The 57,671-nt window shown below is 72.3% G+C and carries 46 protein-coding genes and 1 pseudogene (2 of these 47 cut by a window edge); 29 read left to right on the plus strand and 18 right to left on the minus strand.

Going from position 1 to position 57,671, the window contains the following annotated elements:
* The 7 genes in view from K933_RS16515 to K933_RS16545 are tightly spaced (each overlapping or abutting the next) and all read left to right on the plus strand, a layout consistent with a single transcriptional unit that may run on beyond the window.
* A protein-coding gene (locus tag K933_RS16515; protein ID WP_023395899.1) for a DegT/DnrJ/EryC1/StrS family aminotransferase crosses the window boundary here: on the plus strand, positions 1-888 show its 3' portion. It extends 225 nt beyond the left edge of the window; only the last 888 of its 1,113 coding nucleotides appear in the window; the start codon falls outside the window, past its left edge; it ends in the stop codon at positions 886-888.
* Positions 881-1,861, plus strand: a complete 981-nt coding sequence (locus tag K933_RS16520; RefSeq protein WP_023395900.1) for a Gfo/Idh/MocA family protein — start codon at positions 881-883, stop codon at positions 1,859-1,861. The genes K933_RS16515 and K933_RS16520 overlap by 8 nt, the downstream gene beginning before the upstream one ends.
* Positions 1,858-3,321, plus strand: a complete 1,464-nt coding sequence (locus K933_RS16525; protein ID WP_023395901.1) for a nucleotide sugar dehydrogenase — start codon at positions 1,858-1,860, stop codon at positions 3,319-3,321. The genes K933_RS16520 and K933_RS16525 overlap by 4 nt, the downstream gene beginning before the upstream one ends.
* The gene (locus tag K933_RS16530; protein ID WP_023395902.1) at positions 3,318-4,550 is read left to right on the plus strand and encodes a glycosyltransferase family 2 protein; all 1,233 of its coding nucleotides are present in this window, start codon (positions 3,318-3,320) and stop codon (positions 4,548-4,550) included. The genes K933_RS16525 and K933_RS16530 overlap by 4 nt, the downstream gene beginning before the upstream one ends.
* Positions 4,543-5,682 (plus strand): non-hydrolyzing UDP-N-acetylglucosamine 2-epimerase, encoded by a 1,140-nt coding sequence (wecB, locus tag K933_RS16535; protein WP_023395903.1) that lies wholly within the window; start codon positions 4,543-4,545, stop codon positions 5,680-5,682. Before K933_RS16530 ends, wecB begins: the two co-directional genes overlap by 8 nt.
* Entirely contained in the window at positions 5,669-6,631 is a 963-nt protein-coding gene (locus K933_RS16540; RefSeq protein ID WP_023395904.1) for a polysaccharide deacetylase family protein, read from the plus strand. Before wecB ends, K933_RS16540 begins: the two co-directional genes overlap by 14 nt.
* Positions 6,631-7,638: a GNAT family N-acetyltransferase gene (locus K933_RS16545; protein ID WP_023395905.1), complete on the plus strand. Its 1,008-nt coding sequence runs from the start codon at positions 6,631-6,633 to the stop codon at positions 7,636-7,638. The genes K933_RS16540 and K933_RS16545 overlap by 1 nt, the downstream gene beginning before the upstream one ends.
* 285 nt (positions 7,639-7,923) lie before the next feature.
* On the opposite strand, the gene K933_RS16550 is transcribed toward K933_RS16545, so the two are convergent.
* The gene (locus tag K933_RS16550) at positions 7,924-9,045 is read right to left on the minus strand and encodes a hypothetical protein (RefSeq protein WP_023395906.1); all 1,122 of its coding nucleotides are present in this window, start codon (positions 9,043-9,045) and stop codon (positions 7,924-7,926) included.
* Between the two features lie 194 nt (positions 9,046-9,239).
* Here K933_RS16550 and nikR point away from each other — a divergent pair, with 194 nt between their 5' ends.
* Complete coding sequence (nikR, locus tag K933_RS16555) at positions 9,240-9,653, plus strand: nickel-responsive transcriptional regulator NikR (RefSeq protein ID WP_023395907.1); 414 nt, start codon at positions 9,240-9,242, stop codon at positions 9,651-9,653.
* On the opposite strand, the gene K933_RS16560 is transcribed toward nikR, so the two are convergent.
* The 4 genes from K933_RS16560 to K933_RS16575 form a co-directional block, all read right to left on the minus strand.
* Complete coding sequence (locus K933_RS16560) at positions 9,617-10,795, minus strand: glycosyltransferase family 4 protein (protein WP_023395908.1); 1,179 nt, start codon at positions 10,793-10,795, stop codon at positions 9,617-9,619. The genes nikR and K933_RS16560 overlap by 37 nt on opposite strands.
* Positions 10,796-10,841: 46 nt before the next feature.
* Positions 10,842-12,263 carry a sulfatase-like hydrolase/transferase gene (locus tag K933_RS16565; protein ID WP_023395909.1) on the minus strand — a complete coding sequence of 474 codons (1,422 nt, stop codon included), beginning with the start codon at positions 12,261-12,263 and terminating at the stop codon, positions 10,842-10,844.
* A gap of 748 nt (positions 12,264-13,011) precedes the next feature.
* Positions 13,012-14,892 (minus strand): glutamine--fructose-6-phosphate transaminase (isomerizing), encoded by a 1,881-nt coding sequence (gene glmS, locus K933_RS16570; RefSeq protein WP_023395910.1) that lies wholly within the window; start codon positions 14,890-14,892, stop codon positions 13,012-13,014.
* Complete coding sequence (locus K933_RS16575) at positions 14,892-16,100, minus strand: sugar phosphate nucleotidyltransferase (protein ID WP_023395911.1); 1,209 nt, start codon at positions 16,098-16,100, stop codon at positions 14,892-14,894. The genes glmS and K933_RS16575 overlap by 1 nt, the downstream gene beginning before the upstream one ends.
* A 283-nt stretch (positions 16,101-16,383) precedes the next feature.
* On the opposite strand from K933_RS16575, the gene K933_RS16580 reads away from it, so the two are divergent.
* From K933_RS16580 to K933_RS16615, 8 genes are all read left to right on the plus strand, one after another.
* Positions 16,384-17,541, plus strand: coding sequence for a DegT/DnrJ/EryC1/StrS family aminotransferase (locus K933_RS16580; RefSeq protein ID WP_023395912.1), 1,158 nt, complete (start codon positions 16,384-16,386; stop codon positions 17,539-17,541).
* Entirely contained in the window at positions 17,538-18,566 is a 1,029-nt protein-coding gene (locus K933_RS16585) for a Gfo/Idh/MocA family protein (RefSeq protein ID WP_023395913.1), read from the plus strand. The genes K933_RS16580 and K933_RS16585 overlap by 4 nt, the downstream gene beginning before the upstream one ends.
* 55 nt (positions 18,567-18,621) lie before the next feature.
* Complete coding sequence (locus K933_RS16590; protein ID WP_023395914.1) at positions 18,622-19,467, plus strand: methionyl-tRNA formyltransferase; 846 nt, start codon at positions 18,622-18,624, stop codon at positions 19,465-19,467.
* Positions 19,468-19,551: 84 nt separating this feature from the next.
* Positions 19,552-21,102 (plus strand): oligosaccharide flippase family protein, encoded by a 1,551-nt coding sequence (locus K933_RS16595; protein WP_023395915.1) that lies wholly within the window; start codon positions 19,552-19,554, stop codon positions 21,100-21,102.
* A gap of 105 nt (positions 21,103-21,207) precedes the next feature.
* Positions 21,208-22,713 carry a sulfatase-like hydrolase/transferase gene (locus K933_RS16600; RefSeq protein ID WP_152529849.1) on the plus strand — a complete coding sequence of 502 codons (1,506 nt, stop codon included), beginning with the start codon at positions 21,208-21,210 and terminating at the stop codon, positions 22,711-22,713.
* A gap of 79 nt (positions 22,714-22,792) precedes the next feature.
* Positions 22,793-24,703, plus strand: a complete 1,911-nt coding sequence (locus K933_RS16605) for a class I SAM-dependent methyltransferase (protein ID WP_023395917.1) — start codon at positions 22,793-22,795, stop codon at positions 24,701-24,703.
* A 184-nt stretch (positions 24,704-24,887) separates the two neighbouring features.
* Complete coding sequence (locus K933_RS16610; protein ID WP_023395918.1) at positions 24,888-25,577, plus strand: helix-turn-helix domain-containing protein; 690 nt, start codon at positions 24,888-24,890, stop codon at positions 25,575-25,577.
* A gap of 46 nt (positions 25,578-25,623) precedes the next feature.
* A complete protein-coding gene (locus tag K933_RS16615; protein ID WP_049947982.1) occupies positions 25,624-25,944 on the plus strand; it encodes a hypothetical protein in 321 nt (106 codons plus the stop codon).
* A gap of 45 nt (positions 25,945-25,989) precedes the next feature.
* On the opposite strand, the gene K933_RS19510 is transcribed toward K933_RS16615, so the two are convergent.
* On the minus strand, positions 25,990-26,397 hold the full coding sequence (locus K933_RS19510) for a glycosyltransferase (protein WP_394295684.1): 408 nt from the start codon (positions 26,395-26,397) through the stop codon (positions 25,990-25,992).
* Positions 26,306-27,259, minus strand: a pseudogene (locus K933_RS19515) (glycosyltransferase family 4 protein); the annotation flags it as partial. The pseudogene K933_RS19515 and the gene K933_RS19510, both read right to left, overlap by 92 nt.
* 76 nt (positions 27,260-27,335) lie before the next feature.
* Here K933_RS19515 and K933_RS16630 point away from each other — a divergent pair.
* Positions 27,336-28,334, plus strand: a complete 999-nt coding sequence (locus K933_RS16630) for a glycosyltransferase family 2 protein (RefSeq protein ID WP_023395921.1) — start codon at positions 27,336-27,338, stop codon at positions 28,332-28,334.
* A gap of 39 nt (positions 28,335-28,373) precedes the next feature.
* On the opposite strand, the gene glmU is transcribed toward K933_RS16630, so the two are convergent.
* Positions 28,374-29,561, minus strand: a complete 1,188-nt coding sequence (gene glmU, locus K933_RS16635; protein ID WP_023395922.1) for a bifunctional sugar-1-phosphate nucleotidylyltransferase/acetyltransferase — start codon at positions 29,559-29,561, stop codon at positions 28,374-28,376.
* A gap of 322 nt (positions 29,562-29,883) precedes the next feature.
* On the opposite strand from glmU, the gene K933_RS16640 reads away from it, so the two are divergent.
* The 3 genes from K933_RS16640 (at position 29,884) to glmM (ending at position 33,907) form a co-directional block, all read left to right on the plus strand.
* The gene (locus K933_RS16640) at positions 29,884-31,008 is read left to right on the plus strand and encodes a glycosyltransferase (protein ID WP_023395923.1); all 1,125 of its coding nucleotides are present in this window, start codon (positions 29,884-29,886) and stop codon (positions 31,006-31,008) included.
* Between the two features lie 85 nt (positions 31,009-31,093).
* On the plus strand, positions 31,094-32,488 hold the full coding sequence (locus tag K933_RS16645; protein ID WP_023395924.1) for a UDP-N-acetyl glucosamine 2-epimerase: 1,395 nt from the start codon (positions 31,094-31,096) through the stop codon (positions 32,486-32,488).
* 75 nt (positions 32,489-32,563) lie between these two features.
* Positions 32,564-33,907: a phosphoglucosamine mutase gene (gene glmM / locus K933_RS16650; protein ID WP_049947992.1), complete on the plus strand. Its 1,344-nt coding sequence runs from the start codon at positions 32,564-32,566 to the stop codon at positions 33,905-33,907.
* A 75-nt stretch (positions 33,908-33,982) separates the two neighbouring features.
* Here the strand turns inward: glmM and K933_RS16655 are convergent, their stop codons facing one another.
* A complete protein-coding gene (locus K933_RS16655) occupies positions 33,983-34,792 on the minus strand; it encodes a hypothetical protein (protein ID WP_023395926.1) in 810 nt (269 codons plus the stop codon).
* Between the two features lie 220 nt (positions 34,793-35,012).
* Positions 35,013-37,130 carry a hypothetical protein gene (locus K933_RS16660; RefSeq protein WP_023395927.1) on the minus strand — a complete coding sequence of 706 codons (2,118 nt, stop codon included), beginning with the start codon at positions 37,128-37,130 and terminating at the stop codon, positions 35,013-35,015.
* A gap of 95 nt (positions 37,131-37,225) precedes the next feature.
* Here K933_RS16660 and K933_RS16665 point away from each other — a divergent pair, with 95 nt between their 5' ends.
* From K933_RS16665 to K933_RS16690, 6 genes are all read left to right on the plus strand, one after another.
* On the plus strand, positions 37,226-38,098 hold the full coding sequence (locus K933_RS16665; protein ID WP_023395928.1) for a transcriptional regulator TbsP domain-containing protein: 873 nt from the start codon (positions 37,226-37,228) through the stop codon (positions 38,096-38,098).
* A gap of 55 nt (positions 38,099-38,153) precedes the next feature.
* Positions 38,154-38,735, plus strand: coding sequence for a flavin reductase family protein (locus K933_RS16670; protein WP_023395929.1), 582 nt, complete (start codon positions 38,154-38,156; stop codon positions 38,733-38,735).
* Between the two features lie 142 nt (positions 38,736-38,877).
* Complete coding sequence (locus tag K933_RS16675; protein ID WP_023395930.1) at positions 38,878-39,441, plus strand: (2Fe-2S)-binding protein; 564 nt, start codon at positions 38,878-38,880, stop codon at positions 39,439-39,441.
* On the plus strand, positions 39,441-40,379 hold the full coding sequence (locus K933_RS16680) for an FAD binding domain-containing protein (protein WP_023395931.1): 939 nt from the start codon (positions 39,441-39,443) through the stop codon (positions 40,377-40,379). Before K933_RS16675 ends, K933_RS16680 begins: the two co-directional genes overlap by 1 nt.
* The gene (locus tag K933_RS16685; RefSeq protein ID WP_023395932.1) at positions 40,376-42,739 is read left to right on the plus strand and encodes a xanthine dehydrogenase family protein molybdopterin-binding subunit; all 2,364 of its coding nucleotides are present in this window, start codon (positions 40,376-40,378) and stop codon (positions 42,737-42,739) included. The genes K933_RS16680 and K933_RS16685 overlap by 4 nt, the downstream gene beginning before the upstream one ends.
* Positions 42,740-43,011: 272 nt before the next feature.
* Positions 43,012-43,218 (plus strand): hypothetical protein, encoded by a 207-nt coding sequence (locus tag K933_RS16690; protein ID WP_023395933.1) that lies wholly within the window; start codon positions 43,012-43,014, stop codon positions 43,216-43,218.
* A gap of 229 nt (positions 43,219-43,447) precedes the next feature.
* Here the strand turns inward: K933_RS16690 and K933_RS16700 are convergent, their stop codons facing one another.
* From K933_RS16700 to K933_RS16730, 7 genes are all read right to left on the minus strand, one after another.
* Positions 43,448-45,013, minus strand: a complete 1,566-nt coding sequence (locus tag K933_RS16700; protein WP_023395935.1) for an alpha,alpha-trehalose-phosphate synthase (UDP-forming) — start codon at positions 45,011-45,013, stop codon at positions 43,448-43,450.
* A 91-nt stretch (positions 45,014-45,104) separates the two neighbouring features.
* Positions 45,105-45,458, minus strand: coding sequence for a DUF5789 family protein (locus tag K933_RS16705; protein WP_023395936.1), 354 nt, complete (start codon positions 45,456-45,458; stop codon positions 45,105-45,107).
* Between the two features lie 117 nt (positions 45,459-45,575).
* Positions 45,576-46,235: a helix-turn-helix domain-containing protein gene (locus tag K933_RS16710; RefSeq protein ID WP_023395937.1), complete on the minus strand. Its 660-nt coding sequence runs from the start codon at positions 46,233-46,235 to the stop codon at positions 45,576-45,578.
* A gap of 362 nt (positions 46,236-46,597) precedes the next feature.
* Entirely contained in the window at positions 46,598-47,917 is a 1,320-nt protein-coding gene (locus K933_RS16715) for a tyrosine-type recombinase/integrase (protein ID WP_023395938.1), read from the minus strand.
* A 389-nt stretch (positions 47,918-48,306) separates the two neighbouring features.
* Positions 48,307-48,744 carry a hypothetical protein gene (locus tag K933_RS16720; protein WP_023395939.1) on the minus strand — a complete coding sequence of 146 codons (438 nt, stop codon included), beginning with the start codon at positions 48,742-48,744 and terminating at the stop codon, positions 48,307-48,309.
* A 46-nt stretch (positions 48,745-48,790) separates the two neighbouring features.
* A complete protein-coding gene (locus K933_RS16725) occupies positions 48,791-49,528 on the minus strand; it encodes a hypothetical protein (protein WP_023395940.1) in 738 nt (245 codons plus the stop codon).
* Between the two features lie 100 nt (positions 49,529-49,628).
* Positions 49,629-52,343 carry an alkaline phosphatase PhoX gene (locus K933_RS16730; RefSeq protein ID WP_023395941.1) on the minus strand — a complete coding sequence of 905 codons (2,715 nt, stop codon included), beginning with the start codon at positions 52,341-52,343 and terminating at the stop codon, positions 49,629-49,631.
* 445 nt (positions 52,344-52,788) lie between these two features.
* Between K933_RS16730 and rdfA the strand changes: the two genes are divergently transcribed.
* Positions 52,789-53,412, plus strand: coding sequence for a rod-determining factor RdfA (gene rdfA / locus K933_RS16735; protein ID WP_023395942.1), 624 nt, complete (start codon positions 52,789-52,791; stop codon positions 53,410-53,412).
* 65 nt (positions 53,413-53,477) lie between these two features.
* Positions 53,478-55,427 (plus strand): archaea-specific SMC-related protein, encoded by a 1,950-nt coding sequence (locus K933_RS16740; RefSeq protein WP_049947985.1) that lies wholly within the window; start codon positions 53,478-53,480, stop codon positions 55,425-55,427.
* A 243-nt stretch (positions 55,428-55,670) separates the two neighbouring features.
* On the opposite strand, the gene K933_RS16745 is transcribed toward K933_RS16740, so the two are convergent.
* Positions 55,671-56,687, minus strand: a complete 1,017-nt coding sequence (locus K933_RS16745; RefSeq protein ID WP_023395944.1) for an NAD-dependent epimerase/dehydratase family protein — start codon at positions 56,685-56,687, stop codon at positions 55,671-55,673.
* A 106-nt stretch (positions 56,688-56,793) separates the two neighbouring features.
* Here K933_RS16745 and K933_RS16750 point away from each other — a divergent pair, with 106 nt between their 5' ends.
* A protein-coding gene (locus tag K933_RS16750) for a Gfo/Idh/MocA family protein (protein WP_023395945.1) crosses the window boundary here: on the plus strand, positions 56,794-57,671 show its 5' portion. It continues 226 nt past the right edge of the window; only the first 878 of its 1,104 coding nucleotides appear in the window; its start codon is at positions 56,794-56,796; the stop codon falls past the right edge of the window.

Consider the following 57,671-nt stretch of genomic DNA (forward strand, 5'->3'; position numbering starts at 1 on the left):
GTGGTGACGTCGCCGTTCTCGTTCGTCGCGTCGGCGAACGCGGTCCGGCTCGCGGGCGCCGAACCCGTCTTCGCCGACATCGACCCCGAGACGTACGCGCTCGACCCCGCGGCGGTCGACGACGCGCTCTCGGCACACGACGCGGACGCGGTGCTCGCGGTCCACCTGTTCGGGCTGCCCGCGGACGTGCACGCGCTCCGCGACGTCGCGGACGACCACGGCGTCCCGCTGGTCGAGGACGCCGCACAGGCGCACGGCGCGACCGTCGACGGCCGGCCGGTCGGCTCGCTCGGCGACGTTGCCTGTTTCAGTTTCTACCCGACGAAGAACATGACGACCGGCGAGGGCGGGGCGGTCCTCACGGACGACCCCGACGTCGCGGAGCGGGTCCGACGGTACGCCAACCACGGCCGCGCGACCGACGGCGGGACGTACGAACACGTCTCGGTCGGCCACAACTACCGGATGCCGGCGCTCGCGGCGGGGCTCGGCCGGGTCCAACTCGACCGCCTGCCCGAGTTCACCGACGCGCGCCGCGAACACGCCGCGGCGCTGACCGAGCGGCTCTCGGCGGCCGAAACACCCGTGACACCCCCGGTCGAACCGGACGGACGTACCCACGTGTACCACCAGTACACCGTCCGCTGTGACGACCGCGACGCGCTCGCCTCCCACCTCGACGACCGGGGGGTCGGCTCGGCGGTGTACTACCCGCACGTCATCCCCGACCAACCGGCGTACGACGGCGTGGACGCGGACGTGCCGGCCGCCCGCGAGGCCGCGCGGACGGTGCTGTCGCTGCCGGTCCACCCCGGGCTGTCGGACGAAGACGTCAGACGTATCGGGGATGCGGTCGTTGACTTCGGGACGGTGACCGCCGATGAGTGAGACCGCGCCGTTCAGCGTGGGCGTCATCGGTGTCGGCTCGATGGGCCGTCACCACGCCCGGGTGTACCACGAGCTTCCGATCGCGGAGCTCGTCGGCATCCACGACGTCGACACCGACCGCGCGCGCGAGGTGGCGACCGACAACAACAGCCGCGCGCTCCCGCTGCCGGACCTGCTCGCGGAGGCGGACGCCGTCTCCGTGGCGGTCCCCACCGAGTACCACGAGGACCTGGTTCGGACCTGCATCGACGCCGGGGTGGACGTGCTCGTCGAGAAGCCGATCACGGGCGACCCCGAGACCGGGCGCGAACTGGTCGACATGGCCGAGGAGGCGGGGGTCCGGCTCCACGTCGGCCACGTCGAGCGGTTCAACCCCGCGGTGACGGCGCTGACCGAGATGATCGGCGAACTCTCGCCGGTCGCGCTGTCGGCGCGGCGGCTCGGCCCGCCGCCGGGGCGCGACATCGCCGACGGCCCGGTGACGGACCTCATGATCCACGACATCGACGTGCTGTTGTCGCTGTTCGACGAGCCGTCGGAGGTGACGGCGGCGTACGCGAACGGACACCCGCACGTCTCGGCGCAGTTGCGCTACGACGACGGCTTCCTCGCGACGCTCACCGCGAGCCGCGCGAGCCAGAAGCGCGTGCGCGAACTCGAACTCACCGCCGAGGAGTGCACCGTCTCGCTCGACTACACCGACCAGTCGATCCGGATCCACCGCCGGACGGTCCCGGAGTACGTCCAGCAGAACGGCGACGTGCGCTTCCGGAACCGCTCGGTGGTCGAACTCCCGACGATCGACAGCGTCGAGCCGCTCAAAGAGGAGCTGTCGACGTTCATCGAGGCGTGTGCGACCGGCGAGGACCACCCCGTCAGCGGCGAGGACGGCCTGCGCGCGCTGAAGATGGCGCGACGCATCCAGCGGGCGGCGGCGGCCGACGACGCCTCCCGACCGGAGGTGTCGCGGTGAGCCGACACCCGCCGAAGCTCCACGACCCCGCCCGCTCGGAGGCGGAGCGGGGCCGGCTGCTCAGGGAGGCGCGGGTGCCCATCGCGGTGTACGGGCTAGGGAAGATCGGTCTCCCGCTCGCGTCCGTCCTCGCCGACGAGACGGGGAACGTCGTCGGCGCGGACATCGACGAGGCCGTCGTCGAGACGGTCAACGAGGGCGAGGTGCCCGACCGGGTGCGCGAACCCGGACTGCCGGAACTGCTCTCGCGGACGGTCGGCTACGGCGAACTCCGCGCGACGACCGACCTCCGGACGACCGCCCGCGAGGCGGCGGTCCACGTCGTCGTCGTGCCGACGCGGCTGTCGGCGGACGGCACCGCCGACCTCGACGCGGTCGAGGCGGTGGTGAGCGAGGTTGCGTCGGGGCTCACCCCGGGCGACCTGGTCTGTATCGAGAGCACGCTCCCGCCGGGGGCGACCGAGGACGCGGTGTTGCCGACGCTGGTCGCCGAGAGCGGCCTCGAACCCGACGAGTTCGGCGTCGCGTTCTGCCCCGAGCGAACCTCCAGCGGGCGCGCGATCGAGGACATCCGCGGCGCGTACCCGAAGGTGGTCGGCGGCGTCGACGAGGAGAGCACGCGCGCGGCGACGGTGCTGTACGAGGCGATCAACTCCGCGGGCGTCATCCCCGTCTCGGACGCGACCACCGCCGAGTCGGTGAAGCTGTTCGAGGGGGTGTACCGCGACGTCAACATCGCGCTCGCGAACGAACTCGCGCGCTTCACCGACGCGCTCGGCGCGGACGTGCTCGACGCCATCGAGGCGGCGAACACCCAGCCGTACTGCGACATCCACCAGCCGGGTGCGGGCGTCGGGGGCCACTGCATCCCCTACTACCCGCGATTCCTGGTCAACGCGATCGACGCGTCGGCGCCGCTGATCCGGACCGCCCGCCGGGTGAACGACTCGATGCCGACGTTCATGGTCGACCAGTTGGAGGACCGGCTCCGCGCCGCCGACCGCCCGCTCGCGACGACGACCGTGTTGGTCTGCGGCGTCACCTACCGGCCGGGCGTCGTCGAGACGGCCGAGACGCCCGCGGCGCCGACCATCGAGGAACTCGAAGCGCGCGGCGCGGACGTGCTCGTGGTCGACCCGATGCTCGACGACGAGGCGACCGCGCAGTTCGGCGGCACGCCCGTCACGCTCGCGGACCTGCCCGACTGCGAGGTGGACGCCGCGGTGGTGGTGACCGACCACGCGGAGTTCGAGGCGTGCGACTGGGACGCGGTCGGCGGCGACGACCCGATGACGGTCGTCGACGGCCGCGGGGTCGAGGCGCTCGCCGACTCCAGACATGCGGTCTACCGGGTCGGCCGGGGCCGGACGGGCCGCGGCAGCGTCGCGGCGCCGGCCGACGACCGGCGGCCGGCGGACGGGTCGGCCGCGGAGCTGACGAACGAGGGTGATAGCCGATGACGTACGGGGACCGTACGGTCGCCGTCGTCGTCCCCGCGTACAACGAGTCGGGGTTCATCGGCGACGTCGTCGAGACGGTCCCGGCGTTCGTCGACCGCGTCTACGTGGTCGACGACAAGTCGAGCGACGCGACGTGGGAGGAGATGACCGAGGCGGCCGACCGGATGAACGACCGGCTGTCCGGTCCCGACGGCGGCGACTGGGTCGTCACGATCCGCCACGAGGTCAACCAGGGCGTCGGCGGCGCGATCAAGACGGGGTACGACCGCGCGCTCGAAGACGGGATGGAGGTGCTCGCGGTGATGAACGGCGACGGCCAGATGGACCCCAACCAACTCCACCGGCTGGTCCACCCGGTCGCGGTCGGCGACGCCGGCTACGCGAAAGGTGACCGGCTGAGCCACCCCGGCCACCGCGACGGGATGTCGCCGTGGCGGTCGTTCGGCAACCACCTCCTGACGACGCTGACCCGCGTCGGGAGCGGCTACTGGCGGATGCACGACCCGCAGAACGGCTACACCGCCGTCTCCAGCGAGGCGTTGGAGGCGATCGACTACGAGTCGACGTACGACCGGTACGGGTTCTGTAACGACCTGTTAGTCCGGTTCAACGTCCGGGGGGTCCCGCTGGTGGACGTGCCGATGCCCGCGGTGTACGGCGACGAGACGAGCCACATCCGCTACTCGCAGTTCGCGCCCGGGCTGTCGCTGCTGCTGTTGAAGTCGTTCCTCCGCCGGCTGGCTCGCTCGCTGGTCTCGCCCGCGGGCGACCGCGGCCGCGGCTCGGCGCTGTTGTACCTCGGCGGGCTGCTGCTGTCGGCGGCGAGCGTCGTCGCGCTGTTCGGACGCGGCCGGACGCGCGTGACGCTCCCCGCGGGGCTCGCGCTCGTCGTCGGCGGGATGGCCGTAGACGCCCGGTCGAACGCGGAGCTGTACCACCGGGCACCGCCGGTCGACGCGGTCGACGCGCCCAGCATGCCCGCGAGCGCACACGCGGCCGCGGACGCGGAAGCGAACGACGACGCGGTCGACGCGTCGGCGGACGGGACGGACGGATCGACGGAGCTCACCGAGATGGACACGGACGACACAGAGACGACGGAGACGACGGGGGGGACCGAGGAGACGAACGGCCGGGAGGGCCGCGAGCGGCCCGACGAGGCGGCGACCGACGGCGGCTCGTCCGGGGCGGACGACGGCGCCGCGGCCGGCGAGGAGGACGATGGCTGAGGCCGCCGACGGTGTCGACGCGGCCGACGGCGCCCGGCCGACGGTGCTGACGGTGGTCGGCGCCCGGCCGCAGTTCATCAAGGCGGCGCCGGTCTCGCGCGCGCTCGCCGCCGGCGGCTACGACGAGGTGTTGGTCCACACCGGCCAGCACTACGACGACGGCCTGTCGGGCGTCTTCTTCGACGAACTCGACATCCCGCGGCCCGACTACCACCTCGGCGTCGGGTCGGGGAGTCACGGCGAACAGACCGGGCGGATGTTGAGCGCGCTCGGCGAGCGGATCGCGGCGGTCGACCCGGAGTTCGTCGTCGTCTACGGCGACACCAACTCGACGCTCGCGGGCGGCATCGCGGCGAGCAAGTTGGACACGACGCTCGTCCACGTCGAGGCGGGCCTGCGGAGCGGCCGCCGGGAGATGCCCGAGGAGGTGAACCGCCTGATGACCGACCACGCGGCGGACGTGCTGCTCGCGCCGACCGAGCGCGCGATGGAGTCGCTCGCCCGCGAGGGGCTGTCCGAGCGCGCCCACCGGACGGGCGACGTCTCCGCGGACGCGGTCCGGTGGGCGCGCGAGCGCGCGCCCGCCGTCGCGGACGTGTTCGCCGACCTCGGAGTCGACGACCCGCCCGCGGCGGGCGAGTTCGTGCTCGCGACGGTCCACCGGCCGCGCAACACCGACGACGGCGCGCGCCTGCGCGCCATCGTGAAGACGCTGACCGACTCGCCGCTCCCGGTCGTGTTCCCCGCACACCCGCGGACGACCGCGGCGCTCGAAGAGCACGGCCTGCTCGAAGCGTTGGAGGAGTCCGAGTCCGTAATCCTGGTCGAACCCGTGGGCTACCTCGGGTTCGTGCGGCTGATGAGCGCGGCCGACCGGGTGCTCACCGACTCCGGCGGCGTCCAGAAGGAGACGTTCCTGCTCGGCACGCCGTGTGTCACGCTCCGCGAGGAGACCGAGTGGCCCGAGACGGTCGAGGCGGGCTGGAACGTCCTGGTCGGCGCGGACCCCGAGGCGATGGCCGCCGGGCTGACCGGCGAGGTGCCCGAGGCGCCCGCCGACTCCCCGTCGCCGTACGGCGACGGCGACGCCGCATCGGAGATCGTGGAGGTGCTCGACGGTGTCCGTTCCTGACGGCCACGAGTTCGCGCTCTGTCTCACGCACGACGTCGACCGGCCGTACAAGCGGAGCTACCGCGCGCTCGCGGACGCCGCGGGCGGCCGTCCCGGTGCGCTGGTCGACCGGGCGCGCGGTGACAACTCCTACTGGCAGTTCGGCACGGTGCGGCGGGTGGAGGAGAGCCTGGGCGTCCGCTCGTCCTTCTACTTCCTCTCGTCGAAACACCTGCTCCGCGACCGGCCCCCTTACGAGTGGGTCCGCCCGCGGTACGTGCTCGAACACCTCGGGCGGTACGACCCGACCGCCTCCGAGGTGGCCGACGAGATGCGGCGGCTCGACGACGGCGGCTGGGAGGTCGGTCTCCACGGCTCGTACGACTCGTACGACGACCGCGACCGCCTCCGCTACGAGAAGGAGCGGCTGGAGACGGCGCTGGGCCACCCGGTCGCGGGCGTCCGCCAGCACTACCTCAACCTGACGCCGTCGACGACGTGGCACCACCACGCCGCGCTCGGGTTGGGGTACGACACCAGTCTGGGGTCGTCGACCGAGTACGGGTTCGACCACGGCTACGACCCGATCCGGCCGTTCGACGACGCGTTCGTCGTCTTCCCGCTCACGCTGATGGAGACGGCGCTGCCCGACCCCGGCGACGACGCCGCGGCGGCGCGCGCGGCGGTCGACGACCTGCTGGTCGAGGCCGCCGAGAACGACGCGGTGATGACCGCGCTGTGGCACCCACGTTACTTCAGCGACGGCGACTTCCCCGGCTACCGCGACGTCTACCGCTACCTGGTCGAACGCGCACTGGAGATGGGCGCGTGGGTCGGGTCGCCGGGCGACCTCTACGCGACGCTCGACCACCCGCGCGACCGACTCGGGGCCGGTCCCGACGGGGACGCCGACCGGCAGGCGGTCGCCGACGACCCCGCGGTCGTCACCTCCCACGGGGGCGAGCACTGATGGAGGTGAACGAACTCACGCTCGACGAGTACGCCGACGCGCTCCCCTCGACGGTGAGCGAGGCGTTCCACAGACCCGCCGCGCTGCGGACGGTCGACCGGTACGCCGACGCCGATCTCCGGTGTTTCGCGGCCCAGAAGGGCCAACAGACCGTCGGCCTGCTCCCGGTGTTCGTCTCCGACGGCCGGCTGGTGCGGACCGTGATGTCGCCGCCGCCGTCGTTCGGCATCCCCCACATGGGACCGCTGGTCTTCCCCAACAGCCCCAAGCGGAGCAAGGTGGAGTCGGTCAACGGCCGGTTCACCGAGGGCGTGCTCGACCACCTCGACGTCGACGACGACCGGACGCTCGCGCGGCTAGTCTGCGGGCCGGGGTACGACGACCCCCGGCCGTACGACTGGAACGGCTTTTCGACGACCGCGTCGTTCACCTACTGCGTCGACGCCGCCGACGGGCTCGACGAGGTGCGGACGGGGTTCAGCCGGAGCCTCCGGCGCGAACTCGGCGACGCCGAGGAGTCGGCGGCGGTCGTCGAACGCGGCGACCGCGCGGACTGCCGGTTCGTCTACGAGGACACCGCCGCCCGGTACGCCGACCAGAACGAGCCGTTCGGTCTCTCGTGGGGGTACGTCCGCGATCTGACCGCATCGCTGGGCGACCACGCCCGCACGTACGTCGCGCGCGCGCCCGATGGCGAGCGACTGACCGGCGTGATCGTGCTCTACTCCGACGACCGAGCGTACTTCTGGCTCGGCGGCACCCGCAGCGAGTACGAGGGTACCAGCCTCAACGCCCTGCTCCACTGGCGGGTGATCGAGGACCTGGTCGACGACCCGCCGGTCGAGGGGCTGACGACGTACGACCTGATGGGCGCGAACACCGAGCGGCTCTGTCAGTACAAGGCGAAGTTCGGCGGCGACCTGGTGCCGTACTACAGCCTCGAGAGCGAGGGACCGGCGATGACCGCCGCCAAACGCGCCTACGGCGTGCTCCAGCGGCTGAAGTGACCCCGACCGGGTGAGACGGCGGAGACGGCGGCCGGACGAGCGGCTCACACCCTTTTTCGGATTCACGCGGTTACGTCGCCCGTCTCTCACGGTCCCGCGGGGGACTCCTCACGCGACGGTCGCGGCTCCGACCGTCTGAGCCGGCGACCGGCGCGTCCACGCCCGCCACGAAGTTCACGAGCGGCTCGCGGGCGAGTCAGAGTGGAGAGGTGGGAGTCAGAGTAGAGAGAGTCGGAGCGGAGAGGGAGAAGGTCGAATCGAGCGGGGAACGGGCGGGCCGAGCGGCTACTCGCCGGGGACCGGCTCGGGCGCGGGTCGCGTGAGGTCGGCGGAGGAACGGCGCTGGACCGCCGACACGACCGAGAGGTCGCCGCGCGCCTCGGCGACGTCGACGATGATGTCGGTGAGGTTCACCATGTCCGCCATGTACGCCTCGCGGCGTTCGGCCCACCGCTCGGCGACGCCGTCGTCGGTCAGCAGTTCCATCGTCGTCGCCTCCAACTCCTCGAAGCTCCGACAGTTCCGGATCAGCCCGGCGCTCTCGAGTTCGAGGAAGTTCCCCATGTCGTTCTCGCCGACGAACGAGTTCGACCGGACCGCGGGCGTCCCCATCAGCGCCGCCTCCGTCACCATCGTCTGGGTGTCCGCGACCAGCAGGTCCGCCGTCGCGAGCGCGTCGTGCATGTGTGCGGGGTGGACGTCGAACGGCCGGGCGCCCTCGGGGAGGTCCGACGCGTCGAGCGTCCCGCCCTCGTCGCTCACGAGCACGGTGGCGTGGTCGGTGATGCGGTCGAGCAGCCGCTCGCGGTCCTCGGGTCCGATCCCCGAGTGTTTGAGGTCGTGGTGGGAGCCGAACGCGTTCAGCCGGAGGATGACCAGCCGCTCGTCCGGGTCGACGCCCAACTCCTCGCGAACCCCCGGGTCGGGGTCGAACACGTCGGGGTGGAGGTACGCACACTCCTTGAGCCCCTGGAACACGTAGTGGTCGTCGCCGAGGTCCTTCCGGAACGTGTACGGCGTCAACACCGCGGCCGCGAACGGCGTCGAGACGGAGTAGTCGAGCCGCGTCGGCTCCGAGTCGAGCAGGAGGACGGTGCGCGAGCGGGTGAACAGCCCCGTGTGGGCGGCGTACGCTCCCATCCCGAAGATGAGGTCGGGGTCGTACCCCCGCACCAGCCGGGCGATCCCGAGGTAGTGGCCCGGCAGCGACAGCAGCAGCGACCCCTTCCGCGTCTCACAGCTCCCGTACACCTCGTACGGCAGGTCGTAGTAGTCGGCCAACTCGACCGTACAGCTGTAGTCGCGAACCAGTGCCCGGACCTCGTGTCCCCGTTCCTCGAGCTCCGCCAGCGCGTTCCGGTAGAGGTGGACGTGCGCCGGTGTGTTGAGGAAGAATAGGTACCGCATCTCTTGTCAACGCAACTGGTCCCCATCGACGTAAATACGATGTTACTACTCGGGGGCCAAGCCGGATTAGGAAACGATTAGGTAACCGCTATCGCCGCGGTCGGCGCGGCGCCCCGACGCGGTTAACAACTCGAACCGTCAGACCGGGCGTGATCTGTGGGGTTCTTAGTAGTCGGCGCCGCTCGACTAGTAGTATGGGCGTCGTCAGCGTCTCGATGCCGGACGAACTCATCGACCGGATCGACGGGTTCACCGAGGAGCACGGGTACACCGGCCGCAGCGAACTCCTCCGGGAGGCCGCGCGGAACCTCCTCGGGGAGTTCGAGGACAAGCGGCTGGAGGACCGCGAACTGATGGGGATCGTCACCGTCGTCTTCGACTACGAGACGACCAACGTCGAAGAGCGGATGATGCAGCTCAGACACGAACACGAGGGGATCGTCGCCTCCAACTTCCACAGCCACGTCGGCGACCACAACTGCATGGAGCTGTTCATCCTCGAAGGCCGGCTGGCGGACATCTCCACGTTCGTCGGAAAGATCCGCGCGACGAAGGACACCAAGACCGTCGACTACTCGGTGACGCCGATCGACGCCGACCCGCTCTGAGCGGGGTCGTCCGCCGACGCGGCGTCGGCCGCCGCGGCCGCGACGCCCAACTCCGCGTACAGGTCGCGTAGCCGGCGGGCGATGTCGGCCCAGTCGTACCGCTCCTCGGCGAGCCGGCGGTTCTCGCGGCCCATCGCCTCGACCGTCTCGGGCTCGTCGAGCAGGTCGCGGAGCGCCGCCTCCAGCGCGTCGGCGTCGCCGGGGTCGACCAGCCGGCCGTTCGCCTCGCCTATCACCTCGGGGATGCTCCCGACGGCCGTCGAGACGACGGCGTCGCCGCCGGCCATCCCCTCTAGCATCGCGATCGGCAGCCCCTCCGCGTACGTCGGCATCACGAACAGCGACGCCTCCGAGAGCAGCCGACGCTTCTCCGCCTCCGAGACGTAGCCGAGGTACTCCACCTCCTCGTTGCGGTCGGCCGCGTCGGCCAGGTGGTGGTCGGCCGGGCCGGTGCCGGCGACCGCCAGTTCGAACGGGACGCCGTCGGCCGCGAGCGCGTCGGCCGCCGCGGCGAGTTCCGCGACGCCCTTGCGTTCGACGTGGTCGGCGACGAACACCAGCCGCGGGGGGTCGGCGCCGTACCGGGGGTCGTACTCGCGGGGGTCGACCGCGTTCGGGAGGACGACCAGTTTCCCCTCGGCGACGGGCACCTCGCGTTCGAGCGTCTCCCGCCAGTACTCCGAGAGCACCACCACCCGGTCGCTCGCGTCGAACACCGCGCGCTGGAGGCGGCCGACGACCGGCCCGGGGTCGGTGACGAACTCGTCGAACGACGAGCCGTGGATGTGGAACACGACCGGCACGCCCCAGACGTGCTTCGCGTAGAGGACGTACGCCGCCGACAGGAGGAAGCTCAGGTCGTGCGAGGAGTGGACGTGGACCGCCTCCGGCCGTCTCCGGAGCGGGAACGTCGCCAGCCGCAGCAGCGACCGCAGGAACGCGGCGATGAACCAGACCGCGCCCTCGCCGGCGGCGTTGCTGGTGTCGTGGACGCGGACGTGGAGGTCCCCGGCCAGCCAGTCGCGCTGTTCGTCCATGTAGCGTGCGATACCACCGGTCGCGGCGCCGATCGGTCCGACGAGCAGAACGTCGGCTCCTCGGTCGGCGGCGCGGTGGTCGGGGTCGGCGGGTGTGTCTGTCATCGTGGTCTCGTGAGTGTGGTGTGGTTCTCGCGGGCGGGTCGCGGGGTCACAGGTAGCCCAGGCTCCGTAAGTGTGTGCGCATCTCCGGCGTGTACGACCCCTCGCGCCGCTCGCCGTCGAACGGGACGCCGTCGGTCGCGAGCAGGTCGTCGAGTGCGGCGTCGAGCGCCGCCGCCCGCTCGGGGTCGGCGGCCGAGACGTCGCGCTCCTCGTCGGGGAGTCGGAGCAGTTCCGACCGGTCGTCGCCGCGTCGGTAGGCGAACTCGTCGGTGAACAGCGCGTGTTCGGTCCCGGCGAGGTAGCGGTCGTTCCGGTAGGCGGGGCGGCGCTCGCGGAGTTTCGCGAGGTTCGCCGCGAACCGGCGCTCGCCCCGTTGGACGAGCGCGTGCTCGCGTTCGGTCTCGCGTACGTCGACGCCGTGGAGTCCGCTCGTGTCCGCGCCCGCCCGCGCGAGGAGCGCGCGCACCACGTCGACGTGCTGGATCAGGTCGCCGCCGTACGACAGCGCCGCGTCGAGTCCCGTCGTCACCAGCGGGACGTTCGAGAGGCCGCCGTGGACGGTCATGCGGTGGCCGACCGTCCCCCGTTCGCCGAACAGGTCGCCGTGGTCGGCGGTGACGACGCTCGCCGTCGGACCCAGCGTCCGCTCGGCGTGGTCGAGCAGGGCGGTCACCCGGTCGTCGGCGTACGCGATGCACGCGTCGTACAGCGCCGACAGCGTCTCCCGTTCGGCGGCCGACAGCGGGACGTCGCCCGCGATCAGGTCGAGGATATGTCTGCCGTGGTACTCCGCGAGGTCGTACGCGGCCGCCGGCGACAGCGGGAACTCGTCGGCGTACGCGCGCAGGTACGGCAACGGCGGCACGTACGGGAAGTGCGGGTCGCCGTAGTGGACGTAGAGGAACAGCGGCGGGTCGTCGCTCGCGGCGTCGTCGACCCACCGCTTGGCCACCTCCGACACCAGGTAGCCCGTCCGGTGTCGATTCAGGCTCGCGGTGAACCCCGCGCTGTGCCGGCGGAGGTTGGCGCCGTACGTGAGTGCGGTCGCCGGACCGGCCACGTCGAGCGCCGTCGACGCGGTGAGCCACGCGAACCGGTCGAACCCGCGGTCGAGTCCGGTGGCCGAACTCACGTGACCGACCGTCGACAGCGCCGCCGTCCGGTACCCCGCCTCCGCGAACCGCTCGGCTACTGTCGGGATATCCGCCGGGAGCCGCTCGCTTCCCATCCCGACGCCGTGGTGTGACGCCACCGTCCCGGTGAGGATCGACGCGCTCGACGGCAGGGTGTAGATCCCGTGTGCGTGACACGCGCCGAACGACCGGCCGTCGTCGCGCCGCGCGCGCGCTCTGAGTCCCGGCGTGGTGTCGCGGCCGGCGCGGTTCGTCGCCGACCCGACGGACGTGTGGTCCGCCCTGGTGCTCTCGACGGTGACCCACACCACGTTCGGGACCGGTGACTCACCCATCGGTGCTCGGCGGAGCGACGGCGGCTCCGCGTATTGTTATCGGTCTCATACCAGTTGGGACCGCGGCCGCTCGGGACCGGGGTTCGACTGTCCGGTGAGAACTCCGCGAAGAGTCAGCACGGCGGGATGTGCGACGTGGGTGGCACAGGGGGGGAGGTCACCCGCGTCGCCACACCCGCTTGCGAGCCCGACGGCGATATAGGGGTAGGGGGGAGTCGCCGTCGAATGTCGCTTGACTCGGGTTCGCCACCGTGGCGTCGGGCACCGTGGGTTCCGGGCAAACGGCGGTGCCCCGACGTAGTGCCTCCGGCGGCGTCTGTACTCTACACAGTTACCCATATTGTTATACGGCTTCTGAGCGCCGGTATTGCTGGCTTAGACAGCGTACGCATCCCCTTTCACCCCCTATCTTGCCGCTTTCCTCCGGGATCGACCGGTTGGGGGCGTCCGACGAGCGGCGGACGGACGCCACACGCGGGAGCGCGCCGTCGCGCGCGCTCCAGGCGTCCTTCGAGTGGACCGGGCGTCGCGTGTCGCCGACCGGTCCCGACGGGTCCGGCGACCCGTCGGTCGGCGGGACCGACCGACCCGTACGCGCGTCGGGTCGCGTTCCGCGGCGAATCGGTCGACTGCGGCGGGACTACAACGGTCGAAACGGTCGAAACGGTCGTCGTCGCCGACGGTAGGCGGAGCCCGAGACGGTCGAAGGCGCGAAGAGAAGGTGGGCGGACCGGGGCGGTACGCTGAACTACTGGACGGTGACGCTCTTGGCGAGGTTGCGCGGCTTGTCGATGGGGCAGCCGAGCAGGTCGGCGGCGTAGTACGCCAGCAGTTGGAGGTGGACGTTCGCGAGGATGCCCGCGGCGAACGGGTGCGTCTCCGGGACGGGCAGGAACTCGTCGGCGGCGCGCTCGAAGCTCCCGGTGGGGTCTTGCCCGATGGCGATCGCGGGCGCGCCCCGCGACTGGACCTCCTTCAGGTTGCTCAGCGTCGCCTCGACGTGCTGGCCGGTCGTGACGATGAACACGGGGGTGTCCTCGGTGACGAGCGCGAGCGGGCCGTGTTTCAGCTCCCCGGCGGGGAAGCCCTCGGCGTGTTCGTAGGTGATCTCCTTGAACTTGAGCGCACCCTCCAGGGCGACGGGGTACGCCGCGCCCCGGCCGAGGAAGAAGTAGGCGTCGCTGCCGTGGTAGCGCTCGGCGACCGCCTCGGCGTCCGACTCGTCGACGACCCGCTGGACGTGTTCGGGGAGCATCGACAGCGCGTCGTGCCGGCGGCCGACGCCGTTGCTCGGCCGACCGGTCACGTCGCGGACCAGCCGTTCGGCCAACAGCGACAGCGTCACGACCTGCGAGGAGAACGTCTTGGTCGCCGCGACGCCGATCTCGGGACCGGCGCGGATGTACAGCGCGTCGTCACACTCGCGGGTGATCGTCGAGTCGACCACGTTCGTCACCGCGGCGGTGCGCGCGCCCGCGGCGATGGCCCGCCGGACGGCTTCGAGCGTGTCGGCGGTCTCGCCGCTCTGGCTCACCGCGACGACGAGGGTGTCGTCCTCGATCGGCGGGGGGCTGGAGGCGAACTCGCTGGCGACGGCGGTCGACGCGGGGACGCCCGCCTGCGAGAGCATGTGCGCCGCGTACCGGGCGGCGTGATAGGAGGTGCCCGCGGCGACGAACTGGACGCGTCCCACGCCGGCGAACGTGCCGGGGGCGAACCCTTCGAGGTTCACGTCGTCGGAGCCGGCGTCGACCCGTCCGCGGATGGTCTGTCTGAGCGCGCTGGGCTGCTCGTGGATCTCCTTGAGCATGAAGTGGTCGTACGCGCCCTTGATCGCGTCCTCGGGGTCCCAGTCGACGGTGTCGACCGACCGCTCGATGGGGGTTCCGTCCACGTCGGTCACCTCGTAGCCGTCGGGCGAGACCGTCACGAGGTCGCCGTTCTCGAGGTAGACCACGTCGTCGGTGTACTCCAAGAACGCGGGGACGTCGCTGCCGAGGAAGTAGCGGTCGTCGGCCGCGTCGACGCCGAGCACGAGCGGCGACCCCTGGCGGGCGGCGTACACCGTTTCGTCGTCGATCGCGAGCAGCGCGACCGCGTAGCTCCCCTCCAGTTCCCGGACCGTCCGCCGGAACGCCTCCGCGACGTCGGCGTCGCGGCGGTGCTCCTCGAACAGGTGGGGGATCACCTCGGTGTCCGTCTCGCTGACGAACTCGTGGCCCGCCTCCCGCAGGCGGTCGCGGAGTTCCTCGTAGTTCTCGATGATCCCGTTGTGGACCACCGCGACGTCGCCGTCACAGCCGGTGTGGGGGTGGGCGTTGGCGGCCGTCGGCGCGCCGTGCGTGCTCCAGCGGGTGTGGCCGATGCCGACGGTGCCGCTGGGCCGCTGGGCGCTGACCAGCTTCTCGAGTTCGCTGATCTCGCCTTCGCACTTGCGGACCGCGAGCTCCGTCGCGGTGACGCCGCCGTCGGCGACCGACGAGCCGACCGCCTGCTGGCGGCCGTCGCCGTTCGGGCCGCGGACCGCGATGCCCGCGGAGTCGTAGCCGCGGTACTCCAGGTTTCGGAGGCCGTCGAGGATCGGCTCGACCGCGTCGTCGCGGCCGATACACGCGACGATCCCGCACATCAGCGCACCACCTCCGCGCCCTCGGCGACGGTCCGTGAGACGGTCGCGCCCTCCGCGACCGCCGACTGCGGACCCAACAGCGCGCCGGCCGACAGCGTGGCGTTGGCGCCGACCTCCGCGCGGTCGGCGACCACGGCGCCGAGGCGCCGGTCGGGGTCGACGTCGCCGTCGACGGTCTCGGGCGCGCCGCCGGGGGCGACGACGCCCGCGCCGATGCTCGCGCCCGCGCCGATCACGCACTCGCGGAGGATGGCGCCCGCGCTCACCCGGGTGTCGGAGTCGATCAGACTCCGGTCGAGCACCGCGTTCGCGCCCACGTGGACGTTCTCGCCGAGGCAGGCGCCCCCGCCGACGACCGCGCCGGGACCGATCCGGCAGTCGGGACCGACGACCGCCGGGGAGTTGATCACGCTCGACTCGTGACACGCCGCCGACTCGGCGACGAGCACACCGTCGGGGTAGCCGTCGGATTTCGTCATGCCGTTGAGGAGGTCCCGGTGCATCGTCAGCATCTGGTCGGTGACCGACAGGAGGTCGGGGAGCGTCGAGGGGTCGAGCCAGACCCCCTTGGCGTCGGCGGCGACGACCGGGCCGGGGAGGTTGACGAGCGCGTCCGTCAGGTACAGCTCACCCCCGCGGCGGTCGGTGCTCGCGAGCGCGGCGAACACGCTCTCGTTGAACACGTAGACGCCCGCGTTGACCAGGTAGCTCACCGCCTCGTTCGGGTGTTCGACCACCTCGGTCACGCAGCCGTCGTCGACGGTAACCGCGCCGTACTGCTCGGGGCGGGGCGAGCGCGCGATGGCCGCCGCACCCGCCGCGCCGGGCGCGTCGAAGAAGTGCGCGCCGGTTCGGCGGATCACCTGCTCGTCGATCACGGTGTCGCCGTTGACGACGAGGAACGGTTCGTCGACGCTACCTGCGGCCTGAAGCAGCGCGTGGCCGCTCCCGAGCTGCGAGCGCTGGCGGATGAAGTCGAGTTCGAGACCGCCCCACCCGTCCGAGAGGTAGTCTTGGATCCGCGTTCCGCGGTAGCCGACGACGACGACGACCCGTTCGACGCCCGCGGCTTCGAGCGCTTCGAGCACGTACTCGATGACGGGCCGGTTGGCCACCGGCAACAGCGGCTTCGGTCGGTACTTCGTCAGCGGGCGGAGCCGGGAGCCTTCCCCCCCGGCGAGTACGACCGCGTCGCTGGGGACGCTCACGTCCGGTCCCCCTCGGTCCCCCGCGCTTCCTCCCTCGTCCGCGTCCGGTGTGGGTTGGTTCTCGTCGGCGACATTCTTCTGATAGTCGTGACCAAGACGTACCGATGCTTTGTTATGCAGAGACTTTTGGGGTTCGCGTCGGACGCGCGCCGGACGGAACGGAAGTAACGTCGGACTACCGGCCGCCGGACGGGCCCCGCCGTTTCCTCACACCCGTCGACCGACCGACCGCCGACGTAGCCCCCCTGTAACTTAGTCGGCGGATCCCGGTACGTTCGGTCACATGACGACCGACGGGTCGGGGGACCGCGGAGCGGTCGGCGGGACCGAGTCGGGGACCCAATCGGCGGAACGGGTGTCGTTCACCGACGTTCGCGTCGACGAGGAGGCAGTCGAGGCGGCGGTCGAGACGCTCCGGAGCGGCCGGTACGTGAAGGGACCGCGGGTCGAGACGTTCGAGTCGGCGTTCGCCGACGCCACCGGTGTCGACCACGCGCGGGCGGTCAGCAGCGGGAGCGCGGCGCTCGCGCTCGCGCTCCGCGCGGTCGGCGTCGGCGAGGGCGACGAGGTGTTCCTCCCGGGACACACGTTCTTCGCCTCCGCCGCGAGCGTGCTCGACGCGGGCGCGACGCCCGTGTTCGTCGACATCGACCCCGAGACGTACACGATAGACCCGGACGACCTCCGGGCGGCGGTCGAGGCGAGCGACGCGCCCGCGGCGGTGATGCCGGTCCATCTCTACGGGCAGATGGCCGACATGCACGCGGTCGGGGCGGTCGCCGACGAGTACGACCTCCGGGTCGTGGAGGACGCCGCCCAGGCGCACGGCGCCGACCGCGACGGGCTGTCCGTGGGCGACCGCGGCGACGCCGCCTGCTTCAGCTTCTACCCGACGAAGAACCTCACCGTCGCGGGCGAGGGCGGGATGGTGGTCGCCGACGACGGGGCGGTCGCCGACCGGGTCGCCCGCCTCCGCGACCACGGCCGCGACGAGTCGGGCGCGCACGTCGTGGCCGCGCTCAACCACCGCATGAGCGAGGTGAGCGCGGCGGTCGGCCACGCCGAACTCGACCGGCTGGAGTCGATCACGGCCGGCCGGCGCGCGGCCGCGCTGGCGTACGACGACGGGCTGGCGGACGTCGACGCGGTCCGGACGCCCGTGGCCGCCGCGGGCGCCCGCCACGTCTACCACCTGTACGTCGTGCGCGTCCCCGACCGCGCGGCGTTCCGCGCGACCCTCGACGACTGCGGCGTCGACACGGCGGTCCACTACGAGACGCCCGCCCACCGTCAGCCCGCCCTCCCGGACGGCGTCGGGGGGCGGGACCTGCCCGAGACGGCGGCGGCGGTCGACGAGATCGTCTCGCTGCCGATGCACGCTGACCTCTCGGAGGCCGAAGTCGACCGCGTCTGTGACGCGGTCCGGGAGCACTACGCGTGAGCCGAGCCGACCGCACCGCGGAGCCGACGTACGCGGTCGTCGGGACGGGCCACTGGGGGTCGAACCACGCGCGCGTCGCGGCCGAACTCCGCGCGGAGGGGCTGGTCGAGGAGGCGGTCGTCTGCGACCTCGACGCCGACCGCGCCCGCGAGACGGGCGAGAGACACGACCTGCCGTGGTACACCGACGCCGCCGCCCTCGCCGACGCCGGGGTGGACGCCGCGACGGTGGCGACGCCGTCGCCGACCCACCGCGCGGTGGCGACGGAGTTGCTGGAGGCGGGCGTGGACGTTCTCGTCGAGAAGCCGCTCGCGCCGACCGCCGACGAGGCGTGGGCGCTCGTCGACGCCGCCGACCGCGCGGGTCGGACGCTGGCGGTCGGCCACATCTTCCGTCACCACCCCGCGGTGTGCGCGCTCGCCGACCGGGTCGCCGCGGGCGAACTCGGGACGATACGCCACTTCCGGACCACCCGGTTCGCCTCGCGGGTCCCCCGGGCGGAGGCGGGCGCGCTCCGGTCGCTGTCGGTCCACGACGTCGACCTGTTCCGGCTGCTGGTCGACGACCCCGACGGGCTGTACTGCCGGCTCGACGGCGGCGTCCGCGAGGGGGTCGACGACACCGTCACGCTCGTACTCGACGCGGGCGACGCGACGGGCGTGCTCTCGGCGTCGTGGCAGGTGCCCGTCTACCGCGGCAAACACCGCGACCTCACCCTCGTCGGCACCGAGGGGGCGGCGTACCTCGACTTCCTCGACCACACCACGTTCGAACTGTACGACCAGCAGGTGACCGACGGTCCCGACGGGCCGACCGCCGCGGCGCCGGAGCCGGAGACGGTCACCGTCGACGCCGACCCGGCGGAGCCGCTCCGCGCGGAGGTGGAGGACTTCCTCGCCGCGGCCGCGCGGGGGCGGGAGCCGGGCGCGCCCGGCCGCGTCGGCGCGGCGGCGGTCGAACTGCTCGACGCCGCCGCCCGGTCGCACGAGGCGGGCGAGCGGCTGTCGCTCGACGGCGAGCGGTGAGCCGGCGCGTCCGCGGGGAGCATGATATAACACCCCGGCGGGAGTCGTCCGCGACATGACCCGCGTCGCGTTCTACGGGAGCCACCCGCTCGGGACCGCCTGTCTGGAGGCGCTCTCGGAACACGAGGGGGTCGACGTCGTCGCGGTGAACACCTACCCGCCCGGTGCGGACACCTGGTGGGAGGGGTCGCTGTGCGAGCGAGCCGAGGGGCTGGGCTACCCGGTCCACCACCTCGACGACGACTGCGCCCTGGAGTACGACGTCGACTACCTGCTCAGCGTCTACTACCCAAACGTCGTCGACGCGGACGTGCTCGACCACCCCGACGACTGCGCGCTCAACCTCCACCAGGCGGAACTCCCCCGCTACCGCGGGAGCAACGTGTTCACCCACAGCATCATGAACGCCCGCGCGGACGGCTACTGGCGACACGGCACCACGCTCCACGTGATGGCGCCGAAGGTCGACGCGGGCGACGTGATCGCCCGCCGGCTGGTGCCGATCACCGAGACGGACACCGCGCGCGACCTCTACGAGCGGACGTGTCTGGCCTCGCGCGCGCTGTTCCGCGCACGGCTCCCGTCGATTGCGGACGGGACGGTCGCCGACGACGCGACCCCGCAGTCGGCGTTCTCGGGCGAGCGCTACTACTACGCGAAGGACAGCCTCGACGGTCTCAAGGAGATCCCAGCCGGACGGCTCGCCAACCCCGACCCCGCGACGGCCGTCGAGACGTACGACCGGATCCGCGCGCTCGACTTCCCGCCGTTCCAGCCGGCGTACACCACGGTCGGCGGGCGGCGGGTCGACCTGACGAGCGGCGAGGCGACGCCCGACGCCACGCCGGCGGTCCCGACGGTCGACGAGCCGCGGGTCGGCGCGGGCACCGGCGACGAGTGACAGCCGCGCGCCCCCCCGGTCCCGCCGGCGGACCGCGGCGTATTTACCGGTCTCGCCGGCAGGTGACCGCGGGGACGACCACGGATGGCTGACGACCGCGAGCGGGGGGACGCGCTCGACGCCGACGCCACCGACGGGTCGAGCGGTACCGCCCTCGCGGACGAGGCTGACGACGGGGGCGACGGGGAGGAGCCGGACGATACAGACGACGGGGACGACGCCGCCTCCGCCGGGCGGTCCGGGGTCGCACTGTTCGTCGCGCGCGCGGGCGTTCAGGCGCTGGGATTCCTCGGCGTCATCTACTTCGCGCGCGAACTCGGCGCGGCGGGGTTGGGCGTGTTCTTCACGTTCCAGACGGTCATCTCCGTGCTCGGTATCGCCGTCGAGGTGGGCGTCCCGGGTGCGGTGGTCAAGCGGGTCAGCCAGGCCGACGACACCGCGGAGCGGGGGACGTACCTCACCGGCGGTCTCCTCCTGACGGGGGCGTCGTTCGCGCTGGTGTCGGCCGCGCTGTTCGTGGTCCGCGGGCAGGTCGGCTCGTACGTCGGCTACCCCGCCGCCGCGGCGCTCGCGGCGCTCGTGCTCGGGATGAAAGCCGGGACGAGCGTCGTGATGGGGACGCTCCGGGGCGAACGCCGCGTGACCGCCTCCGCGGGCGCGGAACTCGTCGGGCAGGTCGTCCGCCTCGGCGTCAGCGTCGGCCTGCTGGTCGAGGGGTTCGGCGTCGTCGGGCTGATGTACGGGGTGGCGGTGGGGACGGGTGCGCGTGCGGTCGCCGCGTACGTGGCGTCCGACACCCGGCCCGGCCGGCCCACCCGCGAGTCGCTCCGCCGGCTGTGGAACTGGTCGGGGTACACCGTCGGGATGGAGGTGAGCACGCTCGCGTACAACTGGGCGGACACGCTGGTGCTCGCGGCGGTCGCGTCGAAGGCGGTCGTCGGGGTGTACGAGGCGGCGTGGCAGTTGAGCGCGGTGTCGCTGCTGGCCGCACAGGCGATCGGGGTGACGCTCGCGCCCAACGTCACGAAGTGGCACGAAAACGGCGAGGACGACCGGGTGGCGAACGCGCTCACGACCGGCGTGACGTTCGCGCTCACGCCCGTCGTCCCGGGGCTAGTCGGCGCGGCGCTGTTGGGCGACGCGGTGCTGTCGGTGCTGTACGGGTTCGAGTCGGGCCACCGGGTCCTCGTGTTGCTGTTCGCGGGCCAGATCGCGGGCGCGGTGAAGAACGTCACCCAGAACGTCCTGTTCGGGGTGAACCGGCCGGAGACGGTGTTCTGGACCAACATGCTCTCGCTCGCGGGCAACGTGGTCCTCAACCTGGTGTTGATCCCGCGGTACGGACCGATCGGCGCGGCGGTGGCGACGGCGTCGACGGCGACGCTGGCGGCGGCGTCACAGATCGCCTTGCTCCGCCGGAGCGTCGCGGTCCGCGCCGACTGGCGCGGGCTGGCGTGGCAGACGGGGGCGGCGCTCGCGATGGGTGGGGTGGTGTTCGCGGGCGCGAGCCGCCTCCCGACGGAGACGGTTCCGGGGCTGGTCGGACTGGTCGCCGTCGGCGCCGCGGTGTTCGGGGTCGGGATGCTGGCGAACGGTCGCCTCCGCGACCGACTCCGGGTCGTCTCGCCGTGGTGAGATCGGTCGTCCCGGTCCGGCGGTCCGGCTCGCCTCGATGGAGTACCCGACGCTGTCGGGGGGTGAGTGAGAACCGGTAAGTGATGCGGGATCCAAAGAGTACTCGTGAGCCGAACGACCCTCCCCGGACGAATGCGGCGCAACGTCGTCGTCCTCTGTCTCGACGCCGTCCGTGCGGACACGTTCGCCGCACGGGCGTCCCGGCTGTCCGACCTGGCCGACGTGCGGGTGACCGGCTGTCGGACCGCGGGCGGCTGGACGGCACCGGCACACGCGAGCATGCTCACCGGCCTGCTCGCCCACGACCACGGCGTCCACGCCCGCTCGCCGCGGTACGACTCGCTCGACCCCGCTGACACGCTGGTCGGCGACCTCGACGGCCACGCGGTCGGCGTGAGCGCCACCCCCCACGCCGGCTCCGCGTCCGGCTTCGACCGCCTGTTCGACGAGTTCCACGACGTCACCCGCAGCCGGCCCGACCCGCGGGGGTTCGACGCCCGCGCGGTCGCCGACGAGGCCGACGGTCGGATCGGCCGTCGGATCCACCTCGTCAGGGAGGCGCTCGCACACGACGCGCCGGGGGCGAGCCTCGCGAACGCGGCCCGCGCGGCGGCCGACCGACTCGCCCGCGGGGGGACGCTCGGCCACGAACCCGCGGTGCTCGACGACGGGGCGCGGGCGGTCGCGCGGCTGCTCCGCGACCGGGTGACGGAGACGGAGCGTGACGCGCCCGTGTTCGCCTTTGCCGACTTCGCCGAGGCGTGCGCGCCGCTGGTCGACCGGCGCGGGCTGGTCCGCGGCACCGTCCCGCGGGGGTGGTCGAGCGCGGACGCCGGTCTCACGCCCGAGGCGGTCGTCGCCGACCCCGACGAGTACGTCGAGGAACTCGCGTTCTACCGCCACCTGTACGCCGAGAACGTCGCCTACCTCGACCGGGTCTGTGCCGACCTGGTCGCGGACCTACGCGAGGCGACCGAGCGGGAGACGACCGTCGTCGTCACCGCCGACCACGGCGAGAACCTGTTCGACGACCCCGACGACCCCGCGTTCGGCCACGTCGGGAGCCTCTCGGAGGCGGTGTTGCACGTGCCGTTCGTGCTCGTCGACCCCCCCGCGGGCTACCCGCCGGTCGTCGACGGGCTGGCGTCCCACCTCGACTTCCGGGCGCTGGTTCGCGGGCTGGCGGCCGACGAGACGCCCGGGCTGACCGCCGAGGGCGACCCCGAGAGCGGCGACGTCGCGGGGGACGAGCGGGCGGTCGCGGCGGAACTCGTCGGCGTCGCGCCCGGCGGCGAGGCGTTGGCGGCGCGCGACCCCGAACGCTGGGACCGCGTCCGCCGCGCCGTCTACCCCCACGACGCGGCGAAGCTCTGCTGGGACGACCGCGGCGAGCGGACCGAGTACGAACTCGACCCCGACGACCCCTGCCGCCAGCGGCGCGTCGCGACCGGCACCGGCGGCGCGCCCGGGTGGGCGGAGGCGGTGTTCGGCGAACCGGTCGCGGAGACGGACGAGCGCACTCGCCGCGGCGGCGACGCCGGCGCGGACGGCCGGGACCGCACGGACGACGCGGACCGCCGGGCGGACCCCCGGGAGGTCGGCTCCCGGTGAGCCACGCCCGGGACCGACGGCGACCCGCACCGACGGAAGCCGACGCATAACAAAGCCCGGGTCGGGCGACCCCGCCGCCGTGCGCGACGACGTGCTCGACCGCTGGGTGGAACAGCCGCCGGTCGGCCCGAACATCCAGTACCTCCGGGACGCCGAGCGGGCGGCGGCGCTGGACCGACTGGAGGGAGGCGGGCGCGTCCTCGACGTGGCCTCGGAGGCGAACGTCACCCGGGGGGTCGACGCCCGCGAGGTCGTCCGCGTCGACTTCTCGCCCGCCGCCGCCGACCGCGCGGCCGGGACGCTCGGCGACGCCGTCGACCGCTACGAGGCTATCGACCCCGACGACCCCGCGCTCCCGTTCGACGACGGCGCGTTCGACGCCGCGGTGTCGGTCGGCCCGTACGACTGGCGCTTTCTCGACGTGGCCGGTCTCACCGCCGAGGTGGGGCGCGTGCTCGACTCCGGGGGGCGGTTCGTCCTCACGCTGCCGACGACCCGCTCGCCGTACGCGGTCACCGGGCGGGACCGCTGTCGCTACTTCGACCCCGCCGCCGCGGCGGACCTGCTCTCCCCGGGGTGGGAGTTGGCGGGCGCGGACCAACTGTTCCAGTACCCCTACCCGCTCCACCACCTGATCAACACGCTCCCCGACCGACTTCAGGAGCCGTTCGTCGCGTGGGCGGAGCGCGCGAGCGACTACTGCTCGCGGGCGGACGCGTGGTCGCTGGCGTCGTATCTCGTCGTCGACGCGCGGCCGCTGCCGTACGCCGACTCGCTCGATGCGGCGCTCGACGCGCTGTTCCGGCCGGCCGAGCGGGACGGCTTCTGGGACGAACGCGAGGGCACGTTCGCCCGCGGGCTGGAGTACGACGTTCGGGGCGACGGGACGGACCCGACCGCGCTCGACCTCGCGTGGTCGCGCGACGGGGGGGTCGAGTGGCGGTACGGCCCGTTCGCGCTCATGGGCGCGGTGCAGTGGCGGACCTCGACGCTCGGTTCCGACGCATACGACGCCCGGCTCCGCGAGTGTCTCGACTTCTTCGCCGCGCGACTGGCCGACGGAACCGTCGACTCCGAGATGCCCAGCTACGGGGTCGGCCCGCTAGTCGACGCGTTCGCGCGTGCCGGCGGCCACGACGCGTTCGCGGACGGACGGCTCGACACCGCCCGCGAGTTGGCGGGGCTGGCGGCCGAGACGGTCGAGTTCGACCACGCGGAGGACGCGCTCGTGCTCTACGGCTGGGCGACGCTGTACGACTGCGACCCCCGGGCGACGCCCGACGGTGACCTCCGAACCCGGGTCGACGACGCGCTGTTCGCGGTGGCCGACCGGCTCACCCCGGAGGGGTTTCTCGCGTTCGACAACCACACGACGCGGCGACACCAGAACCAGATGTACGCGCTGTGGGGGCTCTGTCGCGCCGTCGAGGCGACGGGCGCGGACGGCTACCTCGACGTCGCGGAGACGGTGCTCGATACGACGCTCGACCGCCGGATGCGCCCGGACGGCGCGTTCCTGTGGGAGGACGTCCCCCGGCGCGCCCGGCTGAAAGGCGAGGCGGCGACGGCGCTGGGTTACTGGCCGGAGTACTGGGAGTACCTGTTCGAGTGCCACCAGACGTTCTTCGTCAACGCGGTGGCGGCGTACTACGCCGCCGGCGGCGAGGGCCGGTACGACCAGGCGGTCGGGCGCGCGATGGCGTGGGTGTACGGCGACAACCCCCTGGAGACCGACCTCGTGGCCGCAAGCGGCATCGGCGTCCCCCTCCGGCAGACGACGCTCGACGGCCGGGTGGGCGCGCCCGACCAGTCGTTCAAGGGGGCCTACGAGGTGGGGTCGTGGGTGATGGCGCTCACGGCCCTCCTCGACCCCGCGGGACCGTTCGACCCGACGCCGGCGGTCCACGCGAGCAGGGACGAGGGGTCGCGCGCGCGCGACGCGTGGCTCCCCCGCGGGCCGGTCGACCGACTGGTCGACCTGCTGGGCTGAGCGGCCGCGCTCGGCCCACGCGCGGGGTTGTGTGTCTCCCCGTCGACCAGTCGGGCGTGTTCCCGCCCCCGTCACCTGCCCCGCCGAGGACCTGCCGTTCGTGGCGACCGTTCCGCTCCGTCTCGTAACTATAGCGTAATTAGTACGTACGTAACTTTCCCCGAACGGGACGTCCGATCCGGCGATGGCGCTGGTCGCGGAACTCACCGTCGGCGGGGCGCTGTTCGGCCCGACCTGTTCGGGTCTCCCGGACCGCCGGGTCGCCCTGGAGGAGGCGTACCTGCTCGGCGACGGGCGGGTGGCGCTGTTCCTCTGGTTCGCCGCGAGCGACCCCGAGACGGTGGCGTCGACGCTCGACGCCGCCGCCGGCGTCGACGACTGGCGACGGCTCGACGCCGGTCGGGGGCGCTCGCTGTTCCGCGTGACGCTCACGCCGGAGGCGCGGGCGGAGACGGTGTACGACGCGCTGGTCGACCACGACATCACGGTCGTCGAGGCGACCGAGACCGCCGACGGGTCGCGCCTGAAGATCCGCGTCCCCACGCGCGAGGCGCTGGGGGTGCTCGTCGGGGAGTTCGGCCGGCGGTCGATCCCGAGCACGCTCCACCGCCTCTACTCCGAGACGGAGGCGCGCGAGCGGCGCTACGGGCTCTCGCCCAAACAGCGGGAGGCGCTCGTCGCCGCGTGGGAGTCGGGCTACTACCGCGTCCCGCGGGGGGCGACGCTCGGCGACATCGCCGACGCGCTGGAGATCTCCGAGCAGTCGGTCTCCCAGCGGCTCCGGCGGGGGGTCCACTCGCTCGTCGGCGCGACGGTCGCGGGCGGGAGCGAGACGACCCGCGGCGAGGACGGCCGCCCCCACATAAAGGACTGAGATATCAGCGGGGTGCTTTGTGGCCGTTGGTGAGAACGTAACTCGTATGACCCTCCACCGGAGTTCCGACCCCGACTGGGACGACGTGTTCGACGCGCTCGCCGACGACAAGCGCCGGCGGCTGTTCCTCGCGCTCTGGCAGCGCGGTCCCGACGCCGGCATGGTCCCCCTCCGCGACATCCCCGCCCTCTCGACGGAACACGACCGGCTGGAACTCCGGCACGTCCACCTGCCGATGCTCGAGGAGATGGGGTACGTCCGCTGGGACCGCGACCGGGGCGCGGTCGGGCGCGGTCCCCGCTACGAGGAGGTGCTGCCGGCGGTCGAGTGGTTCCACGAGCGCCGCTCGCTCGACCGCACCGTCTGACCCCGGCGAACCCGACGAGTCCGGCCCGCTCCCGCCGGCGTACGACTACTCCGCGAGCCGTTCGTAACAGTCGACCAGTCGCTCGGCGTCGCGCGCCCAGTTGTAACGGTCGACGGCCGCCCGACGGCCGTTCGCGCCGTAGCGCTCGCGCGCCGCCGGGTCCGCCCGGAGCGTCTCGAACGCGTCGGCCCACGCCCCGGCGTCGCCGGCGGGCGCGAGCAGGCCCGCGTCGGCGTCGGCGACCACCGCCCGCAGCGGCGGGAGGTCGGAGGCGACGACCGGCCGCCCCATCGCCATGTACTGGAACAGTTTGTGCGGGACCGTCGTCGCGGTGTGGGGGGGTGTCCGCGTGCGGGACGAGACAGACGTCCGCGGCGGCGAGCACCGCCGGCACCGCCGCGAACGGGACGCGCCCCGGGAGGTCGACCCGGTCTGCGACCCCCCGCCGCGCAGCCAGCGCCCGGAGGTCGGCGGCGGTGTCGCCGCCGCCGCCGCCGACCAGCCTGAGCCGCACGCCCGGGGACTGCGCGACGGCCTCGACGGCCGTCTCCAGCCCGCGGTGGGGACCGAACCCGCCGACGTAGACCGCGGTGAGCGCGTCGTCCGGGCCGGGGGCGGCGGCCGCGCGCACGTTCCCGTCGGCGTCGACGCCGGTCCCGTCGGTCCCGCGGCCGGCGTCCGGCGGCGGAGCCGCCGCCGTCTCCGGGTCGAAGACGTCGAGTTCGACCGTGTTGCCCACCACGGTGACGGCCGCGGGGTCGACGCCGCAGTCGTCGACGTAGTGGTCGCGGGCCGTCTCACACACCGCGAGCACGCGGTCGGCGGCCGGGAGGACGCGCCGCTCGACCCGCTTCCACCGCGAGACGGGGAACGCGGTCCGGCGGACGGTCTGGGCGGCGTACCGCAGCGGGTGGTCGGCGTGGGTCCGGTGCCACTGCCGGACGGCCTCGGGGTAGTTCTCGTGGCAGTCGGCGACGACGGGGACGCCGTGGCGGCGCCGGGCGACCAGCGCGGTCCGCACCAGCGGCAGGTCGTGGACGTGGACCGCCGCGACGTCGCGCGCTCGGAGGAACCGGTCGAGCGCGGCGAGCCACCGCGGCCTGACGCCCGTCAAAAGGTCGCCAGCGGCGTCGACGGCGGCCGCCGCGTGCGCCCGCGCGTCGTCGGCCGGGAACCGGCGGACGCGGACGCCGTCGACCGTCTCCCGGCGGGGACCGTCGCCGAGACAGAACACCGTCACCGCGTACCCCGCCGCGTCGAGCGCGACCGCCTCCTTGCGGACGCGGATGTCCGGGTACGGGCCGGGGAGGAGCATGGCGACGGCCGCGTCTGGTGACACAGTCGTCGTGGGTGGGATACGTTCTTGAATGTGAGGGGAGTACCCCGCGGCGATGCCGCTGGTCAGCGTTCTCACGCCGACGTACGACCGGGTGGACCGACTCCCGGGCGCGATACGGACGGTCCGCGCACAGACCCACGACGACGTCGAACACGTGGTCGTCAACGACGGGTCGACCGACGGCACGCGCGCGTACCTCGACGGCGTGGACGACGACCGGGTGCGCGTCCGCCACAACGACGGCAACCGCGGCATCGCGTACAGCTTCAACCGCGCCGCCGACGCCGCCGACGGGGAGTTCTACTGCATCCTCGGCGACGACGACCGGTGGCACCCCGAGAAGGTCGACCGACAGCTGGCGGCGTTCCGCGAGGCGGACGACCGGTTCGGCGTCGCGTACACCGGGGGCGTGCTCACGGCGGGCGGCCGGGTCAGCCGGCGCTACCGCCCGACGCGGGAGGGGAACATCTACCCCGAGATCCTCGCCGCGTTCGGACTCCACCCCCACTCGGGACACATGCTGACCCGCGAGGCGTTCGAGGCGGCCGGCGGCTTCGACGAGGCGATGGAGCGGGGCGTCGACTGGGAGATGTGCGTCCGGCTCGCGCGGGTGACCGAGTTCCTCCCCGTCCCGGGCGTGCTGGTCCAGCGGCCGCGCCACGGCGGCGCCATCTCCGACCAGCCCGAACAGACCCGCGTCCACGACTACATCTACGAGAAGTACCGCGAGGAGTTCGCCGCCCACCCGGCGGTCGACCGCGCGTTCCGCGCCAACCGCGCGCGGATCCGGGCGTACAACGCCGCGCGGGCGGGCGAGCGCCGCCCCGCCGTCCGCGAGGCGGCGACCGCGCTCCGGCTCCGGCCGTCGGTCGCACACCTCGGTCTGTTGCTCACGGGGCTGGTCGGCAGACGCTCGTTCGACCTCGCGGCGCGGCTCAGGCGTGCGGTCGCCGACGCGCGCGCGGACGACGCCGAGACCGACGCCGGGGCGGAGTGGTGGGCGGAACCCGACCCGGGTCCGGACCCGAACGGCGCGGCGACCCGAGTCTGACCGACCGGCCGACCCGCGCCCGACCGGTCGGAGAGACCCTCAGCGGTCGCGGTCGACGAACTCGCCGGGGTCGGTCGTGGCGCCGACCGACAGCCGAACCCCGGGCGCGAGACTGGTGTTGACGCCCGTCTTGGCGCGGTCGCCCGCGACGACGCCGAACTTCCGGCGGCCGGTCGACGACCGCTCGCCCTTGACGGTGAACTCGACGGGCTCCTCGTCGTGGCGGAGGTTCGCCACCTGCGTGCCCGCGCCGAGGTTGACGTCGCGGCCGAGCACGCTGTCGCCGACGTACGTGAGGTGCGGCACCGTCGCGCCCGCCATCAGCACGCTGTTTTTCACCTCGACGCCGTGGCCCACCTTCGCGTCGGGCCCGACGAGCGTCGCGCCGCGGACGTACGCGCCGGGACCGACCGTCGCGCCCTCGCGGATGCGGACGGGACCCTCGATGACGCAGCCCGAGCGGACGGTCGCGCCCTCCTCGACCACCACGTCGTCGTGGAGTTCCGCGGTCTCGTGGACCTGGCCCGCGATCCGCGACTCCTGGTCGGCGAGGCGGCGCTCGTTCGCCGCCAGCAGCTCCCAGGGGTGGCCGACGTCCATCCAGTCGTCGACGGTGACGGGGGTGACGTCGGTCCGCTCGGCGACCGCCGCGAGCACGTCCGTGAGTTCGCGCTCGCCGCGTTCGCTCTCGCCCACGTCGAGCAGGTCGATGGCCGCCTCGGGGAAGACGTACGCGCCGACGTTGGCGAGGTTCGAGGGCGGGTCGTCCGGCTTCTCGACGATGCCGGTGACGCGCCCGCCGTCGTCGTCGGTGGAGACGACCCCGTAACTGCTCGGGTCGTCCACCTCCGTGACGCCGACGCTGGGCGCGGCGTCGAACAGTTCCGCCACCTCGTCGGCGCCGTAGAGGTTGTCGCCGTTGAGCACCGCGAACGGACCGTCGAGCAGGTCACTCGCGGCCGCCACCGCGTCGGCGGTCCCCTCGGGTTCGCCCTGGTCGACGTACGAGACGGGGACGTCCCGGTAGCGGTCGCCGAACGTCTCGCGGACCTGTTCGCCCTCGTAGCCCACGACGAAGACGAGTTCGTCCGCGCCGGCGGCGACGGCGGCGTCGGCCGCCTCGGCGGCGAGCGGTCGGTCACACACCGGCAACAGCGGCTTGGGTCGCGTGTCCGAGAGCGGTCGGATCCGGGTCCCCCGACCCGCCGCGAGAACGACTGCGTGCATGTCCCGTCGGCCGGTGCCACACCGCTTTGTTATGCGGCTACTTCGACCGGGGTCGACGGGTCGCAGCCCGCGCCGAACCCGCCCGTCCCGCCGTCGGACGGCCGCTCCGGGCGCCGGACCGGGGTGCCCGGGGGCGCGCCCCCGCCCCTCAGAACTGTGACGAGACGGACCGACGATGCGGTGAGTAGAGGCTGTCTAACTCCGCTCAACGCGACTATCGACGATTATAACACATCATACCTATAATCCCCGGCGGCGAGTACCCGACAACTAGATGTTGGAGTCAGCACCGCGATCCACTGCTACGTCTGTCTCTGTCACGATGCTCGGCTCACTCGACCCGTGGAAGGGAATAACGCCGTACTGCGAGGAGGTGTTCTCCGGCCTCGAGGAGTACGGCACGCCGATCCAGTTCATGAACTGGGAGCAACTCTACCCTCGGTGGCTCTACCCGGGCGGCGACCCCAAGAAGGCGGACGCCGAACCGCCCCAGCAGTCGAACGTGCTCAACGTCCTCAGCTGGTGGAACCCGGCGTCGTGGTACCGGGCGGCGCGGCGCACCCGTGGCGAGATCGTCCACGCGCAGTGGTGGTCGTTCCCGCTCATCGGTGCGTACCTCGGCTACCTGTGGCTGGTCAAGCGGCGCGGTCACACCGTCGTCCTGACCGTCCACGACGTGAAACCGCACGAGCGCTCGCTGGTGAACAACGCGCTCAACCGTCTCATCTACCTCATAGCCGACCACTTCGTCGTCCACAGCGAGGAGAACAAACACACCCTCTGTTCGGAGTACGACATCGACACCGACCGCGTGACGGTCATCCCCCACCCCACCATCCAGAACGTCCCCTCGAGCGGGGTCACCACCGAGGAGGCGAAGTCCTTCCTCGGCGTCCCCCAGGAGGACGACGTGCTCCTGCTGTTCGGGGGGATCCGCGACTACAAGGGGATCGACATCCTCCTGCGACTGCTCCCGGATATCCTCGAACGGCGCGAGGACCTGACGCTGCTGATCGCGGGGGCCTGCTGGGACGACTGGGAGAAGTACGAGCGGATCATCGACGAGGAGGGGGTGCGCGACCACGTCAAGACGCGCGTGGAGTTCATCCCGGACGATGAGATCGAGTACTACTTCGCCGCCTCCGACCTCGTCGTCTTCCCGTACCGCCACTTCGACGCCCAGAGCGGCGTGGCGTCGGTCGCGAACTTCTTCGGCGTCTACTCGATCGGCTTCGACCGGGGTGGCCTGGCCGACCAGATAACCGAGACGGTCGACAACGAGGCGGAACTGGTCGACCGCATCGCCGAACTCCTCGAGGAGGGGCCGGACCCCCCCAGCTCCGGGGGAGAGGTGGACAACCGCGAGTGCATGAAGAAACACGCCGACCTCTACTCGCGGCTCCACGCCGAGACGGAAGCGGAAGCCGGGACGGGGAGCGACCGGTGACCCGGGCGGCGGCCGCCGGGCCGGACCGGACGGGCGAGGGCGAACCGGACGACGACCGACGCGGCAGCCGACGGGAACGGACCAGATGACGACGACACCGACCACGACGACCGAGATAGACGTACACGAGGACCGACTGGACCGAACGATGGCGGGCGAGGAGTTCGTGCTCGCGGTGGTCACCGCGACCAAGCCCGACTTCTACAAGCAGGCGCCCGTCGTGGCCGCCGCGCGGCGGAAGGGGTTCCCCTGTTTCGTCCTGCACACCGGCCAGCACCACGACGACCTGCTGGGACACGGGCTTGTCGAGTACGGCATCGACGACAGCGTCGCCGCCGACCTCGGCATCCGGGGCGGGCTCACCCAGAAGACGGGCGAACTCATGCGCCGGATCGAGACGTTCACGTCGTACCTCGACGAGCACTACCCCGACACGACGGTCCTCCCGCTGGTTCACGGCGACACGCTCGCGGCGGGTATCGTCCCGCAGGCGTGGATGTTCGCGACGAACCGACTCGTCGCGCACAACGAGGCCGGCCTGCGGAGCATGTCGCCGTCGTTCGACGCGCAGGGCGACCCCGAGGCGTTCGTCGAGGCCCAGTGGGGCGAGGAGTGGTCGCTCAACCGAACGGAGCCGTTCCCCGAACAGTACGACACGTTCGTGGGGTCGGCCGCCGCGGCGTACCACTTCGCGCCGACGGACCTGAACCGCGAACACCTCGTCCGCGAGGGCTACCCCGCGGAGGTGGAGGGCGACGAACGGATCCCGGTCGTGGGCAACTCCGTCGTCGACGCCATCGAGGCGAAGGCGAACGCCGACCTCGACGAGTCGGTGTTCGACGTCTACCCCGAACTGGAGCGGAGCGACGAGTGGATCCGGGTCGACATCCACAGGCGGGCGAACCTCCTCCCCGAGCGGTTCCGCGCCATCGTCGACTGCGTCACCTCGCTCGTCGAGGCGGGCCACCACGTCAACTTCGTCGAACTCACGGCGACGGAGCGGGCGCTCGAACAGTACGGCCTGCGCGACCGGCTGACCGAACTCGCCGACGAGCACGACAACTTCCTGCTGACGGGGCTGTGGAAGCGGCACGCGCACGTCTACGAGTTCCTCCGGTCGGGGCACTGTTTCGCGGAACTCACCGACTCGGGGAGCATGCAGGAGGAACTCAACTACATCGACGAGACGCTCTGTCTCACCGCCCGGTTCAACACCGACCGACCGGAGACCGTCTCGGAGGCGGGGACGAACCTGCTCGTCCCGCCGACGACCGGCGAGGAGATGGAGGAACTCGTCGAGTACGTCTACGGGAACGACACCGTGCGCACGCGGATGCGCGAGGGGCCGTCGCTGTACGGCGAGAACGTCGGCGAGAGCATCGTCGACTTCCTCGCCGCGAAGGACGACCCCGTCTCGTTCGAGTGGGCGCACGAGCGGCTGGGGTTCGCACGGAGCGAGCGCGACTTCGAGTATCTCTGAGCGGGCGGCCACGTCGGCCGGTATTCGCTCCATTACTAACCGGGCTCCACTCGCGTCACCGCTACGATGACGGATCTGTTCGGCACTAGCGGGATCAGGGGTGCGGTGGGGACGGACGTGACGGCCGACCTCGCGGTGTCGGTCGGCCGCGCGGTCGCCGCCGAGGGGGCCGACCGAGTCGTCCTCGGGCGGGACGCGCGGGTCCACGGCGACGTGCTCGCGGACGCGCTCGCGGCGGGGCTGCGCGAGTCCGGCGCCGAGGTGCTCAGGCTCGGCGTCGCCGCCACCCCGACGGTGGCGCGGAGCGTCGACTGGTACGACGCCGACGCGGGCGTCGTCGTCACCGCCTCGCACAACCCGCCGTCGGACAACGGGATCAAGCTGTGGACGCCCAGCGGGCGGGCGTTCCCGGCCGAGCGGCGCGAGGCGGTCGCGGACCTGATCGCGGCCGACGACGCCCCCCGCGCCGCGTGGGACGCGTTCGGCGACCAGCGCCGGGTGGAGGACGCGGCCGAGCGACACGTCGAGACGCTGGTCGCGGGCGCGGAGCTGTCGGACCCGCCGTCGGTCGTCGTCGACGTGGGCAACGGGACCGGCGGGGTGACCGTCGAGGCGCTCCTCCGGCTGGGCTGTGACGTGGAGACGCTGAACGCGACGCCCGACGGCCGGTTCCCCGCGCGGCCGAGCGAGCCGACCGCGGAGAACTGCGGGACGCTCGCGCGGACCGTCGCGGCGACCGACGCCGACTTCGGCGTCGCCCACGACGGCGACGCCGACCGGATGATGGCGGTGACGGGCGACGGCGAGTTCGTCGGCGGCGACGAACTGCTCGCGGTGTTCGGGCTGGCGGCGGTCGACGACGACGACCGCGACCGGGTCGCCGCGCCGGTCAACACGAGTTCGGCCGTCGACGACGCGCTGGCGGCCCGCGACGCCGGCGTCGAGCGGACGGCGGTCGGCGACGGGTTCGTCGCCGACGCGACGCTCGGCGACCGGGTCGTCTTCGGCGGCGAACCCAGCGGCGCGTGGATCTGGCCCGACCGGGCGCTCTGCCCCGACGGCCCGCTCGCGGCCGTGACGCTCGCGGAGCTAGTCGCCGAGCGGGGGTCGCTCGCGGTGCTGCTCGACGACGTGCCCGACTACCCCATCCGCCGGGACGCCGTCGAGACGGACGCCGGCGAGGCGGTGATGGAACGGGTCGAGGGACGACTCGCGGAGCGGTTCCCGCAGGTGACCGCCATCGACGGCGTGCGCGGCGACACCGACGAGGGGTGGGTGCTGGTCCGCCCCAGCGGGACCCAGCCGCTCGTCCGCGTCACCGCCGAGGCGCGCGACGCCGAGACGGCGGGCGACCTGCTCGCGGAGGCGCGCGCGCTCGTCGAGGCGGCCGTCGAGGAGACCGGGACCGACGCCGAGTGAGGCGGCTGGACGGTCGGGGACGGCTCCGGATCGGAGGCGAATGGAGGGCGACGCGTCAGCGGGGACCGCGCTCCGTCACAGGGCGTCGTGTCCGACCGGGTCGCCCCGCTCGCGTCGGAGGCGGCAGAACGCCTCGGCGAACACGCCGAGCGAGACGAGCGAGACGGCGTAGCCGACGACGCCGTTGGCGAACTGGAGGGCGACCGACTGCCGACCGAGCAGCGCCGACCCGGCGAACGAGACGAGCAGGCTGACGACGCCGGCCGCGACGCCGACGACCAACACGACGAGGAACAGGCGGATCCAGTTCCCCCGGGTCAGCGACCAACTGTCGACGAGGGCGGCGAGCGCGTTCTCGTCGTCGACGACGACGTAGAACTGGCCGAACATGAGCGCGACGTACGCGACCAGCCCGGGGACGAACAGGAGGAGCATCCCCACGAGGACGCCGACGAGCGGCGACCCGGCGAGTAACCCGCCGGCGATGGCGGCGACCGCGGGACCGCTCACCGCGAGGCCGAACAGCACGCCGAAGACGACCAGGTTGACGAGCACGTAGCCGATGCGACGGGTGAGGAACTCGCCGGGGATCGACGAGCCGCGGCCGTCGACGAACGCCCGGACCGTGACGACGTTCAGCCACACGAACGCTGCCAGGAGGAGGAGGACGACGACGACGCTCGCCGCGAGCGGCAGCGGCAGCGTCGGGAACGGGAGCGCGGCGGGGTCGACGCCGTACCGCGCGGCCGTCGTCGCGACGAGCGACGAGACGACGGCCATCCACACCGTCCCGAGGGCGAGGTTGGCCGCGAGGAGGACGAGGCCGTTTCGCGAGACGACGCGGTCGATACCGCCGGAGAGGGTGGAACCAACTCTGAGCGACACGGGTGGTCGTTGCCCCCCCGACCATGAAGTCGCCGCGGTCGGTTTCCGAGTCGGAAAATCGTCCCCGGCGAACGCGCGGACGGCGACGGTGTCGCGTTCGACCAGCGGGTGTACCGCCCGCGCTCCCGGTGTCGACGCGGGTGGTCGAACTCCGCGGGCTGGCGAGTAGCCCCCGCTCGACCCGGCTCGACGGCCGACGTCGGCTCCGACCCCGGCCCCCTCAGAGCGGGCGGAGGTCGTCGCTCCAGACGAGGTCGCCCTCGTACTCGACGGGGATCGGCGCGATGTCGAGCAGGTCCGCGAGTTCGTCCGCCCCGACGACGAACTCCGGGCTCTCGCCCGCGTTCAGGAACTGCTCGGACACCGAGTCGAGCGCCGGCGAGAACAGCGACCCGAGCCCGAACAGCGGCGTCGGACTCAGGCGGAACCGGAGCCCGTAGCGGCCGTCGTCGCGTCCGCGGACGACGGCCACCAGCGGGGCGAACCCCTCTGGCTGTGAGAGGGTGAGGTCGCCGTCGCCCACCACGACGTACTGCCCGCCGACGACCGACAGCCGGCGGGCGACCCGGGTCGCGACCCGGAACGGGAACCCGTTGTTGAGCAGGCGCGCGAGCAGCAGCCCCACGTCGACCGCGTCGTCGTTCGCCACGTCGCTGAGCGCGACCGCACCGGCGACCGCGCCGCCCTCGACGAGGCTGACCCCCTGCCGGTAGGACTGACACGCGTTGAGGACGAACGCGTCGACGCCGTGGTCGACGCCCCCCAAGTCGAGCGTGCCGTCGGGACACTCCAGTCCGGCGGAGGTGGCGTGGCCGACGAAGTGGAACACGTCGGTCCCCTCCGCGAGGAGGGCGGCGAGTCGGTCGCGCCCCACCCCGCACGCGGTCGACACCCGGAGGTCGGCGGCCGTCCCCGCGTCGTAGGCGGCGGCGGCGCGGTCGACTTCGACAGCCATTCCCGGGTCGTTCGCCACCAGCAGCACCGACAGCGGCTCGTCGCTCGGCTCGCGCTCGTGGCGGTGGCGCGCCCCCGCCGGGAGGAACGCGTCGGCGGTGACCGGGATGCCGTCGCCGACGTACACCTCGTCGGCGGCGTCGGTCGGCGGGGTGGACACGAACGCGGCGTCGCCCGCGAACACCTCCGCGGTCGACCGGGTCGCGGTACCGTCGTCGTCGAGGAACGCCGACAGCGCGACCGGTCGGGCCGCCGAGCCACGCACCCGCTCGGGCGGGACGGCCCGGACCGCCGCGAGGTCGTCGACCAGCGACGGGAGCGCGACGACGTTCGCGGGGTCGGGGTCGACCGTCGCCGCGAGCGGCCACCGCGGCGCCACGTCGTCGAGCGTCGTCTCGGGAACCCGGAGGTACGCGCGGACCCGCTCGGCGAGCGACCGGTCGTACAGCGCCGCGGGGTCGAACGGCGCCGACAGACGGCGCTCCAGCCGGTCGCGCAACGAGAGGTCGACCGGGTAGTAGCCCTCCGTCCGGACGACACAGTCGAGGAGGAACGTCCGCCGGGTCAGCCGGTGGGCGGCGTCGGCGAACCCCTCGGGGTCGGCCGGGAGCGCGGTCAGCGGCGCCGACTCGTCGACGACGCCGAGGTGCGGGCCGCTCGGGCGGCCCGCGCCGGAACCGGTCCCCGCGGCGTCGCCGGCCGGTTCGACGCGCGCGCCGAGGTACGCCGCCAACGGCGCCGCCGGGAACGCGAACGCCGGGTCGGGCGGGACGCGGAGCCGGAGGCCCGTCTCGGGGAGCGACAGCCCGTCGGGCGGCGAGAACGTCTCGGCGAGTTCGACCCGCGGCGGGTGCCCGCGGAGGGTGGAGAACGACCGTTCGGGCGACTCGGTGCGGGTGGGCGCGCCGAGCCACGACACCGTCCGGAGCAGGTCGGCCCCGTCGGTCGTCGTCTCGACCGTCTCGTACGGCCGGCTCCGGCGAGGGCGGCCGCCGACGAGGACGTCCGTCGGCGCGTCGAACCCGAGCCGGATCGAGCCGTCGGTGTCGGTGACCCGGAGGGGGGCGTCGGCCCGGAGGTACGTCTTGAGTTCGGCGTCGACTTCGAGGAGGTGTTCGGCGGCGGGGTAGGCGGCGTCGGCGGCGTGGTCGAAGTAGTCGCGGGGCGAGCCGTCGGCGTCGCGGACCCACACCCCGGTTCCGAGGGGTACGTCGACGCGGTCGGTGTGGACGACAACGGCCGCCTCGACCGGGAGGTCGGCGGCGTCCGCGGCCCGGTCGCGGAGCGTCGCCCCGGCAGGGAGACCGAACCGGGCCGACTCCCGCCTGACGGTGTCGGTGAGGCGGAGTCGGCCGTCGTCGAGTTCTATTCGCATCGCGTCCATCGGGGTGACGCACGCGAGACCCCGTCTTGAAACCGCCGGCCGCCGCGACCCCGGGATCCGGGACTGTTTTGTGTCCCCTCGCGAAACCCCGACCGATGAGTGTCGAACCGGTCGCCGAGAGCCTGCGTCGTCTCGTCGACCACCCCATCGCGGCCGCGGCTGACGGGGGGGACGACCCCCTCGTCGTCTCGGCCGACGCGGCGGTGCTCCGCGAGACCCTCCGGTCGGTCGCCTCCCTCGCCGACGCCGCGGCCGACGACGGCGACGACGACGCGCCCGGGTGCGTCCGCCTCTGCGGGCCCCCCGCGGCGCTCGACGCGGCGACCGACGAGTTCCGCACCGCGGCGCGGGCCGCCGACCTGGTCGAGTCGGACCGTCTCGACCTCCGTACGGTCGACGACCGCACGCTCCCGTCGGTGCTGGTCGCGGCCGGTCGGGCGCTCGCGCCCGTCCCACTCCCCGACGGGCGGGCGGTCGCGCTCTCGACCGACGAGTCGGCGGTGGTCTCGGCCGTCCGAACCGCCTTCGCGGAGACGGTTGCGGCGGGCGACCGCTACCGACTCGGGGTGCCGGCGTACAGCCGCCTGCTCGAGGAACTCGGATCCGAGGTCGGCTCGACGACCCGCGAGGAGTTCGCGGCCGCACTCGACGCCCCGGTCACCGTCCGCGGTCCCGACGACACGCTCGACGAGATAGACGCCGCCCTCCTGTTGGGCGCGCGAAACCGCGCGCAGTTGTACGAACTCTCCGAGTGGGCGGAGTCGGTCGGGCTGGCCAGCCGCGCGACCGTCTCCTCGCGCAAGCGCCGGCTGGAGGCGGTCGGCCTGCTCGCCACGGAGAAGGTGGCGACCGACGTGGGCCGGCCGAGACAGCGGCTGGTGCTCGCGGACGAGTCGCTCGCGTCCGTGGGGGTGTCCGACCTGGTCCGCGCCGCGCGGAGCGTGCTGGTCGACCCGGGCGCCCGGTAGCGGAACCGGTCGCCGCGGCCGCAACCGCGAGGCGGGTCGCCCTCCTCGTCCGCGCATGGAACTCGACCCCGAGTCGGTCGACTCGCTCTACCGGACGCTCGCGGGCGCGGTCGTCCCCCGACCCATCGCGTGGGTGTCGACCGCCAGCGCCGCGGGCGAGCCGAACCTCGCGCCGTACAGCTTCTTCTCGGTCGCCGCCGTCGACCCGCCGACGCTGTCGTTCTCGCCGAGCAAGGTCGGCGGCCGAAAGGACACCGCCCGGAACGTCGCCGCGACCGACGAGTTCGTCGTCAACGTCGTGACCGCCGACCTCGCGGAGGCGATGAACGCGACGAGCGCGACCCTTCCCGCCGGCGAGAGCGAGTTCGACCGCGCGGGCGTCACGCCCCGGGCGTCGACTGCGGTCGACGCGCCGCGGGTCGCGGAGTCGCCGGTGAGCTTCGAGTGTCGCCGCGAGGAGACGGTCGACCTCGGGGGGTCGGACCTCGTGCTCGGGCGGGTGGTCCACGTCGGCGTCGACGACGCGGTGACGACCGACGGCGAGATGGACGTGGGGAAACTCGACGCGGTGGGCCGGCTCTCGGGGAGTCAGTACTGCTACACCCGCGACCGGTTCGGGATGGAGCGGCCGGACTGAGACCGAACCGGGGGCGGGCGTCCGTCCGGGTCGCGGACCCGCGGGCGACGAACCGGGCGGACCCGCCGGACCCCGAACCCTCATGCGACTGGCTATCGACCCACAGGGTAACGCGGGCGCGGGTCGGCGCGCCGGAGCACCCATGGGAACACACGACATCACACTCACCGTCAACGGCGAGGAGGAGGCGCTGACCGTCGAGTCGCGGACGCTGTTGGTCCACGCGCTCAGGGAGGGCGTGGGCGACACCGCCCCGAAGGTCGGCTGCGAGAGCGGCAAGTGCGGCGCGTGTACGGTCCACCTCGACGGCGAGGCGGTCAAGTCGTGCATGGTGCTGGCGGCGGCCGCCGACGGGGGCGAGGTGACCACCGTCTCGGGGCTGGGCGGCGCGAGCGGGGAGGGCGAGGGGACAGCCGAACTCGACGCGGTCCAGACCGCGTTCCACGAGGAGCACGGCCTCCAGTGCGGCTACTGCACGCCGGGGATGGTGATGACCGTCGAGGACCTGCTCGCGGAGCGTCCCGACCCCTCGGAGGCGGAGATCCGCCACCAGTTGAAGGGGAACATCTGCCGGTGTACGGGCTACCAGAACGTCGTGCGCGCCGTCGAGACGGCCGCCGACCGGCTGAGCGAGGACCCGGAGGCGGAACTGGGCGCCGACGCGGCCGACGCCGACGGCGGGACCGCGAGCGAGGTGAGCGACTGATGTTCCCGCCGGCGTTCGACTACCGCCGGGCGGGGAGCGTCGCGGAGGCGCTCGACCTGCTGGCGGCTCTCGACGACGCGCGGCCGCTCGCGGGCGGCCACAGCCTCCTCCCCGCGCTCAAGACCGGAGGGGCCGACGAGCGCGTGGGCGCGGTGGTCGACCTGAGCGGCATCGAGCGGCTGGACGGCGTGTCGGTCGACGGCGGGGAGACGGTCGTGGGCGCGCTGACGACGTACGCCGACCTCGCGTCGTCGGCGACGCTGCGCGAGCGGGCGCGCGTGCTCGCGGACGCCGCCGGCGAGGTGGGCGACCGCCAGATCCGGAATCGAGGGACGGTCGGCGGCAACCTCGCCGCGGCGGACCCCGGCGCGGACCTGCCCGCGGCGGCGCTCGCGGCGGACGCGACCCTGCGGCTCGAAGGGCCGGACGGCGGCCGGTCGGTGGCGGCGACCGAGTTCTTCGAGCCCGACGGCGGGACGGCGGTCGCCGACGGCGAACTCCTCACCGAGGTGCGGCTCCCCGGCGCGAGCGGGGCGGGCGGCGCGTACGCGAAGAAGACCCACCCCGCGTCGGGGTACGCGATGGTGGGGGTCGCCGCGGCCGTCAAGGCGAGCGAGGGGGTGGTGACCGCCGCCCGGGTCGCCGTCAACGGCGTGACCGACCCGCCGACGCGGCTCCCGGGCGTCGAGGAGGCGCTCGTGGGCGACCCCACGGGGGCGGACGCGGCCGAACGGGCCGCCGCGGAGGCGACGGCCGACCGCGACGGCGCGACGCTCGTCGGTGACGTCCACGCCTCGGGCGCGTTCCGCGCGGAGGTGCTCCCCGCCGTCGCCGAGCGGGCGCTGACCACGGCGGTCGGGCGAGCGCGAGCGGACGGGGACGGCGATGCGGGCGATGAGGACGATGCGGACGACGCGGGCGCGGGAGGCGGGCGATGAGCCTGACCGACGCACCCGACGAACAGCGGGAGGCGGACGAGGCGGCCGGAGAGACCGACGACGAGGGCGGGAAGCTGGTGGGGCAGGGTATCGACCGCCGGGAGGACGCGGCGCTGTTGACCGGCCGCGCGACGTTCACCGACGACGCCGACGCCCCGCGGGTCGCCCACCTCGCGTTCGTGCGGAGCGAGGAGGCGCACGCGGACGTCGAGGCGGTCGACACGGCGGCCGCCGAGGCGCTCGACGGCGTGCTCGCGGCGTACACGTGGGCCGACGTCGAGGCCTCGGACGCGCCGGGCGTGCTCCCCATCTCGGCGGAGGCGCTCGACTGCGACCCGCCGGGCCACCCGGTGCTCGCGCGCGAGCGCGTCCGGTACCACGGCCAGCCGGTCGCCGCCGTGGTCGCGGAGGACCGCTACACGGCCCGCGACGGCGTCGAGGCCGTCGAGGTGTCGTACGACCCCCGGCCGGCGGTCGTCGACCCCGTCGAGGCCCGCGGCGCGGACGCGCCGACGCTGTTCGAGGGCGCGCCCGACAACGTGGCGGTCACGACCGACCTCGGCGACGAGGCGGCGACCGACGCGGCGTTCGCGGCCGCCGACCGGACCGTGGAGGTAAAACTGGAGAACAACCGGCTGATCGCGTCGGCGCTCGAACCGCGCGCGGCGCTCGCGGAGTACGACGCCGGGAGCGACGAACTCACGGTGACGATGACCAGCCAGTCGCCCCACGGCCACCGCCGGAAGCTCTCGGAGACGCTCGGCCTGCCCGAGCGCTCCATCCGGGTCGTCGCGCCGAGCGTCGGCGGCGGGTTCGGCCACAAGGGACACCACCACCCGGGCGAGGCCGCGGCGGCCTGGGCGGCGCGACGGCTCGGCCGGCCCGTGAAGTGGACCGCGACGCGGTCGGGCAACTACCTCGCGGGGGCGCACGGCCGCGACCACCGGACCACCGCGAAGATTGCGGTCGACGACGACGGCACGATCAGGGGGCTGCGCGCCGACACGGACGCGGGCGTCGGCGGCTACGGTCTCGGCGGCGGCGCGTCGCTCCCCGGCTGGTACGGGAGCCTGCTGTCGAGCGAGTACGCGGTCGACGCGGTCCACTGTCGGACCCGCTCGGTGTTTACGACCACCGCGCCGGTCCACTCCTACCGCGGGGCCGGCCGGCCCGAGGCCATCTACGTCACCGAGCGCCTGGTCGACGCCGCCGCCCGCGAGGTGGGGATGGACCCCGCGGAACTCCGCCGGCGGAACCTGATCGACCCCGACGCGTTCCCCTACGAGACCCCCACGGGCGCGACGTACGACAGCGGCGACTACGAACCCGCACTCGACGTCGCGCTGGAGGCGGTCGACTACGAGGCGGTCAAGGCGGCTCCGGACCGCGACGACGACGGCCGCTACCGCGGGGTGGGGCTGGCGTGTATGGTGGAGTCGACGGGGAGCGGCTTCGAGACCGGCCTGGTGCGCGCCCACCCCGACGGCACCGTCACGGTGTACGCGGGCACCCACTCGCACGGACAGGGGCACGGCACGACGTACGCCCAGATCGTCGCGGACGAACTCGGCGTCCCGTACGACGACATCGAGGTGGCGGAGGGCGACACCGAGCGGGTCCCCACCGGAACGGGGACGTTCGGGAGTCGGAGCACCGTCGTCGGCGGCAACGCGGTCGCCGAGAGCGCCGCCGACGTCCGCGAGAAGGCGACCCGGATCGCGGCCCACCGTCTCGACGCCGACCCCGCGGACGTGACGCTCGCCGACGGGACGTTCTCGGCGCCCGACGGCTCCGCGGTCGGGTTCGCGGACGTGGCGGCGGCGGCCCACGGCGGCGACCGGCCCGCGGGGATGCCCCCGGGGCTGGAGGCGACGACCGCCTACGAGTCGGAGGCGACGGCGTACTCGTTCGGCACCCACGCCGTCGAGGTCCGCGTCGACGCCGACACCGGCGAAGTCGACGTCGAGACGTACGTGGCGGTCGACGACTGCGGCGAGCGGGTCAACCCGACGATCCTCGACGGGCAGGTCCACGGCGGCGTGGCGCAAGGGGTCGGACAGGCCCGCTCGGAACACGCGGTGTACGGCGACGACGGCGAACTCCTCACCGGGTCGATGGACCGCTACGCGCTCCCGCGGGCGGCGTCGGTGCCGCACGTCGAGACGCGCGCGACGGTGACGCCCAGCCCGCACAACGACCTCGGCGTGAAAGGGATCGGCGAGGCCGGCACCATCGCCGCCCCGCCCGCGGTGGTGAACGCGGTGCTCGACGCGCTCGAACCGCTGGGCGTCGACAGCGTCGACATGCCGCTGACCGACGAGCGCGTCTGGCGTGCGATCCACGGCGAACCGGGGCGCTGAACCGGTAGACCGCTCGCGGGCGTCCGGCGGACCGAGCGTGACCGACGGTCGCGAACTACCGACGCTCGCGACGCCGGGACCGCGAGGCGTCGCCGCCCGAAACAGTTTTGTTCGCCACGTCGAACGGGCAGTCGACCGGTGTGAACCCGGTCCGGACGGACCGCGGCCGCGGTTCGGGGCTCCCGCCCGGTGACCACGGACCACCGGCTGGTATAACGGTCCCGTCGCACGCAAGCACAATCACGTAGTTACTTCGAGGCCGTGGAGTGAGTATGAAAACAGCGGACCGGGCCGACCTCCGCGAGGAAGTCGAGCGGCAGGAGGAGCGGATCGACGAACTCGAGGAGACGATCAAACAGCTCGCGTCGGAGGCGGGCGTCGGGCCGATGACCCAGTGTTTCCGGTGTGACCACGGGCGGCTCGTGATGCAGGACGGCTTCCTCGAGTGTACGAAGTGCGGCTACCGGACCGGGCTGTAGGGGTCGAGCGGGCGGCCGTCGACCGTCGAGGGAGCGACGACGGCCGGCACGCGGGGTCTCGTTTTGGCGGGGTCGTCGGTCGGGAGACGCTTCACCGAACTGCAACCGGCCGGTCGGTCGACGGCGTCCGACGAGCGGGGCGCTCCGGCGTCGCCGCCGCCGAACACGGAAAGAGCGGAACGGAACCGCCCGGAAGTCGCCCGGGCGCGCCGGCCCGGCGACCGCCGGCTCAGCTCTCCGACTCGCCCGCGTCGGAGGTGGAGGCGCCGACCGGGGCGTCGGTCCGCCGCTCGACCGCCTGGATGGCGCCGAACGCCGTCCGCATCCAGGTGTCGATGTCGTTGGCCTCGACCCGGCGCTGGAGCGCGCGGGTCCGCCACCGGCGTTCGGGCGGCGCCATCCGGAGCGCGTCGGCCAGCCCCTCGGCGGTGTCGGTGGCGTCCTGCGGCGTCACGCCCACCGCGTACTCGCCGAGGTAGTCGAACGCCCCCGCCTGGTCGCTCAACACGAGCACCCCGTCGCCGTCGCCCTGCGCGGCGACGTACTCCTGGGCGACGAGGTTCATCCCGTCGCGCAGCGGCGTCACGAACCCGACGTCCGCCCGGCGGTACAGCCCGTACAGCGTCTCGTTCGTCACGTACTCGGTGGTGTACACCACCGGCGTCCAGTCGTCGGTGGCGAACCGCTCGTTCACCTCGTCGACCCGCTGTTGGACCCGCTCTTGGAGGTCCTGGTACGCCGGGATGTTCGACCGGCTCTCGGTGCCGAGTTGGACGTACGTCACCTCGCCGCGGAGGTCGGGCTGGTCGTCGAACAGGCGTTCGAGCGCGTCGAGACGCTCCGGGATGCCCTTCGTGTAGTCGAGGCGGTCGACCCCCAACACGACCTTGTTGTTCTCGTCGACGCCCTTCTCGTCGAGGAACGCCGCGGCGGCGTCGCGCGCCTCGTCGGCGGACGCCCGCTCGCGGATGTCGTCGACGGGGACGCCCATCGGGAACGCGCCGAGGGTGGTCACCTCGCCGTCGTAGACGATCCGGCCGCGCTCGCGGTCGACGCGCGCCTCGTCGAGCGACTCCTCGACGCACTCGACGAAGTTCTCGCAGTAGCGCGGGACGTGAAAGCCCAGCAGGTCGTTGCCCAGCAGGCCGGCGAGCACCTCCTCGCCGTTCGGGCAGGTGCGGAACACGTCCCACGACGGCCACGGGATGTGCCAGAACTGCGCGAGCGCGGTCGAGTCGGGGATGCGGTCGCGGAGCAGCCCCGGCGCGACGCCGAAGTGGTAGTCCTGTAGCCAGACGACGCCGCCCGGCCGGGCGTGGTCGGCGACGGCGTCGGCGAACAGTTCGTTCACCTCGGCGTACCGCTCCCAGTAGGCGGGGTCGTCCCGGACCAGCGACATCGTGGAGTGACACAGCGGCCACAGCACCTGGTTGGCGAACCCCTCGTAGTACTGTTCGACCTGTTCGTCCGAGAGCCAGACCCGCCGGAGCGTGTAGCCGTCGCCCTCGTCCGCCTCCGGCGGGACCGACACGCAGTCGTTCTCGTCGACGACGTCGCGGTCGGCCGTGCCGTCGCCCCACGCGACCCACGTCCCGCCGCTGTCGCGGACCGCGGCGCTCAGCCCCGCGGTCAGCCCGCCGGTCGGTCGGTCGACGACCACCTCGCCGTCCTCGTCGTAGTCGTGGCGGAACGGCTGGCGGTTCGACACCACGACCATGTCCTCGGCGGACCAGTCGACGGCACCCGGCGTGCCCTCCGCCGTCCACTCCGACCCGCCCCCGTGCGTTTGATTCATACGCATCTGCGAGTTACCTAGTGGACGCCCGTGGCCGGGGTAACACCCCTGCTTGCGTGTGCACGCCTCCCACACCAGTCTCCCGGCATCCTCAGACCGACTCCTGGTCCTCTTCGTCGGGCGCCGTCCCCGACCCGCGGTCGCTGTACCCCTCGCGGCCGACGGCCCCCGAGCCGACCGAGTTCATCACGGCCTGCTGGACGTCGCGCGGCTCCTCGTAGTCGTCGCCGCCCTGCTGGATCGACATCACCTCCTCGAAGGTTCGGGTCTCGCCGTCGGGGAACGTCAGTTCGTAGTCGCCGTACTCGGAGACGAGTTCCTCCGTGGTCGTCGGGTAGTCGTGGCCCTCGAGTGCGTTCGACAGATCCTCGCCGAACTCGACGCCCTGTTCGCGCTCCGGTACCTGCCCTTCCTCGCTCGCGCCGTCGCCGGATTCGTCTGCCATACGTTCGGATTCGAGCCCCCCACGTGAAGGCGTTGTGGCAGCCGCCCGCTTGCCCCTCGCCGCGGGCGGCGAGCTGAGAGGCGAGGGATGAACCGGGGTGTTCGCGCCGCCGGGCGCTCAGTCGTCGTCGGCGAACCCGATGAACAGCGTGTCGTCGACGAGCGCCTCGGTGCCGCGGCGGATGCGCTCGGAGAGCGCCTGGTGGGAGACGCCCATCTCCTCGGCGAGTTCCTCCAGCGTGATCTCGCGGGGGACCGAGAAGTAGCCCCGGCGGGTCGCCTTCACCAGCGCCTCGTACTGCTCGGTGGTGAGACCGTAGCGGCCGGCGGGTTCGCCGTCCATCTGGCGGACCGAGTCCACCTCGAACGTCAGCCCGTGTTGGTCACAGAAGTCGTGCGTCTTCGAGAACAGCTTCCGCTCGGGGTAGAACACGCGAAACTGCCACCGCCGCTCTCGACCGATGGCGTCGAGGATGGTCGCCTCGGAGTTGGTGAGCATCTGTAAGAGGAGCTTGATGTTGTCGACCCACTCCATCCGGAGGAGCGACTCGTCGTCGAACTCGGCGAGCACCATCACGTTCTGGACGCTCGAATCGTCCTCGAACACCTCCTCGATCCGGTCGGCCGACGCGCCGCGCACCCACAGCATCGGCATGACCGCGTCCTCGCCGCTGTCGACGATCCGTTCGATATCGAACTCCAGGTCGGGGATCGTCTCGAGCGAATGCGCCAGCGCGAACTCGTTGGCGGGAACCGTTCCCCGTACGATGGTCGCCATGTGTTCGACGGCTGTAGGAATGTGGAGGGGTTAGTTACGTCGCTTCTAGTCGCAGACACAGGTAGCGTCCGCGACCGGGAATTCACCGATCGAATCACAAACGACGCAGGGGACGACAGTATCTCGCCGGTAATACCGCCATATCGCCCGCTTGGGCGATAAATACTGCGTTAACGCCCGACTTGCGACTGAACCTGTCACTATCTGTATCACAGACCGCCCGGGAGGGGTTCGACCGTCGAGCGCCAGCGACGCCCAGTCGAGATAGCTCGTCCGAACTCGTCCGTCCGCACGTGTACTCACGGGGTCCTAAACGGCGTCTCGGAGCGAAAATACGCTGGCGGCTTGCGGCCGGGCTCCTCTCAGTCGGGCCGCTCGCCGCTCCAAGCGTCGCCCGCGACGGCGTCCGCGCCCGCCCGTCGGTCGGTCGGCCCCTCGAACGCCGCCGCGAGTCGGTCGCGCATGAACTCCCGGCGGAGGTCGCGGGCGCGCTCGTCACGCAGGTAGTTCTCCACGACGACCGTCGGGTCGGCGCTCCCCTGTTCGTCGGCCACCTCGCCGACCAAGTCGAGAACCGGCCCGAGCACCGACGTGTACGCGTCGTACCAGAACCGGCGGGCGAGTTGAGGGGAGGGGCGCGCGCCGTCGACCGTGTCGGGTAGGTCGGCCGCCCGCGCCAAGTCGCGGAACCACGACCAGACCGTCCCGCGGGTGACGTGGCCGCTGGCGGCCTGCGCGGAGGGGAAGAGGTAGCCCGGCGGCTCGTCGTCGGTCGCGAGCGCGTCGAGACGGGCGGAGAGGGTCTCCTCGCCGTACAGCACGGACACCTCGCCGGGACCGTTCTTCCGCTCGTCGAACCGGACCGCGGTCACGTCGCCGCCCTCGCGGACGAACTGGTCGGCGTGGAGCGCCGCCGCCTCGCCCGCGCGCAGCCCCCACGCCGCGAGCGCGACCACGAGCAGGCGGTCGCGGGTCGACTCCGCGGCCGCCGTCAGCGCCCGGACGTGGGCGGGGGCGAGCGCCGGGGGGTCGGCGTCGGTCACCTCCCACTTGAACTCGGTGTACAGCCCGGTCGCCGGGTTCACCCCGGCGCGTTTCCGGCCGACGAGGTGGGTGTACCACTCGTCGACGACCGACCGAACCCGCCGCTTGGTGCGCGCGGCGTACCCCTCGGCGTCCAGCCGGTCGAACGCGGCGTAACACGCGTCGGTCGCGCGGTACGCCGGCACGTCGGCGTCGCGCGCGACCGGCGAGAGCAGGTCGTCGTCGCCGTTCGCCGCGGCGTACGCGCGGACGTAGAGGTTGAGCCGCCGGCGGAGCGTGTCGACCGACGCGTCCGCCAGGTCGGCGTGTCGCTTCCGCCGGCGCTCGACGAACCGGTCGAGCGCGTCGACCGTCCCTTCGTGGTCGCTGTTCCACTCGTAGCCGGCTTCCTCGTGGCCCAAGACCTCGGTCCAGAACTCGCCCAACGAGAGGTCGTGGTGGCGGCGGAGCGCCGCGAGGAACGACCGGAGGCCGCGCTCGCGGAACCACTCGTGTGTCGGGCGGTGGTCGGGCGGCTTCCCCTCGCCGTCGAGGCGGGGGAGAACCACCCGGCGGTACTCGTCGGCGAACCCCGCGCGGTCGAGCGTCGTCCAGCGGACGCCCGAGAAGTCGGGGCGGTCGCCGGCCGCGTCGCTCATCGCATCCCCCGGACGGCGCGGGTCGGCGCTCTCGAACGAGTCATGTTCGGGTGGTTCGGCGGAACTCTCTACTCACTAATAATTTTGTGGGGAAGACGGACCCGTGCAGTCCGTTCGACCCACGGCCGATCCGGGGCGAATCCGCCAAAACTAGGTAAATCGTATATCGCGATACGCAATGCGGAGAGGAGCGACGCTACCGGGCGCTCGTCCGGGTCCGCAGGACGGCCACGCCGCTGGCGGGTGGATAACTGGCGGGCAGAACGCCGAGTACCCCTACCCGGTGCCCGCCGCTGTACCCGGATCGTGGGGGTCGTCGGGAATAGGTCTTGTGTCGGTTCGGCCTTCCCGAACGGCCGCCGGGGCGCCGGAGCGCGGAGCGGGGGCCGTCAGGCCAGCCCGCGTTCCTCGACGCCGTCGCGGATCAGCGTCCCGCGCTTCCGGACGCGGTTGACGTACCGCTCGACCTTCTCGGGTTTCTCGCCGTAGTAGGAGGCGATCCACTCGACGTCCGTGTACGGTTGGGTGAGGAAGTACGCGACGAGGGTGTCGCGGCCGGCCTGGATGATCTCCGGCGGGACGCCGCGTTCGCCCGTGCCGGCCTCCTCGAAGCCGTTCACGTCGAAGTAGACGTCGGCGTACAGTTCGGCCAGGTCGGGGTCGTCGAACTCGATCCCCCGGTGGTGGGGCGCCTCGAACCGGTAGACGGTGGCTCCCTCTCGGGTCGTACACTCGACGATGCGGACGTCGAGGACGTACTCGCGGTGGGTCGATTCGGCTCGGTCGCCGGACGGGTCGTCCGGGGTCGGGTCGTCGGGTCGTGACATGGGTGATCTGGTGGGTGGAGTCTGACGGAACGCGGTTGCGGTCGAGTTACGGTCGGCGCACGAGCGCGAGTGCGGCCAGCAGGCCGACGGCGACGAACGCGAGGACGGCCGGGAGCGGGGCGGCGGTCGCGGTGGTGTCCCCGCCCGGGTTCCCCGCACTCTCGGCGGCGTCCGCGGTGGCGGTCGACGCCGCGGCGGCGGCGGCGGTGTCGGTGGTCCCGGCACCGGCGCTCCCGGCGGTGTCCCCGCCGGTCACCGTCACGACGCCCGCGCGCGTCGCCGGGTCGAGTGCGCTCCCGTCGTCGGCGTCGAACTGCCGCGGTTCGACGACGAGTTCGGTCTCGCCGGGCGCGACGCCCGCGAGTTCGACCGTCGCGAGCGTCACGTTCGACGCGCGGGGCTCGACCGCTCCCTCCACGTCGGCGGCTTCGAGCGTGACGCTCGCGCCGTCGTCGGCTATCGCCGGGTCGGTCGTCAGCCCGAACGCGTCGGGGTAGCCGGCCGAGTCGATGTGCGCCGTCTCGGGGTCCGACACCGAGAGGTCGAGGTAGTAGCCCGACAGTCCGTCGGGCGCGTCGGTGAGGACGACGCCGACGGTGACGGTGCCGTCGGGGGCGACGGTCGCGCCGCCGACGCGGACGGTCGGGGCGTCGCTTTGAGCCGCGACCGTCCCGGCGGCTGTGACCCCGCCGAGGAGGGCGAGCGCCGTCAGTCCGAGCGCCACCCCGCGCGGGCGGTCGGCGGCGAGCGTCGCGAGTACGGAAATCGGGTCGTATCGTGTCATGTGTGGTGTCTGTGGTGGATTCCGAGCGGGACCGGGCGGCCGTCGGCCGCGGGACCGACCGACGGTCGGACGCGACGGGCCGGCTTCAGCGCGGGTCGGGTCAGTTGACCTCTTCGTAGAGGGAGACCACGTCGTCGTAGTCGAGTTGGCCGTTCTCGTTGAAGTCGTACGCCGACTCGTTCATCCGGACGCTCTCGGAGTCGAAGTTCTCGAAGAGGATCTCGACGTCCTGGTAGTCCAGCCGGCCGTTGCCGTTGAGGTCCTCGTAGAGACCGTCGTTGTCGAGGTCCTCGGGGGCGGTGCCGTCGTCGCCGCCGACGTTCGACGGGCCGGCGACGAACACGCCCGAGAGCCCCTCGGCGTCGAGCGACTCGCCCGACTCGTCGTCCATCCGCTCGACGTCGACCGTCAGGTCGGTCGTCCCGGTGGCGTCGGCGCGGACGGTCAGCGACGCGAGTTCGACGTTGCGGCCGCCCGGCTGGACGCCCTTCTCGGTGTCGGCGAACCGCAGCGTAGCCGTCGACCCGTCGCTCGACACCGAACGCTCGGTCAGCCCGAGTTCGTCGGCGAACTCGACGCCCTCGATGGTCGCGACGTCGGGGTCGGAGACGCCGACCGTGAGCGTCGCGCCCGACACCCCGCTCGGGAGCGAGGTGGCCTCGACCGGCACGCTTGCGGTCTTCCCCTGCGCGACGGCCATCGACGCGACGTCGACCGTCACGTTGGGCTGGTAGACGTACAGGCAGTCGTTGGGGTACGACCGCGCGGGACCGCCGAAGCCGTCCTCACAGCAGAGGACGCGCCCGTCGCGCATCGCGTAGACGTTGTCGATGTTGCGGAGCGCGCCGTCGGCGGCTCCGGGGCTGTCGGTGAAGTCGGGACCGACGATGACCGGGTCGAGCCGCGAGACGTCGTAGTCCGGTTCGAGTTCCGCCCGGTAGACGACGCCGCCGTCGACGCGGTCCATCTGGACGTCGCCGGTGTCGTTCGCGAGGTCGTCGTTGAACTCGGAGATGCCGAAGTAGACGAAGTCGCCCGGCTCGGAGTCGTCGACGCTGTCGACGCCCTCCGCCTTGTTGAACTCGATCGAGGCGCCGATCTCCTTGGCCGCGGCGCGGGTCTCGAGGAACGGCACCCGGCGGAGGTCCTCGTCGACGCCGCCGGGACCGTGCTGTTCGTACTGTTCGGCCCACGCGAGGATGTCCTCGTTGCTGATGTAGTTCCGGTTGCCGTTTTCGATGACCTCCAGGTCGGCCTCCTTGAGCGCCGCCTCGGGGTCCGCCTCCCAGTCGGTGTCCGCGTGTGCGTCGAGGTAGTCGGCCTGCGTGATGTCGTCGTACTCGGCGATCCACGACTCCACCTCGCCGTTGGTGGCGTGGCCGAGCTCCATCCACTCGATTTCGAGCGGGGTCTGCGCCGGCGAGTTGCGGCTCCCCGACTCGGCGGCGTTGGCGGCGTCGTTGGTGATCTTCGGCGCGTACAGCGTGCCCGCGATGTCGTCGGTGTCGTCGTAGCTGTCGATCGGTGCGTCGGCGACGAACTTGTAGACCCCCTTGCTGTCGCCGTCCGAGCAGCCGTAGACGGTCTTGCGGTCGCCCTGGATGTCCGGCGCCTCCCAGGAGGCGCGGCCCATCACCCAGTACTTCATCGGCGTCGGCGGGTCGGCCGCGGGGTCGCGGATGTCCACGAAGTAGCCGTAGCGGTACGGGTTGGGGTAGACGTCGTCGATGGGCGTCGTCGCGAGGTTCTCCTCGCCGTCTTGGTCGGCCGGGTCGGCGCCGAGGTAGTACGCGAGGAACTCGACGCCGTCGAGCGCCCAGTACCCCTGCGGGCCGAACGCCTCGGCGACGTCGCCGCTCTCGGCGTACGTCTCGATGGCCGGCCCGATCTCCGTCGGGTTCGGCCGGTTCCAGAACTGACAGCCGCCGACGAGGCCGACGCCCGACTCCGCCTCGACGATCTCGCCGACCGTGTGGGTCAGGTTAACGCGGGGGTGCGCGTAGTTCTCCTCGGCGGAGATCATCGTGTCCCACGGGCTGAGGTCGCCGTAACAGTTGATCCGCGTCCCGCCGATATCGCGGAACGCGTCGGTGTTGACCAGGTTGCTCGCGTTCTCCAGGTCGGCGCTCCACTCGCCGTCGTCGTCCCGGCTGATCGGAACCCGCGAGACGTTACCCGGGCTGTTCTCCCAGTTGGTGAACAGGTACCCCTCGGTCCCGTCGTCGTTCGTCGGGACGAACTGGTTGCAGTCGGGGTTGCTCGCCGCCAGACCGTACTGGGTGCCCGCGAAGTAGGTGTCCGCTCCCGCGGAGTCGGCGCCGACCGCCCCGCTGTCGTCCCGGTTGATGATGTTCCGGCCGTCGGGGGTCCGGGTCACGCCCAGCAGCGCCGACCCGTCGCGGATCGGCTGGCGGCCGTAGAAGAGGACCTCGTACTCGCTGTCGACCGCCCGAACGTCGCCCTGTTCCTCGCGGGTCTCGGGGATGTCCACCTCGGTGAAGTCCTCGTTGCTCCCGTCGAACTGGAACTGGAAGCCGCTGAAGTAGCCGACCGCCGCCCGTCCGAACGGTTCGCCGTTCTCCGCGGAGGGGTGCTGGAGGCTGTACAGCAGCGACCCGTCCTCGAAGACGAACGGACCGGTCACCTCCGCGCCGAACGCGGTCGTCGAGAAGCGCTTGAGACTCCCCTTCACGCTCGGGGCGCCAGCCGTGTCCGACTCCGGTACTTCCTCCGCACTCGCGACGCCGGCCACGCTCGCACCGAGCGCGGCAGCGACCGACGACGCCATCAGGTTCCGCCGATTCAGGTCCACCATGCGAGTCAAGCGGTGGGTGTGCCGGTCAAATGCGTTTATATTGCGAATATAGTATCGAAACAAGATTGCCGAGACGGGGGTGTGTGAACGTTCCTCACCGTACCGGAGAGGCGTCGCTGACGCGGCCGCCGCCCGACAGCGCTACCCCGGGTCGGCCGTCGGCCCGCTCCGATTTAGGTGTGCCTAATAGTGCGTGCGCCACGGGTGGTAAAAGAAACCGAGGTGCGCCGCCGCCAGCGGTGGACGAGGAGAAGTATCATTTATCGTTCTATCAATTATATTCGATTGTTCTTCGATTCAGCACCAATCACTATTCTGGGTGTTTCGATCGTCGAAGGCGTCGTCCCCCGAATGCGTTGGGTATTCTTTACGGCCGTACGTGCGTAATCGAGCGGGGAGGAGCGCGGACCGGGGATTTATAAACGAACGGCGCGTCCGTACGGGTGTGGCAGAGTCAAACTCGTCCGGGGACTCACAGTCGTCCCGCCGCCGCAGTAAGGTCGAACGCGTCATCGACGAGTACGACCTGGGGGAGGCGGGGGACACGCTGGTGAGACGCTGGACCAGTGAGGGAGACGACCGGATGAGCCTCCGGGCACTGGCCGACTGGTTCAACACGCGGGTGTTGGAGGCGGCGCTCGAACGGAACGGGGAGACGCCGCTGGAGGGAGAGGTGGACAACCTCTATCGACTCCTGACCGACGACGACGCGAGCGCCGGCAGCCGCACCCAGGCGGAACGGACGCTCGAACGCGACGGAGTCGACCCGGAGGAACTCCGCTCGGACTTCCTCACCCATCAGACCATATACACGTACCTCACCAAGCGACGGAACGTCTCGCGGGAGGACACCGAGACGGACCCGATCGAGGCGGCCGAACGGCGCGTACAGGGCCTGCTCGGCCGGACGCAGGCGGTCGCCGAGGAGTCGCTCGGGCGACTAGCGGGCGACCAGATCCGGGTGGGCGACGCGGAAGTGTACGCCGACGTGTCGGTGTACTGTTCCGACTGCGAGCAGACGTTCGAGTTCGTCGACCTGCTCGAACGCGGCGGCTGCGACTGCGCGTGAGGCCGTAAGCGGGCGGACGGTCCCGCTACCGCCGCGCTTAATACCTCCTGTCCGAACTAAGGGACATGCCAACTGGTCAGGAAGCGGCACCGCACTGCACAGTGCGCGCGGAGAACATCGGGGGGATCGACTCGACGGAACTGACCCTCTCGTCGGGGGTAACGGTGCTCTCGGGGCGGAACGCCACGAACCGGACGTCGTTCCTCCAGGCGCTGATGGCGGGGCTCGGAGGGGACCAGGCGACGCTCAAGCGCGACGCGGACGAGGGGCGCGTCGAGTTGGAGTTCGACGGAGAGACGTACACGCGGACGCTGACGCGCGGCGGCGACGGCGTCGTGATGGGGGGCGACCCGTACCTCGACGACGCCACCACGGCCGAACTGTTCGCGTTCCTGTTGGAGTCGAACGAGGCGCGGCAGGTCGTCGAGCGCGCGGGCGACCTCCGCGAGGTGATCATGCGGCCCGTCGACACCGACGCGATCCAAGCGGAGGTGTCGCGGCTGACCGACGAACGACAGGACGTCGACTCGCGGCTCGACTCGCTGGAGTCGCTCGCCGACCGCCTGCCCGACCTCGAACGGCGCCGGACGTCGCTCCGCGAGCAGATCGAGGAGAAGGAGACCGAACTCGCCGACAAGGAGACCGAAATCGAGGAGGCCGACGCCGAGGTCGAGGAGTCGCGGTCCGAGCAGGTCGAACTCGAGGAGACGTTGGAGGAACTCCGCGACGTGCGGTCGTCGCTCGAGGACGTCCGGTTCGACATCGAGACCGAACGCCAGAGCATCGAGGGGTTGGAGGACGACCTCGCGGAGTACGAGTCGGAGCTCGCCGACCTGCCGGAGACGCCCGCGGGCAACGTCGCGGACTTGGAGGACGACATCGAGCGGCTGCGGAGCCGCGAGCGCGACATCGAGTCGACGCTCAACCGGCTCCAGCGCGTCGTCCAGTTCAACGAGGAGATGCTCGACGGCTCCGAGACGGAGCTCCAGTCGGTGGTCGAGGGGAGCCGCGAGGGCGACGGCTCGGTCACCGACTCGCTGGTCGAGGGGGAGACGGTCACCTGCTGGACGTGCGGCTCGGAGGTCGACCCCGGGCGGATCGAGGAGACGCTCGACGTGCTCCGCGAGACCGCCGCCGAGAAGCGCGCCGAGCGCAACGAGGTCCGCGAGGAGCTCGACGAGATCGAGTCCGACCGCTCCCAGTACGAACGACAGCAGCGCGAGCGCGACCGGCTCGAACGCCGGATCAGCGAGACCGAGAGCGAACTCGACCGGCGGCGCGACCGGATCCCCGACCTGGAGGACGAGCGCGACGACCTCCACGCGGAGATCGAGGAGCTCGAGTCGACCGTCGACGAACTCGAGGGCGCCGACCAGAGCCCGCTGCTCGACCTCCACCGCGAGGCGAACCAACTGGAGTTCGAGATCGAGCGGCTGGAGGGGGAGGTCGAGGACGTCGACGCCGAGATCGACGACATCGAGTCGCAGCTCGACGAGCGCGACGACCTGGAGGCCCGCCGCGAGGAGATCGGCGAGGAACTCACCGACCTCCGGACGCGGATCGACCGGATCGAGCGGTCGGCGGTCGACGAGTTCAACGAGCAGATGGCGACCGTGCTCGACATCCTCGACTACGAGAACCTCGACCGCGTCTGGATCGAGCGCCGCGAGACGACCCGGCAGGAGGGCCGCCGGAAGGTCGAGACGACCGTGTTCGACCTCCACGTCATCCGGAGCACCGGCGACGGGACGACGTACGAGGACACGATCGACCACCTCAGCGAGTCCGAGCGCGAGGTGATCGGGTTGGTGTTCGCGCTCGCGGGCTACCTCGTCCACGAGGCGTACGAGGAGGTTCCGTTCGTCCTGCTCGACTCGCTCGAAGCCATCGACTCCGAGCGGATCGCCGACCTGGTCGACTACTTCGGCGAGTACGCCGACTACCTCGTGGTCGCGCTCCTCCCCGAGGACGCCGCCGCGGTCGACGACCGTCACGAGCGCGTCGCCCCCGCCTGAGACGCGCCCGACGCGCCCTCGGCGCGACCCCGCCGGCCCGCCGACGGCTCCCTTCCGGCACCACCGCCGACGCCCGTCCCCCGTCGCCGGAACTATTCGTGTCCGTGTTCCGATTCGACGAGCGTCGACTACGTGTAAGCAGACCGTACTCGATCCGAACGTGAGTAGTATCGTATCATTCTTCGGCGGCGGAGGCGAGCCTCCCAAGCGTCGACGGGAGCCCGGGGCGCCGCGCGGGTCGGCTCAGGCGCCGTCACGGACCGTCTCGACGAACGCCGCCTCCGCGTCGCGCCACGCCGCGACGACCCGGTCGTGTTCCTCGTCGGCGTCGCCGCCGGTCCGGCCGTGGTCGTCGAGCCACGCGGCGGTCCGACGGACGCCCTCCTCCCAGGAGACGGTCTGTTCGAACCCCAGGTCGCGGCGCGCCTTCGCGTTGTCGAACACCGCGCTGAACCGGTAGTGGTCCCGTAACCCTCGCGTCCGGTCGGGGAGCGCCTCCCGCAGCGTGTCGGTCGGGACGTAGACCAGGTCGGGGTCGGGCGCGTCGAGGGCGTCCGCGGCCCGGCGGTGGTACTGGTTCCACGTCATCGGGTGTTCGCCCGTCGCGTGGTACGCCTCGCCGACGGCCTCCTGGTTGCCGACCGCGCCGACGAACGCGCCCGCGACGTCGTCGCGGTGGCAGGTGGCCCAGACGGTCGAGCCGTCGCCGTGGACCACGATGGGGTCGCCCGCGCGGAGGCGGTCGATGTACGCCGCACCCGTCGAGAGCGTGTCGTTGAGCGTCCCGCCCTCGCCGTACGTGTCCCACGGGCGGATGATCGTGACCGGGAAGCCGTCGGTTCGATACGCCTCGAAGAGGACGTCCTCGCAGTCGGCCTTCTTGCGGCCGTAGTCGCTGACCGGCGGCGCCCGCGCGGCCGACTCGGTCACCGGCATGTCCGCGACCGGGCGGTGGTAGACGTCGATGGTCGAACAGAACACGTACTGGTCGACCTCGCCCGCGAACGCGTCGACCGCCCGCTCGACCTCCGCGGGGTCGAACGCCACCATGTCGACGACGCAGTCGACGTCGAGGCCGTCGGTCGCCTCGGCGAGGGCGCCGTCGTCGGTCCGGTCGCCGGTCACCCGGTCGACCGACTCGGGGATGGCGGCGTCCGTCTCGCCGCGCGTGAACACGGTGACCTCGTGGCCGGCGTCGACCAGTTGTCGGGTGATACCGGTGCTGATCAGCCCGGTTCCGCCGATGATGAAGACGTGCACGCCCGTTCGGACACCGTCCGAGCGGATAACTCCCGTCGGTCGGACAGCCGACGCGACACGCCGTGAGCGGAACCACTACGTCGGCGACGCCCCGTCGGGAGAGTGGATGAGTCAGTACACGGTCGCCGTCGTCGGGACCGGTCCCGACCCGGCGAACCCGACGGTCGAGGGGTTCGCCATGGGGTATCGCCACGCGGAAGCGTTCCGGAACGACGACCGCTGCCGGCTGGTGGCGTGCGCCGACCTGGTACCGGAGCACGCCGCCGCGTTCGCCGACGAGTTCGGCCTCGACGAGACGGCCGTCTTCGCCGACTACGAGCGGATGGTGGCGTCGGTCGAACCGGACGTCGTCAGCGTCGCGGTGCCGCCGGCGGCCCACGAGGAGGTGGTCGTCGGCTGTGCGCGGGCGGGCGCGGTCGAGGCGGTCCACTGCGAGAAGCCGATGGCGCTGACGCTCCGGAGCGCCGAGCGGATGGTCCAGGCGTGCTGGCGGCGGGGCGTCCAGTTGACGTTCAACCGCCAGCGCCGGTTCGGCAAGCCGTTCACCGAGGCGGCGCGGCTCGTCGAGGAGGGCGCGGTCGGCGACCTCGAACGGGTCGAGATCGGGTGGGGCGACTTCTTCGACACCGGCGCGCACGCGGTCGACCTCGCGGGGATGTTCGCCGGCGACCGGCCCGCCGAGTGGGTGATCGCCCAACTCGACTACCGCGACGAGGACGTCCGGTTCGGCGCCCACCAGGAGAACCAGATGTTCGCACAGTGGCGCTACGAGAACGGCGTCCACGGCGTGCTCTCGACGGGTGAGGGGAGCGGCCTGGTCGACGCACCGTTCCACCTCCGCGGCTCCGACGGCGAGATACGGATCGGCGGCGACCCGATGCTCGAACTCCGACGGGGGGACGGCTGGGAGGCGGTCGACGTCGGCGGCGAGACGATGCACGGCGCGCCCGGCGACGCCGACCGGTTCGGGTCGAGCTTCCACGA

It is taken from the genome of Candidatus Halobonum tyrrellensis G22 (assembly GCF_000495475.1).
Classification (GTDB): Archaea; Halobacteriota; Halobacteria; order Halobacteriales; family Haloferacaceae; genus Halobonum; species Halobonum tyrrellense.

What these genes read in the sequence shown, in the direction of transcription:
- K933_RS16520 (WP_023395900.1), top strand. Translation starts at nt 881, where the DNA reads ATGAGTGAGACCGCGCCGTTCAGCGTGGGCGTCATCGGTGTCGGCTCG.
- K933_RS16530 (WP_023395902.1), top strand. Translation starts at nt 3,318, where the DNA reads ATGACGTACGGGGACCGTACGGTCGCCGTCGTCGTCCCCGCGTACAAC.
- wecB (WP_023395903.1), top strand. Translation starts at nt 4,543, where the DNA reads ATGGCTGAGGCCGCCGACGGTGTCGACGCGGCCGACGGCGCCCGGCCG.
- K933_RS16545 (WP_023395905.1), top strand. Translation starts at nt 6,631, where the DNA reads ATGGAGGTGAACGAACTCACGCTCGACGAGTACGCCGACGCGCTCCCC.
- K933_RS16550 (WP_023395906.1), bottom strand. Translation starts at nt 9,045, where the DNA reads ATGCGGTACCTATTCTTCCTCAACACACCGGCGCACGTCCACCTCTAC.
- nikR (WP_023395907.1), top strand. Translation starts at nt 9,240, where the DNA reads ATGGGCGTCGTCAGCGTCTCGATGCCGGACGAACTCATCGACCGGATC.
- K933_RS16560 (WP_023395908.1), bottom strand. Translation starts at nt 10,795, where the DNA reads ATGACAGACACACCCGCCGACCCCGACCACCGCGCCGCCGACCGAGGA.
- K933_RS16565 (WP_023395909.1), bottom strand. Translation starts at nt 12,263, where the DNA reads ATGGGTGAGTCACCGGTCCCGAACGTGGTGTGGGTCACCGTCGAGAGC.
- glmS (WP_023395910.1), bottom strand. Translation starts at nt 14,892, where the DNA reads ATGTGCGGGATCGTCGCGTGTATCGGCCGCGACGACGCGGTCGAGCCG.
- K933_RS16580 (WP_023395912.1), top strand. Translation starts at nt 16,384, where the DNA reads ATGACGACCGACGGGTCGGGGGACCGCGGAGCGGTCGGCGGGACCGAG.
- K933_RS16590 (WP_023395914.1), top strand. Translation starts at nt 18,622, where the DNA reads ATGACCCGCGTCGCGTTCTACGGGAGCCACCCGCTCGGGACCGCCTGT.
- K933_RS16595 (WP_023395915.1), top strand. Translation starts at nt 19,552, where the DNA reads ATGGCTGACGACCGCGAGCGGGGGGACGCGCTCGACGCCGACGCCACC.
- K933_RS16610 (WP_023395918.1), top strand. Translation starts at nt 24,888, where the DNA reads ATGGCGCTGGTCGCGGAACTCACCGTCGGCGGGGCGCTGTTCGGCCCG.
- K933_RS16615 (WP_049947982.1), top strand. Translation starts at nt 25,624, where the DNA reads ATGACCCTCCACCGGAGTTCCGACCCCGACTGGGACGACGTGTTCGAC.
- K933_RS16630 (WP_023395921.1), top strand. Translation starts at nt 27,336, where the DNA reads ATGCCGCTGGTCAGCGTTCTCACGCCGACGTACGACCGGGTGGACCGA.
- glmU (WP_023395922.1), bottom strand. Translation starts at nt 29,561, where the DNA reads ATGCACGCAGTCGTTCTCGCGGCGGGTCGGGGGACCCGGATCCGACCG.
- K933_RS16640 (WP_023395923.1), top strand. Translation starts at nt 29,884, where the DNA reads ATGCTCGGCTCACTCGACCCGTGGAAGGGAATAACGCCGTACTGCGAG.
- K933_RS16645 (WP_023395924.1), top strand. Translation starts at nt 31,094, where the DNA reads ATGACGACGACACCGACCACGACGACCGAGATAGACGTACACGAGGAC.
- K933_RS16660 (WP_023395927.1), bottom strand. Translation starts at nt 37,130, where the DNA reads ATGGACGCGATGCGAATAGAACTCGACGACGGCCGACTCCGCCTCACC.
- K933_RS16665 (WP_023395928.1), top strand. Translation starts at nt 37,226, where the DNA reads ATGAGTGTCGAACCGGTCGCCGAGAGCCTGCGTCGTCTCGTCGACCAC.
- K933_RS16670 (WP_023395929.1), top strand. Translation starts at nt 38,154, where the DNA reads ATGGAACTCGACCCCGAGTCGGTCGACTCGCTCTACCGGACGCTCGCG.
- K933_RS16675 (WP_023395930.1), top strand. Translation starts at nt 38,878, where the DNA reads ATGGGAACACACGACATCACACTCACCGTCAACGGCGAGGAGGAGGCG.
- K933_RS16680 (WP_023395931.1), top strand. Translation starts at nt 39,441, where the DNA reads ATGTTCCCGCCGGCGTTCGACTACCGCCGGGCGGGGAGCGTCGCGGAG.
- K933_RS16685 (WP_023395932.1), top strand. Translation starts at nt 40,376, where the DNA reads ATGAGCCTGACCGACGCACCCGACGAACAGCGGGAGGCGGACGAGGCG.
- K933_RS16690 (WP_023395933.1), top strand. Translation starts at nt 43,012, where the DNA reads ATGAAAACAGCGGACCGGGCCGACCTCCGCGAGGAAGTCGAGCGGCAG.
- K933_RS16700 (WP_023395935.1), bottom strand. Translation starts at nt 45,013, where the DNA reads ATGAATCAAACGCACGGGGGCGGGTCGGAGTGGACGGCGGAGGGCACG.
- K933_RS16705 (WP_023395936.1), bottom strand. Translation starts at nt 45,458, where the DNA reads ATGGCAGACGAATCCGGCGACGGCGCGAGCGAGGAAGGGCAGGTACCG.
- K933_RS16710 (WP_023395937.1), bottom strand. Translation starts at nt 46,235, where the DNA reads ATGGCGACCATCGTACGGGGAACGGTTCCCGCCAACGAGTTCGCGCTG.
- K933_RS16715 (WP_023395938.1), bottom strand. Translation starts at nt 47,917, where the DNA reads ATGAGCGACGCGGCCGGCGACCGCCCCGACTTCTCGGGCGTCCGCTGG.
- K933_RS16720 (WP_023395939.1), bottom strand. Translation starts at nt 48,744, where the DNA reads ATGTCACGACCCGACGACCCGACCCCGGACGACCCGTCCGGCGACCGA.
- K933_RS16725 (WP_023395940.1), bottom strand. Translation starts at nt 49,528, where the DNA reads ATGACACGATACGACCCGATTTCCGTACTCGCGACGCTCGCCGCCGAC.
- K933_RS16730 (WP_023395941.1), bottom strand. Translation starts at nt 52,343, where the DNA reads ATGGTGGACCTGAATCGGCGGAACCTGATGGCGTCGTCGGTCGCTGCC.
- K933_RS16740 (WP_049947985.1), top strand. Translation starts at nt 53,478, where the DNA reads ATGCCAACTGGTCAGGAAGCGGCACCGCACTGCACAGTGCGCGCGGAG.